Here is a 57,671-nt window from a genome sequence, read left to right on the forward strand (position 1 = left end):
TAATCCGCCCTTGTAATTTATACTCCCAATACCACAAATTCCAACAAGGATGCGTCCACAAAGATTCGTGGCCTCAAAATGATACGGATGTCAGTAGAAAAAACCAATGCGGCAAGAGCTGTAATTGAAATGATAGACGACGGTATGATAGTAGGGTTTGGTTCAGGTTCTATATCTCAAACATGATTGAGTTATTGGAGAAAGCATGTTAAAATAGCCTGATAATCAAAGGAATTGCCTCTTCGTCTGAATCTAAAAAGTTGGCAAATAAGGTTGGTATTCCTATTCTATCCCTTAATGATGCTCCCCATATCAACATCAATATTGATGGTGCAGATGAATTTGACGGCAAATTACAACTCATAAAAGGGAGGTGGTGTGCTGTTGCGGGAAAAATAATTGCCCGCTTTGCATCCAAGAATGTTATAATTACAGATTCCAGTAAAAAAGTGCAGCAACTCGGAAGTTTCCCATTGCCTATAGAGGTTATTTCATTTGCCCAAAAGAGAATTTTAGGATGAGTTGTCCCAAATGGGACTAAATCCCATGCTTTGGACAATTAATAATAAAGAATTTAGAACTGATCACAATAATACAATTCTGGACTTGAATATATGGGGGCCCATAGACATTGAATCGTTACAAGCAGCATTGGCCGGAATTGTGGAAACAGGTCTCTTCTTGGATACGACAGACCTTGTAATCATGGGCATTGGAAATGAAACCATTACTTTTCAATAAACAAAGACCATTGATTTCTAAAGTTTTGATAATAAAAAGATACTCTCTAAAGAAATATCCTCTTTTGAGACACCTTTATTACTAAAAAAGAAAAATCCACCTTTTTGTTTAAGCCCCTCATTTTCGGCTCTTTTTAATCAAAAAAGTAATCCCGGATTTCTCCATGGTCCTATTGGAATCATGGAAATCCCAAAACCCAATGAATCAAAAACAGACGTATATTATATTGAAAATTAACCCTAAAAATATTTGGCAAACCATTGGATGCCATCCAAACCTTCCCGAATATTTTTGACTGTGACCTTACTGGGTTTAAAAGAGGTTATCTTGGGGTCGGTCTCAAAGATCTCTTCAATGGAATAGGCAATGAAATTCAGTCCAGCTTCCAGTTCCAGTTGGTAATCATAAGTCGCCTCCACCACATCACCGGAAAACTGATATGTGGTCGTACATTGCATGTTCAAAGTCGTGGCCTGGTCCACATAGATGAGTTCGTAGAAAGTACCCTTTTCAGGGTTATTGTAGGCCTCGTCTTCCAGCCATGGGATCATGTCCTCGCTGGTCACCGGAAACAATACGCCGGCATACCGTCCTTTATACCACAGTGAAATGGGGTTGATCCGTGCAGCCATAATTTCCGGATACGTCGCTTCCCCCTGTCCCAAGCAATTGAAAGCAAGGGCATATTTGACATCGCTCACGACCATTTGTTGTTCCTCGTTTTTAGACAGAAAACTATCCTTGGGTGGAAATGTAAATTCCAGCGTTCCATCGGCCTTTAATTGTCCTATGAAAATAGATCGGTCAAGTCCCAATGGCCAGATGGCAATATCCATCCCCTTCATCCCTTTTAAGGGGTTGACAAGTTTTCCCGTTAAGGTCTGGGCACCGCCCAATGTGCAGAGCAGTAAGGTGAGTAGTGTAAATAACTTTTTCATCTATTGTGTTTTGGTGTTTCTGTTTCCTTAACTGTTGGCTTTGTAAAAAACTTTTTAAGGGTTTTCGCTATGGTCATTTTTTAGATAATCTTAAAGGTAAGGGTCGTATGGATCGGTTGCGCATCCCTTTGTGCGGGTTTCATTTCCAAACGAATTTCATAGGTTCCGGGCATCAGCTTCCCTTTGTTGCCATTGGCCGCTTTTTGAAGGAGCGGGATAAAATCAAAGGCTTCCACAGGAACATACATATCCCCCGGCAACCAAGGCCAATCAGAACGTTGGCTGCTTCCAATGGTTTTTCCATTGTGGGCAAGGGTCGTTTTCATCTGGAACAGCACAATGTCCTTATCCCCGGAGGTGTTCTTGAACCGGAACAGGATCTTGTGCTTGCCATCCCTGAAGTTTTTGAAAAGGGATACCGGTTCCTGTGATTTCCACTCGGTGATCTTGTTCCAGCCTTCCACGTTCAATTTTCCCGAAAGGGATTGGCCGATAACCGTGGAAACAGCAAGGCAAAACATAAGGCACAATATATAACGAAAAGATTTCATATGAATTTATATTGATATTTTTCAGGTTTTTGTGTCTCCTTCCGACACAACAGGCCATATTGGCCGTAATCGGTCTAAAACACCTGCCGAACCGAAAATAAAGAGTTGACAATTTCATTTTCAATTGGGCAGATGCATCCGTTCCATTTTACTCCACTGCGGTCACGGTGAAGGTATAGGGCGTTGTCCAAGTGTCCGGCAAAGGTTCATCAAGGTTGAGGTCGGCTGTTTTGCCATCGTTCATAAACGTACGTGCCCGCACATAGTAGGTACCCGCATCAAGTGTGGCATTGGTGGTCTTAAAGTACAGTGCCCCATCTTCCTTGTCTCCCGGCATACCTGAAATGGGCGTTAACGTGGTCACGATCTCCCCCCTACTTTCTCTATATACATTGAGGTCGATGAAATCATCGGAAGGGCTTTGCAGCAATTGTACCTGCAATCTGGCCGGTTGGAACAGGACCACTTTGTAATAGTCATCCTGTTCTTCCTGGATACCATAGCCCTCATTGTTCTTGTTCGCATAGGCCTCAATGACCTCATCCTTTGGGATGAACTTGGCCTCATCAAAATTGTCATTGGGTTCATAGCAGTCCATGATACCCACATATTCCCATGATATTCTATACGGTTCCGGATAAACATCCGATGGTGGTGATGCATTGTAAAAAGGTCTTGCCATGACGTCATAGGCAATGCCCGGATGCGCCGAAAAGGCCACTTTTCTGGTAAGGGGGGTATCGGTTCCGGCTGACGTACCGTTGATGACGGGAACCTCTTCGCCAGAAACCGAAATAGCTATCCACGGTTGGGAAGGAAGGGGCCCTGTTGATTCCAAGGTAACGATATAATACCCCCCTGCCGGATCCGTCGATACCGGGAGCAATCCGGGAAACTCATCCTCTTCACCAGCTTCCACCCATAGATCATCCTTTGCCATGGAAAAAGCATCCGGCTCATAAGGTTCACATTCGTGCAGCTCGGCAATGGGAGCGATAAATGTCCTGACCCATTTTTGGACATTGCCCGTACCGGGGCTATTGACACTGATTCTCAAGGTGTCGTCCGAGCCCATTTCCATGAACCCGCTGTAATAATTCTGGTCAGAGCCCAGTTCACCGTGTTCGTAATTGGTTTCCCCGGTGGCCTCAATGTCTTTCCATTTGATGTTGTTTTCCTGTAGGCTGGTGTTTGCCGGGTCGGTCAGCACACCCTGGTCGTTGGTGACCGTGACTTCCATACCGTTGGCATCGGGGTTATTGCCCCCTACCCTGTACCATTTTCCCTGCAGCGCATCGAGGTTATATTGCGGTTGCGGGTCATCATTCTCCCCGTCGGAGGAACAACTGCCCACTATCAAGGCCAAGGTGAACAAATACATGATTTTTGTTGAGGTTTTCATAGATATACTAATTAGTGATGTTTCCGTTGTGATAAAAATTGGCATCCACATGGTGGTAATACTGGGATGCTTTAAATGTTAAATGGATCAGTCCAAAAGGCCCAATAGTTCCTTGACCTCGTCATAGCCCATTTGCTGCCATGCCTTTGCATCCAAGACGTCCTTTTCCCCAGCTTTGGCAGCATTTATCTGAATACCGGCCGGAATGAGCACATAGCGCAACTTATAGTTGCCTGTCAGGTCTCTTATATCTTCTGGTAGTGCCGTAGTGCCGGACGGCCTTCGGACACTAAGATAGAAGTAGTTAAAACCCGGATTATCGCGTAAATACCAACGGGCATGCCAGTTAGAGGTAATGTCTGTGTAAGGTAACTGGTTTGTCCAAGCACCATTGATGGACAAGTAGACCAATAATACGCCACCGGAGGCCGTCATGCTTGTCAAGTCACTATAGCCTACGGCATTCAATATGGGTGCGGGAATGGAGTATGCCGCTTCACGAAGATAAGACACAGCTGTATTGGTCCAGGGCTTCAAGTTTGTCCAAGTACTTGCCACCACATTGGCCGTGCCCTTGAGGTTGATGGGGGTGCCCCACCCAGAAGCTGACTTGGGACCAAAAAGATCTCCGGATTCTTGGTTGAGGAAGTAATCCCCCTCGGCCCCTTCCCCAATTGAGGGATCGACCGTACCACTGAGAAACTGGCTCCCCGGCGCCCCGGCATCGCCCTGATCGCCTTTTTCCCCTTTCAATTGGAGCGGTGTGCCCCAACCGGAATCGGTTTTGGGCCCGTAGAGTTCACTGCCCGCCCCATCCAGGTACATATCGCCGTCATTACCCAAGGTTTCCGCAGGAGCACCATTGCCAAATAGGATAAGTGCCCCATCCTTTCCGGGAATGCCCTGGGGGCCCATGGGACCTGTTTCCCCGGTTTCACCTTGGGGACCCGTGACGGTTTCCTCACTGCATGACGCAAGGAGCAATACCGCCATATATAAAAATAGAGTGTAAAATCGTGTGGTTTTCATGTTGAGGTTTTTTGAAATGTCTAATGAAAACAAACTTAGCCGTTCACACTTCCCCTAAAAACCCTGATTTAGAATTTGGCCTGTCCAACTTAGAATTCGGAAATGGTGTCTTTAGGCACCAAATTCTAGTCCACAATGGCCAAACCCTAATTTGTGGTGCAGGGGATGGAATCATTTTATATATTGGAGGGATCATTGGAGGCCCTGACAACCCGGTCTTTCGTGCCTATGCGATTTCAAACATGGAAAAATGGAAAAAATAGCCCCGGTCATTGTTTTTCTCCTTGCGGGGCTGTGTTCCCTTTCCGCACAGATTAGGGCCGATTCCCTTCCTTCCCGAGTGGACCTTGTGGGCCATCCGGAAGTACAGGCTTTGCGGAGCAGCCGGGAGGAATCCCTTGAAAAAATCTTGAAAACCGATGGTTGGAAAGCGTATGATTCCTCTTTTGCCACCACCCCGGAAACGGCAATCTGGATCAAGTTCCCGCTTGAAAACACCACACGTGATTCGCTTAGCACTTACCTCTTTTACAGCGGTTTCCACATGGATTTGTACCTGCAAAATGATGGGGAATTCGAGCATTTCAAAAATGGTTACTTAATCCCCTTGGGAGAACGTTCTGAGCCCAAATGGTATTTTTTTACAGCATTGGAACTATTGCCCTTGCAGCGGTCCCTATGCTATATCCGTATCGTCAATGACTACAAAACGGGCCGTACCAACATGCCGATCTTGTATTCCAGGCCCGACTATTTGGATTTTATGGACGGGGTCAGATCAGAGGAAGCCCCTTCCATTGCCTTTATCTATACCTATATCATTTCGCTCTGCTGTATCCTTGTATTTGCCTTGGCCTTTTGGTTTCGCTTGCGCAAGCGGGTCTATTTCTATTATCTCGGCTATCTTTTCTTTCAAATTTTATATGCCTTTGCGATATTGCAAGCCACTCTGGCAACGGTAGGGAACCTCGGAATGTATGCACCACAACTTTCCAACACCGCCATAGAAACAGCCCAGTTTACCTTTATAGGTTTTTACATTTTCTTTATCCTTTATTTACTGGAAATCAAAACCTTTGACCAAAACCTATCAAAGGCTTTGGTGGGTTTGGCCATTCTCTGTTTTACATATGCCCTGCTCAATATAATTCTCATCTTTCATCAAGGTTTGTACAGTGAAACCAGGTCAATGGCATCCTTAATTGTCCGCCTCATTGTCCTGCCACTGAATGTTGCCCTATTCATTTGGATTATATTTAAAGTGAAGCATCCGCTCATGAAATATTTTGTGTTGGGACAGAGCCTGTTTTTTATCGGTGCTCTTGTTTCCTCCTTTATTCACTACAACAAATTGCATTTGGTGCCGGATGGTATGTTCAATTTTCCACACGCACAGCACATCATCTTCCAAGCAGGGCTTCTGGGCGAAGTGTTCTGCTTCTCCATAGCGCTTGGGGAAAAGGTCTTCCTCATCCAAAAGGAAAAGGACAGGGCCAGCCAAAAATTGATCGAGCAACTGCAACAGAACCAGATCATGGAGGAAAAGATGCGCAAGGAACTGGACGAGCAGGTACAGCAAAAAACCGAAGAGTTGATCAAGCTCTATTCGGAAATGGAAAAGCAAAAGGAAGAACAGATCAAGAGATCCTTTGCTGAACGTCTCCGCGACATGAAAATGTTGGCCCTTCGCTCCCAGATGAACCCCCATTTCATTTTCAACAGTCTCAATGCCCTCAAAAACCTCGTCATGTTGTCACGGGAGGAGGATGCCATCCAATATCTGGACAATTTTTCGGTGCTGCTCCGCACGATATTACAGAACAGCAGCAAAAATACCATTACCGTGGAAGAGGAACTGGAGATGCTGGAACTCTACCTCTCCTTGGAAAAAAGTCGTTTGGGCGAGGATTTCTCCTATACCATCCAGTGTGACTCGCGCGAGGCACTCTCACAATTTACCATCCCTCCCCTATTGTTGCAGCCCTTTGTGGAAAATGCTATATGGCACGGGCTGCATCCCAGCGGAAAGCCCGAAAAAAAACTTTCGGTCACGTTCGACACCTCACAGCAACTTCAGATCACCATCGAGGACAATGGAGTTGGGCGAAAGGAAAGTGGCAAAGCCAAAAAGACACATCCATCTGCGGGGACACGCATCACCCAAGAGCGATTGTCCCTCTACAACCATATCAGCGAGGCCAAAATGCACCTGGACATTTTGGATCTTGAAAACGACAAGGGCATGCCAGAGGGCACCCGCATAACCATAACCTATAACGGATAACCATGGCCAATATCATTATCATCGATGACGAAATGCACTGCGTGAACGTATTGAAAAACCTCATCACCAAGGTGCATCCCGACTACAAGATCGCGGGGACGTTCTGCAACTCCATCCAAGGTTTGGAGTATCTTCAAGCCCATACCCCCGATCTTTTGTTCCTGGACATTGAGATGCCCAACCTGAACGGTTTTGCGCTGCTGGACAAAATCCTGCCCATCGATTTTGATATTATTTTCACGACGGCCTATGACCAATATGCCATTCGGGCGTTTCAGTACAGCGCCATCAATTATCTGTTAAAGCCCATTACCGAAAAAAGTATAGTGCAGGCATTGTCAAATTGGGAAAAACGCCGCAAGAAAACCTATCCTGAACAATGGGAACTATTGCGGCACAATCTGAAGGGCACGGTGAAGGACCTGTCCAAGATTGCCCTGCCCACTGGTGCCGGATACCATATTGTCGAGATCAAGGACATTGTGCGCTGCGAATCGGATAACAATTACACCAACTTTTTTTTTGATGATGGAAATAAGCTGCTCATTTGCCGGACGCTGAAGGAAATTGAGGAAATGTTACAGGACTATGGCTTCCTGCGTGTGCACCAATCCCATTTGATCAATCCCCAATTTGTCAAGGGTATTTTGAAAAGGGACGGGGGCACCGTGATGATGAAAGACGATAGGGAAATCCCCGTCTCACGGCAAAAAAGGAATGAAATAAACGGCATCCTGGAGTCCATGTTGCGGTTTAAATAAGTTGGAAAATATAGGAAGCGTATTGCCTCTTGAGGGTGTTGGTCCTCTTTATTGACCTACAAATTAAAACCACGCCTAAGATGATATATGATCAAAACGATCTTCTCATTTCCCAACCTATATCAGCCCCTTGATCTAAAATCTTCAAGGTGAGAGGTTTCTATGATGCCAACATCAAAGACCCGTAAATTATATGGAGTGTTTCATTTCCTTTGGGTGATCATAAAAAAATGAAGTCAGGTGTAATTGATAAATGGACTAAAGAATTAATATATGAACACCTGCAAAAAACGGGCATGGCATACCATCTTCGCCGGAAAAAAATGAACACAGCAAAATAACCAACAAAGTGCTGACCTGCAATATACTACAACGAAATATAGGGTGGTTCATTCTGCCGTTTTCAGTGGCTCCCATTATCCGTGCCATGCAATATTGACCATTTTATGTAAAATCCGGTAAAAAAATTAAATTTAAAACACAAAGTGAGCAAGCGTAAGTCATTGAAAATGGGCTATTTTGCTAAAAAGTTCAAGTCCCGTCCAACCTAAATTCAATCAAAATACCTTAAAATAAATGCTTACAGTTTTTTTTCAATTTCATTGATGCCAAAAAGTGCCAATTTTCACCATCTATAAAGATGGGCAATTAGCATTCCACCTTTTGAAAAGTGCTCTCAGCATTCAATGTATTCAGCTGTTTTATAATCTACTGAAATGATTCGTCAACATTTGATTTTTATCTCTTCCGACAAATCGTTCCAAACCCTCGCCAATGTTTGGATGAATGAACATATTTTTCTATCCAATCGACAGATCACTTGCAAAAGGTTTCAGCTTACTATCCAAATAAACCAACTTCATTTACGGCATCTATCAATATACATGGGAGAACCAACGTTGCATCATCCCCGTGGATGGTTTATTTGAGCCCCAAAACAATAAAAATTTAAGTTGATTATTATATTCATTTGACTCAATATAAGCTAGCAACTTGTTAGCAGGCCAGTGTATAAAATGATTACTACTACTTGCCCTAACTTCTGGAGTATCTGCAATCTCCTGACACCTTTATTGAATAGTTTACAAAAAGCCAATATAAATATTTAAAAAAGTTAAATTATATTTTATTATATTTATTTTTATATTTTATAATTGTTTTTTATTATTTCTTTTAATTTTATTTAATTTCAAATGAGATATCATGAATAGATTTTCGATTATTAAAATAGATTGCCACATTCAAAACTGGGGCCAAATAAACAAAAAGTACAACATATGGAATTTTGTCCTTCCAATTATCCTTCTTCTCTTTTTCGGTTGTGAGAAACAAGGGATTGAAATTGAAACCGCCGATACCAACACAGTAAACCTTTCTGGATCAGATGAATTTTTTCAAATTGCAGTATTGCCGGACACACAATACTATACAGCATTGAAACACAATGGCACAATGGATATGTTTGAGGAACAGATAACTTGGATAAGGGCAAATAAGGAGACTTCAAAGATAGCCTATGTAGTTCATTTAGGTGACGTAGTGGACCATGGGGATGATAACAATAGTGTTGAATGGACAAGGGCCAAGAATGAATTATATAAATTGGAACAAGACGGGATTCCTTACGGCGTTGCGGTCGGAAACCACGATCAAACACCATATGGAAATCCAGCATCCCCAGGTACTAATAGTGGCTATGGCGTATATTTTGGACGTAACCACATGCAATTAAACCCTTGGTATGGAGGGGCCTATGGAAGTTCCAATAATAGCGATAATCATTATGATCTCTTTACAGCCAATGGGGTCGACTACATAGTGCTATATATAGAATTTAATACCCCTGGCCATGCAGAATATAGTTCGAGTATTGAAAATGCTGTTATGAATTGGGCTGATGGCATTCTCAATACTTACTCCAGTCGTAAGGCAATTATTGTGAGCCACAGTATTTTAGGAAGACCTGCGGGTAGCAATAGTGATACCATTCCAGGTCAAGGGAATAATAATGTCGCCAGTAATTTTACAAATCAAGGTGATGTAATTTATGACAGAATGAAACTCCACGACAATGTTTTTTTGATGCTGTGTGGACATATTTCCGGTGAAGGATTTAGAAGAGATAATTACAATGGTCACATTATCAAAAGTTATTTGTCAGATTACCAAAGCAGGAGAGACGCCCCATATACTGTGAATGATAGAAATGGTGGTAATGGTCTGATGCGTTTAATGAAATTCAATAAAACACAGCAAACCCTGAGTGTCCGTACTTTTGCGCCCCGTCCAGGACCAAACATTTTAGAAGTGGATGGAGATAGTGACTTTACAGAGCCCTTGTACAACTAACATGGCCCAAGTACCCGAGGAGGCAAGGAATTGAAAAAATGAAACGATACTTTACATTTCTTGCAATCTTGACCCTATATTTATCCTGTTCAGACCATGATAGAAGCTCATTGGGTGATTTACAGTACACTATTGTCATAGACAAAAATGGAAAGAACATCGAATACTATGACTTTGTCTCCTTATCGTATGAAACAAGAACTGAAACAGGTCAACTACTCAATTCAAGTTATGGGTATGACCCAAGGCCGATCCAATTGTATAGGGTCCACCCCTATTTTAAAGGCGACCTACATACTGCGCTAGGGTTTTTAAGCGCTGGAGATAGCGCACAGTTGAAAATCAATGCCGATTCATTGCACAAGTATTATGGTTTTCCGGAATATGTAGAAGGGAGCCATATCATTTACAATATAAAGGTCCATGAGGTTATCACCAGAGGAAATCTATCGGATAGCCTGCTCAATGCAAAGATTGAGGAATTTAAATTACGTCAAACAAATAGAGCTAAGGAGAAGGAGCATCTCAAGATTAAAAATTTCATTGCTTCCAATAACTTAAATTTCGACTCAACAGATTCTGGCCTATATTACACCATCACAAAAAAGAGTGTCGGGAAAAAACCAAAAATTGGGGACGAAATTTATATCAATTACATTATCTGCGACCTGAATGGAAAAGTCATTCAGACGAACCTAAAGGATGTAGCAATTTCCTCTGGGATATACACTGGGGGATTCAAATATGAACCCCATAAAGAGACGATAACAGAAAATCCAGCTTCCGGTTTCAGTGAAGGGGCTTCCATGTTCCCCATTGGAACAAAAGCCAGGCTTATAATCCCTTCAAAATTGGCCTATGGGGATCAGGGCAATGGAATCGTCCACCCATATGCCCCCATAATCTGTGATTTGGAAATCCTTGAAAAGAATTGAAGGTGGGATTATGTGAACGATTTCAGATAAATACCTAATCCCATTTGGCAAAACCAATCCCTAATTTGGGGTGTACCGAAAATGGTCTCATCAAAACCAGGTTACCTCAAACCAAGGTCTAATCGATCTTAATGACCAGCTCATTTTCCTCTTGGCCCGGCAAGGAGACCTTGATATCTTGCTCGGTCAACCGGATCACCCTCCAATTGTTTGGGTCGTTGACCAAAGCCCCTGTCTGAACCTGTAAAATTTCGTGGCCCTCCGGGAGTTTGATCGTTTTCACAATATTCTTGTGGTGATGTCCTGCAAAAATGAGTTTCAGCGAGGCACTTTCGCCCAAAGCTTGGAAAAAATCATTGGCCAAGTTTTTCTCCGTGCTCTTAATACCAAACGGAATATGCATGAACACCACTTCCACATCATCTTTTGATGCATTCAACTGATCCTTAAACCAATAAAGCTGGGCTTTATCAATATAGGGTACATTTTTGGATTCATCATTGTTATGGAATTGATAAAAACTGTCATCAATGAAAATTAACCGATACATCGTTTTTCCTACTTGAAGGGTCTTGCTATAGTAGGTTCCCTCACTGAAACACGGCAAGTTTTTAACCCACAAAGATCGAGCCCGTCCAACATGGTTTTGGTTGTGCAAAAGTTTATAATCCCTGTTTTCGGCCCAATCAAAAGTAAAGACATCATGGTTCCCAAGGGTAAGTAAAACAGGCGTTGGATAATCCCTGAGTAGTTTGGAGAACTCCCTGGGTTGGATATCCGTGATGGAACTATCCACCGTTCTGGATTCAAAAAAATCAACCAAATCCCCTGTTGCGATCACCAGGTCGCTTTCGGTTTGATCAGGAATGGTTGCCAGAAAATTTCGAAAGCGGCTCTCTCCCAAATGATAATCCTTTTTTTTCCTATACTCCATCATTTCCGGAATATGGGCATACGGATTGAAAATGACATGCAGATCCGAAACATGAAGAATTGATAAGGTATCCCGTTGTGCCATCATGCTGTTATGGACAAAAAGAGTGGCCATCAAAAAAAACAAGCATAGCTTCCGCTGGGTTTTGACTATATCCATTAGTACAAAATTTAAGTTATTATATAGATTTGAAATACGGGTTTCACAATCATCAACAGTGTATCGTCAAGCATTTGGCGTCTTCATCAATTGACCACCTCCTTGAAAAATACCTTTTTAGGACTTGAACCGGCCGATTTCACTTTTTGATGAAGTGCCCTTGAAACCTCGATGGGCCTGTCCGATTCCAAGATATCGGCCCCGTTTTCAATGACCTGTTGATACTTTGTTCTCCGCAATTCCTCACTTGCCTCTTTGTCATAAGTGGGCGCTGCCGAAACCATGCACATGACCCCTTTTCCGTTCAAAAGAGCGTATAATTCCTTGGTCTCTGGTTTGTCCAAAGGTCCCACATAGGCAATCATGTGGTCCCAGGGTATCTGGAGCTTTGCATAATCCTCATACTCTTCCTTGTTCCGGACAAAGGCCGAAAACATGAATTTTTGACTGTGATCAAGGTAAAACTTTGCCTCTTCCGCACTGTGTATCGTAAGCATGACATGACCTTCCATTTGCCATTCCTTCAGTTTTTTGACGGTCAATGACAGGGGTACGTCCTTCTTGTCCAGGTTTAGGACCGTCTTGCCCAAGCTCCAATCCAATGCTTCTTTCAAAGTGGGAATCTGATATTCGGTAACATTGCCCTGGGCATCCTTGAGCCTTAATCTTTTCAGTTCTGCCAAAGTGTGGTCCGAAACCTTCCCAGATCCAGTGGTCGTCCGTTCCAATGTCTTATCATGCATCAGTACGATCACACTGTCCTTGGTGAGCCTTGGATCAACTTCGAAAAATGCATGGGTATGTTTCAACACATTTTCGAAGGCCGCTATGCTATTTTCAGGATAACCGTCCAACTTCCCACCCCTATGGGCACTCAACAAAGGAATGTCATGACCTGTGTGTGCAAAAAAGTTCTGTAAATCCAAAAACCCATTGAGGTCCAATACCTTTAAGGTATCCCGGGAACTTTGCCCATCACATGAAAGCATACATAGTGCGAGTAAACCGCTGACCATGTTTTTCGTACCAATTTCCATTATCCTCATCCGCCTATTCTTTAATCCCGTGAATCCCGGCATAAACTAAATTCCCCTACTATTCAACAGTTTTAACTGAAAGTTGCCCGCTTCATCCAAGGTGAAAAGGGTTATCCTGGAATTCTCTTGGACAATTTTTCTATATGCATTCAAGGGCATTCCCAGTTTATGTGCCATGTAGAGTCTATTGATTCCATTATGGGCAACCACAAGCACAGTCTCTCCATCAGAATGTTTTTGGGCAATGGACGAAAAAAAATCATCAACACGCTCGATCACTTCCCGTGCCGTTTCACCTGATCCCCCGGCCTTTGTGGTTTCGGGGTGATGTTCCCAATTCTGCCAAAGCGTTTCATTTTCGGGGATAAACTCTTCCTTGGTTTTTCCTTCCCAATTGCCAAAATCGACCTCTATCAACCTATCATCCAATATGACATCATTGACACCACTGGCAATTTGGGCCGTTTTCGAGGCACGCAGCAAGGGAGATGAATACACTTTGTTGAACTCCATTCCCTGAAACTGTCCATAGACCTGATTGGCCTGACCTAGACCCTTTTCGGTCAAGGGAATGTCCGTGCGGCCACAATACTTGTTGCCATCTGCATTATACTGCGTCTCTCCGTGACGTAAAAGATAAATGTTAAGCATATTTTTTTTCTTTGGGGATATACCCTTTTTCCATTAATGTTTCCAAAAAACGACGGTAGCCCAGTTCATAAGATTCGGTCAAATCTTGGCTTGGATTCACCTGGACGTCAATTTGTGTCATGGCATTGGCTGATTCGGTGATGGAATCAAAATATGTTTTTGAGGCGGCCAATATAGCTGCACCAACGGCCCCTGAAACATGCTTCATTCTATAAATGGGTTTGTTCATGACATTGGCCCGAATCCGTAACCAAACATCACTGTTGCTGCCTCCACCTGCCGTAAACACGCCATTGACCGGTTCCCCTGAAAGATCTTCAATCATTTCGTAGGCATATCTTTCCACATAGGCCACCCCTTCCATGTTGGCCACAAACCGTTCCAATTTGGACCGTCCCTCGGGTTCAAAACCTCTTGCATTTTCGGCCACAAAGGGGAAGCGCTCTCCTTTTTGTCTCAAAGGATAGGCAAGAAGGTTTGAGGGGATTAGCGATGCTGCATTTTGATTCAATTCAATTAGGTTATCACTAAATTCATTGGTCACCCAATCCGCACCTGTATTGCTAGCACCTCCCGGCATCCAAAAGCCCGAAGGGTGGCGGTGGCAATAAAGCCTGCCCAAGGGGTCCTTTATTTCTTCCTTGGTCACGCCCTTGATGACCATGGTAGTACCTATGGTAGTATTCCAGTTTCCGGGTTTCATGGCACCGGAAGCGATCTGGGAGGCACATCCATCCGTAATCCCTGCGGTGACCTTTATGGCCGGGGATAATCCCAGTAGTTCTGCCACTCCATGGTCCAACTGACCGACAACCTCCCCAGAGGCCACAACTTCCGGAAACCAGCTAGGCTTCAAGCCAAGTTTATCGAACAGGAAAGATGGCCATTCATAATTGAGCACATCGTAGCCTGATTTAAATGCATTGGTATAGTCCGTCACCCCCCATGTGCCGCTCAATTTTCCTGTGATGAAATCGGCCGCATGGGCCCATTTATTTATTTTTTTGGTCTTATCTGGATATTCTTCGGTGAACCAAAGAATTTTGGCCAACCCACTGGAAGTGCCAAAAGAGGTATATCTCTCATCATCGTGTTCCTTAGCAGCAGAAATACAGATCTTTGCCGCATCCTTGGCCCTTTGATCACTGTACATCAAAGCATTGTGCAGGGGTTCATTGGAGCTGTCCAAGGGTATCACCGTCCCAGAGGTAGAGGTTACCGATATGGCAACTATCTTGTCCACATCCAATTCGCCTTTGACGTCTTTGACCAATTTTTGAAGCGAACCCAAACAGGCTTCCCACCAATGCAATGGGGATTGTTCCTCTCTTGAATTTTTGTCCAACGGAAAATCGACTTCGTTCTTTGCCAGTAAATTTCCCGTTACATCGATCAATGCCACTCTGGCTCCTTGTGTACCAATATCGATTCCTAAAAAATATGGTTCCATTACATTCATTTAAAATATGTGTTTCAATCCGGCCCTTACCTGCTGCCAACTGGCAAATTGTTCCTTCATTCCCTCATCCAAAACCGGCTGTATCTCTCCAATATCATCTGTTTGGAATTCTCCATCTTGCAATGCTTGGTTGCAAATAAATGCCCCTCCTACGACGGAAGATTGCCTGAACCCTTTTCTGAACCTTACCGTTTTGTTGATGAGATTGGCAATGAACTGTCTGAGCGTTGGGCTTTGGATTCCTCCTCCACAGGCCCATACATAATCAGGTTCGTTCCCTGAAACCGAACACAGTGTTTTGTAGTTTTCATTGACGCAACAGGCAATATCCCAAAGTGTCGCCCAAACAAAGTTGGCCCTGGTAAGGTCATGGGGCACGGGGACATTAAAGATGAACCCGCCATTGACCAAGGGGGTTTCTTCCTCCGCTATCAAGGACCCCAATGATGCAATACATAGAGAGGGTGAGATTTTTCGCAGTTCTTCCTCTATCAAATCATAACTTTCGTTCGGGTAGAATATCTCCTTTAATCGTTGATAATTCAATCCTGTGACCCCAGCATTTGCCTCTAGGATAAAATTGTTGGGTTCTGTATGCCTATTGGTCCAAGTCCTCTGTTTTTCATCTATGATATATTGGTCCACCACCTTTACAATGGGTGTTGTGGTTCCTGCAACAATAACAACATCGTCTGTAGCCGGCATGGTACTCATGACCGCCAATTGCGTATCGGCACCTCCAACCACAATCACTGTGTCCTTTGGAATGCCGAGCATGTTGGCATATTCTGGCAACACTTTTCCCAATATAGTGCCCGATTGATGGGTCTTTGGGAGTATGTCCATGTCCAAATCAAACAGGGAACATAACTTTTCGGACCATTTCCCTTCCTTGACGTCATAAAGCAGTGTTTCCGATGCCTGGGAATCTTCGTAGCCCATTACGCCACTGAGCTTGAACTGGGCCCAATCACTTATGCTCATCACTTTGTCCAGTTCGGAAAACAACCCAGGGTGTACTTTTCGGACACCGACCAATTTAAATGCGGAAAAAAGCGAGCTTGGATACCTTCCTGTCAATCGGTACACTTCCGCCTTGTCCTTCAATTCGTGTTCCCATTCCCTTCCTCTATGATCATGGTTGGGGAGGCCCATCATGGAATTCCCTTTACGGTCCAGCAGCACAATACCTTCTCGTTGACTGGAAACAGTTATGGCCTTTATTGGCCCTCCTTTGGCCTCCCCAATGATTTTTTTCATCAAATTGGTTATCTGTCCCCATAATTCATCGGGGGCAAAATAAAGAGCATCTTTATACTTGTCGTCCCTTATATAGCGGACCGTATCGGTCGCAATGTTCAATACATGGCCATCGGTACTGGTCTGGGCAACCCTGACATTTCCCGTACCAATGTCGATTATGAGGTAGGATTCGTTCTTTTGCATGGCTTAAAATTGGTATGTTCCCTTATTTGACCTTATTATACTGTTTTTTGCCCATAAAATGGTTGATAATGTTTGAATTCATGATTACCGAATGGTGGTCTTCCACTTCGAAGGTGGCTCCCGCGATATGTGGGGTGGCCAGAACATTGGGCAAGTGTATGAGTTTGTAATCTGTTGCATCGGGTGGTTCATGGTCAAAAACGTCCAAATATGCACCTCTTATCCGATTGTTCTCCAAAACTTCCAAAAGGGCCATACGGTCCACAACGGCCGCCCTTGCTGTATTGACGAAAATCGAATCCCTTTTCATTTTGGAAAGCAAGTTCCCATCGATCAGTCCAATGGTCTCCTTGGTCACAGGTAGGTTTATGGAAACTATGTCACTCGTTTGGAAGAGCTCCTCCATTGACACCTTTTTATGGCTTGCTTTGGGCGGATCTATGAATGGATCATGGAATTGTATCTTGCACGGAAAGTTCTCCACCATATGGGCTATTCTTTGGCCAACGGCTCCAAATCCGACCATACCAATAGTTTTACCGGCGAGTTCGTTCCCTTTGAACTGCAAATAGGAAGTGTGTGCACCCTTTTCCCAACTTTCGCTTTGCAACCACTGCCACCCCGGAATCGTGTTGCGCAAAAGCATGATCACATTGGAAACAAACATTTCGGCCACTGCTTGGGCATTCCGGGCCGGTGTGTTGAACACTTGGATACCATGTCCCCTGGCAGATTCGACCGCCACATTTGAAGGCGTTCCTCGACAAACCCCGATAAATTCCAGCTCAGGGAAAGCATCTATTACTTTTTTGGAAACATCATCGTGCTCCGTGATCAGTGCATCGGCCTTCGTTTCTGTCAATAATTCCAGTAATTCACTTTCATTGTACGCACGTCCTTGGCTTTTCCATGGGCGATATATGACTTCGCCAAATTTCTCCAACAATTCCTTCTGTTCTTTTTCCCGATAAGGAGCAGTAATCAATATTTTCATACTTGTTTTTATAATTATACTTTTCTTTCTGTCTTACAACCTGTTTACTTTGCAGTCACTTTGATTTTATTTGGTTCAAAGCGAAATCGGTCAGGTTTCAACCTTTAACAATTCCATACTACGTTCTTTTGGGAGCACCAAAAATTTGGTCAGTATTGCACTTACAAAGTACAGCCCGGACAAAACCCAAACGACACCCTCATGGCCAATCGGACCTATGAGAAGTCCTACCAAAATTGGCCCAACGAATACCGGAAGTCCGGCTCCAAGGTTCAAAATGGCCATGGCGCCGCCTTTGTTTTGCTTGACGAGAGATGGGACCAATGCGGACAAGGGCACATATCCGGCAAGACAAGCACCCCACAAGACACCAAAAAACAAGACCAGCCAAAAGCCGCTTTCATGAAATTGAGTTCCGTAGTAAAAGAGCAGGGTGGAAATTCCACAACCAACACCTCCAAACCACATGATTGTTTTACGCCATCCTATAAAATCCCCTATGAACCCAAACAACAGGTTAAATATGATGTTACTTGTAAATATGCCCCCCCATATTTGTAGCCATTCCTTGGTTGTGAAACCATGTTCCGCCATGTACAATGGCAGAAAAACGGGAAAAGCGAACTGTGCTGTTGTATTGATTACCCGGATGACCCCTCCCAACAACACCTTTGGTTCTTCTTTGATTATTGTGAGCCCTTTGGACAATTCACGAATTTTTGACCAAGTTCCCTCTCCATTGGATGAAGGAAAGGTCTCATTCTTTAGAAAAAGTACGAAGGAAGCCCCTATCAGCACCCAAAAGATGGAACTCCAAAGGGTTTCCAAATATCCCAAATGGATGATTGCCCAACTTGAATAATAAGCTCCCAATACATTCAATCCACCGGTAAAAACAAACCAAAACCAACCGACAGCCCTGCCCAGACTTTCCTTGGGACTGGCATAAGTGATCCACACCAGAAATGCATAAGCAAACAAGGGATAGCCAAATCCACGAAAGGCATAAGTCACCAACATGATTGAAAAATCCAGTTCGGGAATGCCATAGCCAACAAAGCCCACGGTACCCAATATGTAGGCCATAACCCCGACCATCATCACTTTTTGGGGTCCATAGCTTTCAGCCAAGACGCCCGAAAACCATGACGAAACAGCTATGGTAACCCCATAGACCGTATAGAGCAGGGCCGATTGTTGTATATCCAAACCTCGGTCGAGTAAATATGGGCTCAGCCAAGCTTGCTCCACCCCATCTCCCATCATGAAAATCAAAACGCCAAAATAGCCGAACAGGAGGTGTCCTGGAATACCAATGGATTTATCTAGTTTCATTTTATTTGTTACTGTAACTTTTTGGTTGAGATATTTTGCCGTCACAAAAAACCAACGCATTCTGCACTTAAAAGACTTTCCTTCTTTGCGGACCCTACATCAACACAATCCACATAAACTATGATTATTTGGCATTCCCGAGGGATAGTAATTATATTTCAGTACGGTAAAAGCTAATTTTTCAAATCTTCATAAACTCCTCAACCACATTTGAAATGCATAATGTTTAAATAAATTAAACTATTTAAAAACCTAAATTACATTATTATAAAACAATATAAAAGTTATTTTTAAACAAAATGAAACATTTGCGATGTGATTTACAATTTGAGTTTTAAAATGACGGGGTAGTGATCGGATAGACGATCTGTCAGTGAATCCTTTAGGATATCCGAATACTCCACTTTTTTGGATAATCGCCCGTTGACCCAGATATAGTCTATTCTTCGCAGAAAAGAACTCTCTTTTCTGTATTTCTCTGTCGGCACACTGTTCTTGAAAGCATCATTTCGCAAATAAAAGCTGTCTTCAAAACCAGCATCGATCAATTCCTGTATCACCGAATAGTCGATCTGTCCATTGTTCAGGTTTCTACGATGGACGGTTCTGTTCCTTAGAATCGGAGTGCCACTTTTTTTTATGAACTTGCCTTCCGACCGCTTCATGGCATTCAGAAGGTCATCCCCATAGGACGGCGAGTCCATGGACGACAATGCATTGAAATCCCCTGCAAGGACAACCATTTCATTTTTGGGAATGGATTGCATTTGGGCAACAATTTTTCGGATGTCTTTTTGTCTATCCTCAAGGGTAAAAGGAGCCAAATGTGTAATAAAGAAGTGGATACCATTGATTTTCGCATAGAGATAGCCATGCCATAGATTGTCCATGACACGCCGTACATCAAGAATTGGATATTTTGACGTTATGGCCAATGGGTGGGTCACAGGGACACCATATTCACGGTTCATGATGACTGCATAAGGGTGCCCATATCTTTTGGCAAGATTCCCGATATCATTCTGGGTAAACCCGTTCATCTCTTGGTACGCAATGACATCCGGGGCAAGTTTCTTGACCCAATCCACATAATTTGCCGTTAGGGCCGAATCTTTTTCAAATCCATACTTCGTGTTATAGTTTAAAAAAGTAAATAATCTTCCTTGCTGTCCTTTTACGGAAGAGAAAAACAACAATGCACATCCATATAGCAGTAACATTGGTTTCGAACGAAGTCCATATATTGAAAGTCCAATGGCAAAAAATTTCCTTGGTTTCATCTTACGTTATTTTATTGTTGTTTGACCAACGGTTGATTGTTGGGTATTAAGTTCAACATTGACCATAATGGGTCTCCTGTGGAAAGATTGGGGAAGGAAACCCCTAAAATGGCACAAATGGTCGGAGCAATGTCCACAATATGGGAACGCTTATATGTGCTACCGACGGGTATTCCCTTTCCGTAAAAAATCAAAGGGACGTGGGTATCATAATTGGTAGCATCCCCATGGGTTGATCCCGTGGTTCGGTAGGATAAAATTCCTGGTTCCAGAACAAACTGTAGATCCCCGCTCCTTTTTAAATGGAATCCCAATTGCGCCAAGCTTCCCGTTCCATGGAAAATGGTGGAGCCTTCCAGTTGGGACCGCGTAAAAACTTTATCAACCTGGGGATAATTCAATATATGGCCATATAGCGACCGAACTACCTTTTCAAGATCATGGCCTGCCCGGGAAATGGCATCATGGTCCAAGAAAACCTGATTGTTCGATATGTTGTCAATGATGCCACTTGTCTTGAATTCCTTTTCCGAAAACTTTACGACCTCACTCTTAAACTCCCTCATGTCGAAATATCCGGCCGGAACTTTTAAGGACTTTAAATAGGCCGGGACATGAGTTCCTCCATGATCTGCCGTAAGCATGAACAAGTATTCATGTACACCAAGTTTCTCGTCAAGATATTCCAAAAACCGGGAAATATTTTCATCAAGTCTTAAGTAGGCATCTTCCAGTTCCTTGGAATCCACACCAAAATTATGTCCTATTTTATCGGTACTCGAAAAGCTGACCGTCAAGACATCAGTGTACCCATCCTCTCCCAAATTTTCTCCCTCTATGGCTGCCAATGCAAAATCCAAGGTGATATCATTTCCAAACGGGGTTTCCATCAAAATATCATACATCCCGTTTTGTTCTTTCAGTTTTTGCAGGTCATAGGGAAATACTGGCTCTGCTTTTCCTTTGAATCCACCCTCGTAGGGGTTAGCGTCCACAATGCTTTCCGTGTAGGTATCGGATAGGTTCTTGGTGTCCCAAGTCCTTAGATAGGTGTCCACTTTTCTGGAATCGTTGAAATCGTTCACCCAATTGGGCAACGTGGAACGATAGTAGGAACTTGTGATAAAAACCCCTTCATCTCCTCCAAAAAACCAATAGGCCCCATTGGCTGTATGTCCACCAGGCAAAATGGCACCCCTATCCTTTAATGAGACGCTGATGGTCCTTCCCCTCATTTGGGTATGGATTCGATTCTCATCCGCAAAAGTGTTGCCGTTTAGTCTGTGGGGCGACATTTTACCAGATTTTCTTGATGTACCAACAGATGAAACTGCAGTATCCCCCACACAATATACCATTTCACCATTCTCCCGATCGTACCAATTGTTCCCAATAATGCCATGGTTCATGGGCGTCGTTCCGGTAAAAATGGAGGCATGGCCGGGTGCGGTTTTTGTGGGCAGATAATTATAATGGTTGTTTTCAAAGTTAAAGCCTTCGTTTACCAATCGCTTAAAACCGTTTTCCCCAAACTTGTCCCAATATCTGGATAGATAGTCATGGCGCATTTGGTCCACCACTACCGCCACCACCAATTTTGGTCTATCTTGACCCAATAGCGTTTGTGCCATGCCCATTAACAGGAGAAATATAAAACACCTGGATTTTGACATCAAGTTATTTTTGGTTGTCATTGGATCATGTGTTGTGGTAAAATAGGCTTGTCTCAATGGAAAGCCATGGTTGCCGATACAAAATAATGGTCGCTTGGGTATATTCCCTCATGGTTGTCCTTGATGACTTTGGCTTCAACGGGCATCAAGGCCCCACGGTAAAAGATAAAATCCACCTTCCCCTTTTTGGTGGCTGCTTCTGGTCCTTTAAACCCATGAACGGTAAAACCGGGATCTATCCCGTTATGCAAAATCCCATAGCTGTCCTTCCATGATGTCAACAGGTTTTGGATGGGTACACTTGAACTATCGGAATTAAAATCCCCTGCTAAGATTTGGGCAAAATCTTTTGGATATTGATTACTTTCCTCCACGATCATTTTAGCCTGATTTTGTTTTGCTTCACTGGAGACATGGTCTAAATGTGTATTTAAGACCCGAAAAACCTTTCCGGTCTGAATAGATCTCAGCCTCACCCAATTCACATGTCTGGCCCGCGCAGAACCCCAGGATATGCTTCCTCCTATATGTGGTTTTTCGGACAACCAATACACCCCTCCGCCAATAAATTCAAACTTTCTCAGGTCAAAAAGAATGGGATTCTTGGCAATTAAGTGGTATTCCCCATCAGTAAAAGCATCCATTTCCGGGCCTTCAAAACCAAATGAAAAATAATTGGGAAAACTATGTTTAAAATCATTGTTCTGGACTTCCAACACTTCTTGAAGACAGATAATATCGGGGTTTTGGTTCTTTATTACCTCAAAAACATTTTCTTTTCTATCTTCCCATCCATGCCCTTTGGTCGCATCGGATTTTAGGGCGACCCGGATATTGGCACTTATCACATTAATTTGGTTTTCCGTTGGGCCGCTTTGTGCCCAGGAGGCAATCGTGATGAATAGGGCCAATGTCAAAAACATATTGGTCTTTATTTCACCCCCTTGGATACATCTGAATAAAGTCACTTTTTTCATTTTTTCAATTAACAATTCACCCCTCCCAACCACAATGGGAGGGGTGATGAAAACAAACTAACATGGATTATATGTTGATGAGTGCCTCCTGATTGAGGTAAACCCCATGGGCAATCAATTCCTTTTGCAGTTCCCTGACCGGGATCTCCGAGGGACATATATTTTTTGTGATTGCCATTTTTGCTGCTCTTCCGGCGGCTTCACCCATGGCCATGCAGGGTGCCATCACCCTGATGGCGGACATCGCCTCATGGGTGGTGGAAATTGCCCTTCCTGCCACGAGAAGGTTTTTCACATTTTTTGGCACAAGCGATCGATAGGGAATATCGTAACAGTCACCACACCAGGTAAGGGTGCAACCGCCGTCCTCGGGGTGGTGAAGGTCCAAAGGATAACTGGCCACGGCTATGGAATCGTCAAATCGTCGGCATCCCAGAATATCCTCTTTGGTCATGGTGTATTGACCCTCGATCCGTCTAGTTTCCCTGATACCAAGAAAAGGTGCCATTTTAGTAAAATATGCTTCTTTGAATCCCGGGACATATTCAATCAAATACTTTTGGATGTCCTTGATCTGTTGCCTTCCCTTGACCTCACCATGTGTCAGGTCTTCGGGTTTTGTGCCATCCACTCCGTGGACACTGGACATATTGATCCAGACTTCTCCTTTTCTCAGGCCCGTGATAATAATGGTTCTTTCCGTATTCAATGTAAGGCCATTGTTCCTTGCCTGTTGCATGACCTCCCTCAGACCAACCACAATGAACTGATGGTTCTGTCCAAAATATTCCGCAGGGATAAAATCGGTCAAATAGGTCCTGCTCTGGTTGGCTATGCTTGTCCTAAGCTCTTCTGTGTCAACACCGGCCATGCAAAACATCAATGTAGGGGGTTGCATGCCATTGTTTTCATTGCCCTTTCCACATGGGACCCCGGCCCTAAAGGCAACATCGGCATCGCCACTGCAATCGATGACCACTTTGGCCAAAATGGCTTCCCGCCCTGCCTTGCTTTCCACGAACACACCCTTGATTTCCCCGTCCTCAACAATGGAATCGGCAAATTGGGTGTACAACTGGACATCAATCCCATACTCCAAAAGCATCTCCAAAGCCACATTTTTTACAGCTTCTGGTTCCACCAAGGTAATACTCATGTGGAGCGGGCACGGACGATGTTCGCTGGCCCCTTCCACTTCTCTCAGTTTTTGAATGAATTTTTCGGGAAGCCCCTTGATGATCTGGTTGCCCTTTTGTCCCAAAAAGCCCAGTACCGGCAAGCCAATAGTCATATTGCCGCCCAAAAAGCTTCTGTTTTCAATCAAGGTGACATTAAGGTCTTTTTCTTTAGCCCCCATGGCAGCCGTTATACCCGAGGGACCTCCCCCGACCACCAAAACATCAACTTCTTTTCTTACAGGTATATTCCTACCTTCTTCTTTAACATATTTCATAAAACCATTTATTCTAATTCCAATATGGAATAATCTTTCTTTAAACTTATTTTCCTATTTCTCCATGCCCTAAAGTCAATTCAATGCATGTTGTTCCCCTTTTTTCCTTATCCCTGCAAGTATCGCAACCCCCAATAAAATAAGAAAACCGGCAAAACCACCTGTAATCATTTGTTTTTCAGTGGACACTATACTTATAAGAGCAATCATTATGCCTACAATTATGGTCGACCACGCACAAATTTTGGCAGGAAGAATGGAGGGGGCAGTATCCGCGACCTCGAACGCCTGTTGTTTTTTGGCCTGTACCTTTTCCCAACCCTTGTTTTTCCTACCAATACCCAATTCGGCCACAAACAATAGCAATAAAGGAACCGCAGTACCAACAACTATTTCCGTTACACGTTCATTGGCCTGCACCATTGTGGTCAAGTAGGAAAGAGTTTGGAGTTCTGCCAACCAGCCATCGGTTTGGAAGCCCAGTTTTACCACCAAGCCTACCACTATACTAAAAATTGTCACTATCCATGCTGTTTTAAGGCCTGTTTTTCGGGAATAAAGCCCCCAAATAGTCGGCAAAACCAATGGCCCGGTGAGTATGGCCACTGAAGCAAGGATATAGCCCGTATATGTCCCCATCCTAGGAATGATGAGTGCACCGGCAATGATGAGCACTCCCAAGAGAAAGGTAAAAATCCTGCCGGCCCGGACCAATTCGTTGTCCCTTGCATCAGGGCGAAATATCCTTTGATATATTTCGGTGGTGAAAGCGCCTGCAAAAACATTGAGTTGGGTGGTGGCCATACTTGCCGTTGCCGAACACATGGCGGCAATCATCAACCCGAGCATTCCGGATGGCAATACCGCCTGACTGGCCAGAACGTACGCCTGTTCATAATCGGCATTGGGGTCGATCCACCTGTAGGCCATAGGGGGCAACATCCAGATCAAGGGACTGACTATGTACAAGATCCCAAAAAGATAGGTGGATTTCACTGCATCCCTGGCCGTGGGCACACACACGAATCTTTGGACATAGGCCCATTCTCCACCGATCTTAAAGAAAAAAACTACTCCCCAACCCATCAAAAAATACCATGTGAACTCACCATGTACCAAGTTGAAAAAACCTGGGGGAGCTGTGTTGATCATTTCCATGGGTCCCCCGATCTTTGTGATGATCAAGGGAACCACGATCAATACCGAAACCGTCAGTATGATAAACTGCAGGGCATCGGTTACCAAAACGGCCCAGAGTCCCCCACCAAAGGCAATGGCTATCACCAAAAAACAAATGATCAATGAGGCTATGGTAACCGAGAAATGACCAGTCGCTGGATCTGCGAGGAGGTGTCCTTCCGACAAGGGAAACAAAGCAGTGACCACAACAGCAAGCGCATAGACAGCGCCTCCCATGGTGAAAAGCCCCACTATGCCCTGCAAAAAGGTATAAAAACGGACCAAAGATTTCCCAAACCTGTCATTGAGGAATTCAGCAGCCGAGTCATACCCATAGGATTTCCATTTTTTTGCCAGAAAATAGCCAACGAACATCGCCGAAATACCAATCATGACCAATATAGAAACCCCTACCAACCCATATCGGTAGGCAATACCGCCCCAAATGACGAAGGTTCCTGCTGAAAAGGTTGTCATAAAAGAGGACAACCCCGACAGCCACCATGGTGATTTCCCCCCTGCAGCAAACATGTCCTTGGCATTCTTCATTCTTGAGAACATGCTTCCCATGCCAACCAACGCCACCAAATACACAATAAAAACACCAATATCAATACTGTCCATCGACCAATGTTAAAGAGGTTGTATTACTATAATTTTTCAGTATCCTGGATTTTGTGTCAAATTATCATTAATTATAATTTCCTTGGATGGAATGGGAAACAAATATTGCCTGTTATTGAAGTTCCGCTCAACCAAAAGCTTGATGGTACCACTTTGGTACAAGGAAGAGAAATCCGGAAGACCATCAGCATCTATTTCGGGTGTTTCAGACCAAAACCATAGGTCTTCATCAATAACCCTTTCCTTTAAATCTTCTGGGTCAAGTATTCCATATATCGGTCTCGTAAGCGCTTTTTCGGCCAAACCCCATCGCATCAAGTCAAAAAACCTCCTGTTTTCCCATGCGAATTCCACTCTTCGTTCATTTCGTAATATGATCCTTAGGTTTTCTTGACCTGTCTCCACTACCACAGGATATTCTGATACTTGGCCTTTATCGACACCATAGGCCCTGGCCCTGACCTCGTTTATGGCATCCAGAACACTTTGGTCGATTTCACCCAGTTCAATTTTTGCTTCGGCATACATCAATAAAATATCCGCATACCGCATGATACGAATATCAAAATCGGTCTGATTGTCATCGTTCCAATCTTCATCAACGCCTTTTTTCAAAGCAAGACCATTATACGAAGCATAGGTATCAACACTTCTAGCATCTTTATTATTGACCATGTTGCCAGTGCCAACATTTAGAACCTTTGTCACATAAGGATTAGGATCATAAATTATCCCCAAATGTTCCGTGCCAAACTCAACAATGGTCTGGGCTAATCGTGGATCTCTGTTTTCAAAAGGATTCCTCGGGTCGAATAGCGGAGATTCATCTATAGGCAAACCATCGGTACAGGTATAAGAAGCAAAAAGGTCCCAACTAGGCTGGGCAACATTGCTACCACCTGGTGTCCGCGTATAAAAATTCTTGGCACTCCAAGATACACCCAACTCAAATGACCTAGGAATAGCAAAAATCGTTTCGGGTGAGTTTCTGGTCTTTGACAAGAAATAATCGCCATATTCAGGATGTAATGAATAGACCTCCATGTCCATAACCTCTTGTGCTGCATCCCTTGCGATTTGGAAATCATTCAGCCGCAATGCTGTTCTTGCCTTAAATCCAAGTGCGGCCCCTTTGGTCACTTTAGACAATTCATTTGAACCGTAGCTTTCAGGCAGGTTGGCAATGGCAAAATCAAAATCAGAATATACCTGCTCCATAATGACTTCCTTGTCTGTTCTGGACAATTCAAAAGACTCTTCAACGGTCAAATAATCTGTATAGAATGGCACATCTCCATAAAGAAAAACAAGCCTGCCATAAAATACTGCCCTAAAAAACCGTGCCTCTGCTTGAAGTTGGACCAATATTTCTTCCGGTACATTATCAACGGCGTTCTCCAAACTATTTAGAATGGTGTTCGCCCTAGTAATCCCCTTGTAGGTTGAGAGCCATAGGTTTTCGGAAAATGACCATTCACTGTTTATGGTGCCTGCCACAAAATCCTTTACAGCTTGCCTTTGGGCCCAATTATCCGTGAACCGTTCTCCTTCGTAGTTCTGTTCAATATCCCACAAGTAGGTACGATAGAGGTCATTCAGGGACAATTCGATTTCTGTTTGGTCGGAATACCAGCTTTCCGAAGACCCTTCAGAAAGTGGATCTAGGTCAAGTTTCTCGCATGACGTGGCGAGGATAAAGAAGAACAAAATTAATATGCAATACTTTTTCATGATGTTCATTTTTAGAATTTAACGGATGCCCCCAACAATAGGGTCGAAGTTATATAGGAATCGTCTGCCGTTTCAGGATCCCATCCTTTGGGAAACTTATCGATACTGAAGAGATCGGTGGCCGAAGCAAAAAACCGCAAGTTTTGAATTCCAAGGAATTCGGTTGCAGATTTGGGGAGCGTGTATCCCAATACGATGTTCTTCAACCGAAAGTACCCTCCCTCAATGAGCCAAAAATCAGACATTTCATAATTGTTGTTTTCAGCACCCACGTAGGATAATCTTGGAAATCTTGCTGATTGGTTCTCTTCTGGGGTATTATATACACTCCAATAGTTCCCATCAATGATTCCCGGAGGGTTGGTCCAACCTGAATGAAAGGGCTTGACCATGGATGGGGTCAACCTAGCATTCCTTTTTCCAACTCCCTGGAATCCAACCGTAAGATCAAAGTTTTTGTATTCAACATTAATGTTACCCCCATATTGATACCGGGGCAAGGAGCCGCCCAACGGAACACGGTCATAATCAGGGGTTATCTGACCATCGGGCACACCATCGGGACCACTGACATCCAAATATTTCACATCCCCGGGCCTCACCGAAGAATTGAGAGTGGGAGAATCCGCGATTTCTTCCTCGGTCAGGTAAAGTCCATCAGATTTATATCCATACCATTCATTGTACTCTGTTCCTTCCCGTGTAATCGTGGATCCCCTAAAAACAATGCCTCCCAAATCGCCCATTTTGGATTTAAAATCGGATATATTGGCCGAAAATGAATAGCGAAGCTCTCCAACATTGTCTTTCCAACTTACCTGGGCATCCCAGCCTTTAGTGTACATATTACCAGTATTCTGTTCTGGATTTTCATACCCCATATAGTCCGGTATTTCAAGTTCCAGCAACATGTCCTTGGTGGTCTTTTCGTAATAATCAAATGTGAGCATCAGACGGTTGTCGAAAAAATAGGATTCCAATCCATAGTTTGCTGTTTTTGTGGTTTCCCAAGATATATCCTGAATGGCATAAGAGAATTGTGCAGCGGTTGTTGCAGAAACCACTTGTCCTCCTCTATAGAACAGTGCATCCGAATAGCCGATGGTCGATTGGTAGGGATAATTTCCTATCCGCTCATTCCCCAACTCTCCCCAACTGGCTTTCAACTTTAGATAAGAGATTGCTGAATTTTTAGGAAAAAACGATTCTTCGGACACCACCCAACCGGCAGATACTGATGGGAACGAACCCCACCTATAATCAGGATGGAACCTGGAAGAACCATCTACCCTAACGTTCGATTGGAGCAGATACTTCCCCTTATAGTCAAACATGACCCTTCCAAAATAAGAACGATAGGCTGTTTCGGTAGCCCCTCCCGCATTTCTCATATAATCCAACGGCCCAAGGCTTAGATAAGGATAGTTTCTGAGGGTATAATTCTCAGCACTGGCATCCAGGGTTTCAGAAAAAGAGGAAAAACCCTCATAACCTCCCAGGAAGTCGAGCTTATATCCCCCAAAATCCTTGGAATAGTTCACCAAAAACTGGGTGGTCAGGTTCCTTCCATCGTTTCGGGCCTCATATAGATTGGTAGTTTCCGCGTTTGAAATGTAGCCGGCAAACTGTGACGGATCATCCGCATCATAGTATGAGATTTGCTTTTCAAACCTTTTGCCCTTTGTATTATACAGATAGGGTGCAAAAACACCTGTGAAAACCAAATTCTCAACAGGTTCATACGCCAAACTCAATCGAGCGTTCAGTTTGTTCCTCCAAACATTGTCAAAACCTCCATAGTGCAAACGCGCATAGGTATTAAATCCATTCTGGCCCATTCCTATCCTGCCATCGTCCCACTGCGCCGCAAAGATATCTGGATACCGTTGGGCAGAAACGACAGGATCGATGGTTGGGGCCTTTCTCACCTCGTATATATAGGACAGATCAACATTTGCCTTAAGCTTTTTGGAAATGGTAAATTCATTGTTGACCCTGGTCATGATTCTTTCAAAGGAATTGTGGTCATACAGGGCATCCACCTGTTCATAGTTTAAAGAAGCCCGTGTCCGAAAATTTTCGTTTCCGCTTGCAAATGAAAGGTTGTGGGAACTGCGCGGTGCATAATCATTGATCATCAAGTCGGTCCAATCGGTCAAGGGGTATTGGTTGGGATTATCTTGATGAAGCGCATCCCAATTGTTCACCTCTTCTTCGGTGTAGAGGGAATATTCACCACCTTCTGGATTTCCTGCATCGTTCCATGTAAACTCGTTGATCATTTCAAGATACCTCTTCACACCCACCATATCAGGAAATGAGGTGGGCTTGTCAATACCATAAGTCACATTGTAGGTAAGGCTTGATTTTTGGGTCCTTGCCCTCTTGGTGGTAATTAACACGACGCCCGCCGCAGCTCGCGCTCCATAAATTGAGGCGGATGCGGCATCCTTCAATACCGAGATATCCTGAATATCCGCTGCATTGACATCATTTATACTGGCAACAGGGACTCCATCAACAATTATTAACGGATCGCTGTCACCGATGGTGGTTATCCCCCTCACCCGAATGGTGGCACTTGCGCCGGGCTGTGAGTTACTTCGGGTCACCATAACCCCAGGCATTGTTCCTTGTAAGGCCTGGGCCACTTGAGTGGTGTTTCTCTTCGCCAGAACATCCCCTTCCACGGTGGCAATGGAACCACTCAAGTCTTTCTTCTTTGCCCTACCATAACCGATTGCCACTACTTCATCCAAGGCATACGTATCCGTTTCCAGCACTATCCTCAAGTTCTTGCTTGATCCCACTGTAACTTCCGTGGTTTTAAATCCCATGGAAGAAAACACCAATATACTGTTCTGGGATGGCACATCCAATTGGAAATGTCCATCAAAATCCGTAATGGCACCTTGGTTGGTGTCTTTGATCCCAACTGTCACCCCGGCCAACGGAACCCCCTCTTCATCCAAAACCTCTCCGGCAATCTTCAACTCTTGTGCCATGGCATGGAATGAAAAACATGACCAGATAAGAAGGATAAATACATTTAAGTTACTTTTCATCTTTTCTAAAAATTGTTTGGTTTAGTAATCTTTTTGGTCCATTCTTAAACAAAATGGAAACATTGCATGCGCATCCTTTTTTATGGATACCGTAAATTTAAGTTAATTAAATCAAATAAAACAAATATAAACCCATAAAATTCATTAATTATACATTATGAAACAAAATAAAACTATATTTGTTAAGTTGAGTTTAAATAAAGGTTGTACTTTTATTATATATATGTTTCGTTTTAAATTTAGTTTGATATTTACTGCACCTTAATGATTGTATAACATGGATATTACCGATAGACATAGTGCCATCCTAGAGAAGCTAAAAGAAGATGGAAGGGTCAAAATAAATGATCTAAGTGAAGAATTAAATGTTTCAGGAGTAACAATCAGAAAGGACCTGAAACTCCTAGAAGATAAAAAATTACTGTTCCGGACACATGGTGGGGCCTCATTGAACAATCCCTATATGAATGAAAGGACCATCAATGAAAAGGAAACCATCAATGTAGAGGCCAAAAGAAAGATTGCGGCAGAAGCCTTAAAACTGATCGGGGAAAACGATTCCATAATCATTGGCTCAGGAACCACAGTTTTTCAGTTGGCCCATATTCTAAAACCCAAGAAATCCTTGACCGTGATTACTCCAGCGGTAAAGGTCACCATGGAAATCTGCAATCGTCCTTTTATAGAGGTATATCAATTGGGCGGGGTCATAAGGCAAAACTCCTCGTCTGTTACCGGTAGCGCTGCAGAGGAGGCCCTTAAGGAGATTTCCTCAAGAATCCTGTTTTTGGGTGTTGACGGGATTGATCTTGATTTCGGTTTTTCTATAACCAACCTTACAGAGGCCCCTTTGAACAAAAAAATGATAGAATCTGCACAAATTGTGGTTGTACTAGCCGACAGCACAAAGTTTGGCAAACGCGGGCTTGGCAAAATCTGTAGTTTCGAACAAGTTCACTATGTGGTTACAGATGATGGAATTCCACCGAGGGCAGAAAAAATGCTTAAGGAAAAAGATGTGGAGGTTATCATCGCAAAATAGTATTTAAAGAAGCTGTATTGTGAACTCAGGTGGAAACGCCGGACATATTATACTCCCTTCGCCGGTCAAAATTGAACACCCTCAAAACCAACACAAAAATCTAATTTTCAACTCACTAAAACCAAATATTGAGTGGCTCACATTTTCCGTTTTTGGTGGCCTTGACCATCCGGCTCATCCATTTGAACTTTGTTTACTATAATCATACAATGTATTCATTGTTTCTTCTTGCCTTTCTTTAGTAATATTTTCAAGTCTGAGTATAAATAAACTCCAACAATTAATAACGTTGCCAGTGCAATTAGATAATTACCGCTTGGAATGACGAAAATGAAGCAAACGGCAATCAATAAAAAAGAGAGAGCATAGGTAATGATTCTCAACAGTATTTTTTTCATCCCCCATTCATCCTCCAATTTATCGCCTTCCACCTCGATTTCCAAAATTTCGTAAATCTGACTCAATTGGATTTTCTTCTCCATTTGGTAGATTTTGAAGCTTATCAAACCAAAAATCCCGAAGAAAACAACCCAGGTAATAATTTGGATCCAGTGAGAAGCTGGGTCATAATCATCAAATATCCAATTTAACCAAGGAATGGAAACCACAGCACATAAAAGAATGTAAACAATCAGTCCAACTGGATTAATTCTGTCTGTGATTTTCACTAAATATCCATCGTTGTTTAGGTGGAATTTAAAAATGGGATAAAACACCCCATTCCAAACATTTTGTCTCCAAACTCTTATTTCTCGTTTCTGTATCTCACCAGTGGGACGAAAACCCCATTTTAATATGGCATTTAAGTGATTCGTAAAACTGTCGGTTTTCTCATCTTCAATTAACTCGATTATGTCAGATTTTGATACTTTCAATTATCGTTAATTTGAACTTTAAAGATGCTCAATAAAATTCATGCGTTGGCCCAACACCCTAACAATAAAAATTTCGTTGGCACTATCAAATTGGCAGAAAATGACATGAGCTTTATAACTGTAGTATTTTAAAGGACCGGAAATGGCCGATGCATCTTTGGCCAATTCTGGGCGTTCGGCGAGTTCCTCTAAAAAATTTTCCAAATTCAATAAATACTTGGAGGCCTGTTGAGGACCAAAAAACTTTATACCATATTTATAAATGCCAACTAAGTCATATTGGGCCCTGGTAGATAAATTATAATTCCCCATTATCAACTTTTGTGATAATGTCATTTATTTTGAGACTACTTCTGCCACTTTGCAATCCATCATCAATTGCGGCCTTAAGTTCCGCGAGTTTCATGTTCTCTTCCTGGTCCTTTCTTACCAAATCCCTTATATATTCACTATCATTGGTAAAGTCACCTGATTGAACCCTAAGCTTTATCCAACCATCTTGTTGATTTGTAAAAGTGATTGACTTTCTAACTGTTTCCATAAATCTATGTTTGTGGTGCAATATAATACTTTTTTGCACCACTTAGATGTGTTCGGCTCTTTTTAAAAATTTAGAGTGAGCATATACGCCTCGCTAATAGGTTGGTCAGCTATCGTTTACTTGAACTTTAAACTTAATATTGTTCGTGCAGAAAGTTTATAAATTCATCCTTATCTTCATCTTCTTCACGACCAAGAAAATGGATAACGGCCAACCTTTCATTGCTGACATAGTATTGATGGCACTCCAACCGGTACTGAATATCATCCTCACCATCTGAGAACCATATCTCTATTTCAATCGGAGTACTGTAATCTACGCCTAGTTTCTCCAGTTCTCGAAGATTTTCATGAATACCGCTCGGAGTTTCATCATTGAGAAGGTTTCCGTCATCATCAAAAAGGTCTTCCTGCTCCCGCCGCCGCATGACCAAGTAAACCGTTTTATGATTTTCAACAAAATAAGCTCCGTCAATGGTTGTTTCCACCGTCTCTTCCCCATTGACAATCCTGGCAGTAATACGATTGGCAATCAAATCATTCCTTATCCAGTCCTCGACAATTTCCAATAGTATGCCAAAATTTACGCTTATTTTCTGCATGTTTATTTGTACTTTTTAATCAGATAAATATCCGTTAAAGATGTCTTTTGAAATCTCTTACTTGTCCTAAAATGCGAACGACGAATATGCCCTTTTCAGTTGGTTCGTAAAAAATTGTGTGTGCCTTATAGTTGTATCTTCTAAGTAGAGCCGCAAATTCTGAAGCACTTCGGCCAAGATCGGGATTATCTGCCAGAGTTTGTAAAAATTGGTATAATTCGGTAACATAGATATGCGTCTGTGATTCACCCCAAGTTTCCAAGGTATAATCCACTATATCATCGATATCGTCATCCGCTTTGGATGATAAATAATATCTAGGCATTTCTGTTCCTTTTACGAACTATCGCAGCTTCAATAATTTCATCAACAGACCTGATTTTAGAACTTACGCCACTATCATAACCATCCTGTATGGCCGCCTTAGTGATTAAAAACTCCCTATTGCGCTCCTCATCCAATCGTATTAGATGTCGGATGTATTCACTATCGTTTGCGAAGCCACCATTCTTGATTTGTAATTTTATCCACTCTTCCTGGGCAGCAGTTATAGTTAATGATTTTCTTATTGTTGCCATAATAATGGTATTTACATACAATATACGCATTCTAACACATTATTGGTGCATATTTATTGAAAATTTGGCAAAGGGAATTATATCAGGAATGTTTTAGGAATCGTTTATTTGAACTTTTCTTGAATCTCAAAATTTATAGTTTAGTCCCACACCAAGGACAAAAATTGATTTCTATTCCTGAAGTTCCACCATCATGAATGATAATGGAATAGTCATCCGACTCAGTATTATGGTCTATTAAAGTATCAGGGCATTCATATTTATCTTTATGTAAATCACAATTAAATGTTGTGAAGATTTCCATCATTTCACAACAATTAGACTTCCTTTCTGTCATCGTTTATTTGAACTTATTCTTCTTTTTTGATTATTTCAATAGCTTTTTCCAGCAGTTCGTCCTTGCCTTGCCTGATTCCTAAAATGGTCGGTTTGACTTCTATGTCCGGAACAATACCAACTCTTTGCGTCTCTTCTCCATTTGGGTAATATACCCCAATTCCTGAAATCATGGTTCTCATTCCACCAGGCAAATATATCGGGGAAACGTTACCATCAGCTCCTGCAGTTGTACTGCCAATTATGGTGGTATTGTCTCCTGCCCTAAAAGCCATAGAGGTATATTCAGCTTGACTTTGTGTAAGTTCATTGACCAGAACCACTAATTTTCCTTGGTATGTATCTCCTTTACTTGGAATTTTCAACTCTTTTTCAAAAGTAAATTCACCAGGATTGTCTACGGACCCGTGGGTAAACTTTACAAAAGGCGTAGCGGAAGAGACAAAATAATTTCCTAATACAAATGGGACAAACTTTGAAGGATAATTTCTGATGTCCATGATTATACCTTTTGTGTCTCTGAATTGCTTCTTAATTTCGGATATATCTTCATCCTTAATGGTTTGTAAGGTCACATAGCCAATATTGTTATCAAGCAATTTAAAAGATTTTCTATCATCTCTTCTATACCATCGGTATATGTCAAGGCTATCTTTTGGATATAGTTTTAATGACTTGATCTTTACTTTATTTTCCCCTAATTGTACCTTTATTTCAATTTCATCGGAATTCGAGCGCAAAAGGTCCATTGAGATATCCCTAAGCATTGTAGGATAGTTGGAAGCCGGATAATATTTAGCTTTCTCTTCCACTATTTCGGACACGGGTATGTCATTGATCTCGGTGATTACGTCTCCTATTTCCAATCCAACCTTACCTCTATGTTCCTCATTATAAAAATCCGTTACTACTAATTGATTTTCAATGAAGCGAGTATGAACTGGGGGGTAATTTGACCCCTTCCAAGCATTTAGCTTCCCTGCACCTTCCCATATATTGGCATGTGTATCTTGAACATCCCCAATAAGCTGGATGGCCGCCATTTCATATTCGAGTTCGTTTTTGGCATTTAGAAAGATTGGAATGTATTCACCAAGTACCGTGTTCCAATCCTTATCGGTAAGATGCCTGTATGGAAAAAAATAATGAATCATGTTCCAAAATCTATATAGCGCAAGCAATCTGTATCCATCATCGGGAAAAGGCATGAGATAGTATGCCTCTTCATTTTTAAATATTGGATTACGAACGCCAGGTGCCATCCCTATGTAATAATGCTTTCCCTGGGAACGGCTATTGTACACATCCAGTAACTTTTCTTTGAGTTGAGCATCTTGATCCTCAATCCAATTATGATCAGGGCGAATCACCGCGTCTTCACTAGTGGGTTCACATTTGGAACAATTTTTCAAATCACCCAAGGAATCAATCCATTCAATTAATAGAGTATTTCTCTCTACCTCGCTTTTGGTTAGAACATATTTTGGCAAAAACCGAAAGAGTTCATAGTCCCAATTATAATTGCCCTTGGCTATTTCTGGATGGTGGTATTTGAGAAAACCCCAAACCCGTCCCAACAACTCCAAATTTTCTATGCCGTTAGGTGTCACGTTGGACAAATCAATCTTGGATCCTGAGTCGAATTCCTTGTCCAATTCCGCTTTGGCAAGTTCCCTTTCGACCTCTTTAAGGGTTTGGATGTCGTTGCCATCGATGGTCAATGTGAAATCATCGAACCAAGCCTCACCCTTGCCCACCAATATACCTGCAACATAGATATATTCAGCTCCCTTCGGATAGGGAAGGGTTATGGTATATTTTGTCCAGTCATTGGTCCCCGTGATATTCTGTTTTTGCATGTTATCAAATTCCAGGGCAGAACCATTGCCATCAATTCTCATCAACAAACCTACAAACCCATCATGGACATCCTTGGTTTTCATATATCCCTCAAGGGTTATGCTCTTACCTTGATACTTGGCGGGAATTTTGTACGCTATACTTCCAAAGTCACCGTTTTGGGTGGAAGTGATCTTACCAGACCTTGCTCCTGTGTGTGCCATAGAATCTATGGTCAGTATATGGTCTCCCCATTGAAACCAACCATCTGATAGGTCATTCCCAGTTTCCTGGTCTTCAAATCCCAAATTGAATTTTTCCTCTACTTGGCCACGGCAACTTATTGATATGATCAATATCAAAACGGACGTAAATAGCTTCATTGAAAATTGGTTTTTAACGTTTTATCAATTGTATTGGCCGGGGTTCGGCAGCCTTCCGACAAACAATGGGGGAGATTACGGCAAACATTGCTGCCCAATAAAAGTAAGAAAATTCAAATGGGATAAAAGGCGTTTAACTGTAATTTAAGTTCAATCTTGGATTCAATGTTCTAGAATGCATTTATAAATTTGGGACAAAAATATCTTGCTGCTTATTGACTATTTTAAGAATATAATCACTGTGAAAAATGAATGGAGTACACATCACAATGAACTCTTACATCTTAGCTATTCTTCAAATTCATGATCAATCCTAAAAAGTTCAGGTTGATTTTCCGAATATTTGATGGGCACATAATGTCCAACTACATAACGGTCGTCATAGTCTGAAAGTCTTTGAATGATTTCCTTTCCTTTGTCAAAATATTGGATCGTGGCGTAAACCCGAACTCGATTACCGCTTCTTCTGCCAAATCCACGTACGCGTTCCTTCCCAATTACCTCAGCAAATGTTGGAATTGTTGCCTCTTTCTCATAAAAGCTACTTCTCTGACTTACCATTAGAAAAATTGAAGTAATTCCCAGCGATACTGAGAGGAAGTAAAATTTCAAACGTTTTTTTTCATACCATCCACTTTTATAAGGGCTATCAACAAAAGTCATTAAAGCTAAAATAACACCTAGCATAGCCATTGTCCCACCAATCATGTCATTCCATGATTTGTATCCATAGGATTTGTATACAAATAGATAATATCCAATGCCAATCATTGCAAGCTGCATTAGAATCCAGACTATTTTCCAATTCTTTGAAAGTTTCTTTGGATAAAATGATTTCATCATTTGGCCCGACAGTCTTGAAGAACTGTCAATTATCGTTTATTTGAACTTTGTTTGATTCAATATGTACTTATATTAATTCATCAAATATCTTTCTTGAGTCCAACAGAAAACCAGAACATTTGATTAAATAGGCTTTCATTTTGTTGTCGAATAGTTTTACTCCATCCTCTGTCAAATACACCTAATACTTCAAACTTAAGGTTCTCGTTCAAAGAAAACTTAGCCCCGATTCCAGCAATAGATGAAATATCTAGTTTACCTCGAATGTTTTCTTCCACAATCTCATTTCCAAGTTCATCAGTCTTAATCAAATAGGAAAATCCTGGACCTAGAGTAATGAAAGGTTGAAATGGATCACTATTCATTAGTGGATAATATCGCACTAGAACTGAAGCGCTTAAATAATCCAATTTACGTTTAAAATTGTCTATCCCAACTCTTAGTATGCTTTCCTCATCAAAGTCCCCACCTCCTTTGCCTTGATAGCCTAAACTGGCGTCCAGTCCAAAATGGTTTGATAATGTGTATTCAGAGGTAATGGATAAATTGAGCCTAGTCAAAGACTCGGTAGCCCCTGTATTATTAGATCCAGTGTTATCTCCAGTTCTTAATGTTGCAAAGTTTAACCCAGTCCTCATACCAATTTCAAAATTTTGACTTTTAACGGTTAGAGAAAAAAAGAAGGCTAAGTAAAATAGAAGGTTATAGTATTTCATTCTTATTGTAATCGTTTATTTGAACTTTGAATTTTTTTTTCATTGTTTCACCTTGTCAAAACAGTCTTGCATTATTGACTGTTCTTTCTCAAGAATTGTTTTAGCTCCTACATTCGAGTTTTTATATTTTTCTCCAAGATTATCAAAGACACATTCACAGTATTTATCTGCGACTTTTTTGGCAATTTCTGGATTGGAAGTTCTGAATTTCTTGCTGCATTCTTCAATTACATCTTTTTGAACATCCTTTTTTACTTTAAAGTAGTCATATACGTTGTAACCAATTACGATGATTACTATTGCAAGTCCAAGGTTTTTATACTTCTGCATCGTTTATTTAAACTTTTGAAAATTTCGCACTATAATTCCGAGGCTTTATTTGTTTCAAAAATCGACGCTGCCCAACATTTCATTCCCAAAATACAATGCATAGCTTGATTCATCCAATAAATCCTTTTCAAGTACAAAATAGAAGTCTGCGGTAAATTTTCTTTTACTTTCAACTTTTCCGTAATAATTAGAAATGTTTTGTCCGCTGGAAAATGGAAATCTAGTTTCAGAAATTTTGTAATCACTAAAGGTATAATCTAAAAAAGTGTCCTTTATCAAGGGATTATATTCAGCATAAGAAACCTCAATTTCCTTACCTTTTTTATTTATTGGTTTTTCTTTCCAATACCTATTTATTTTGGGCCCACCAAAGGCATAATATGCAGTTACATCGGATAATCGATATCTAAGTTTATTTTTTGTATCGACCAAAGAAAATGCATTAATGTCAATTTGACCATCAAGTGGATTTATTTTACACCTGACCATTACTCTTTTTGCATTCTTATCTCTTATAATGGTATGTGCCCTCGCATTAAGAGTCTTGGACACCTTTTTTGATTTCAAAATTTCAATTCTAGGATGTCTGGTTTTTGGAATAGCTGACTCTTGTGATATTATTGGATTAATTGACAAACAACAAAGGATAAACAAGATTTTGTTCATTTAACTATTTGTTTATGGACTGGGATTGCAGGTATTCAGTTTATTTTAACTTTCTTTAAATGTAGGAAATTTCCATTTATCAAAATTTGGGTTTTAGGTGAAAGGAGCGAATAGTAGTCAAACGGTTTTGAGAAACCGAGCTACATCTTAGGGGTAAAAAAGGGTCTAAATGGTAAACAAATTAAGTGTACGGAAAAAGTAAACTACTTAGAATCAGTGGACTCGTTTTGCACTGAAAGTTCAATAAAGCGGTGCCTAAAAGACCTGATCTTGAATCAGGAAACGAATTAAAAAGCGAAGGAAACGAAGTGGAGTGCTGCAAGCCCCAGATCTTCCCCTTAACTAATACTACTGAGCGAGGCAATATTATCCATTGGTTAAAAACATTTTCTAATCCTTTGAGATAATCCAATGGTCTATCGCCCTTAATTTTATATAGTTCCAACCTCCCTTACGTTATTTTAAGCTTTAGCTTGCTTTTCCATAGGCCCAATTTTGTTTTTTCGTCAAATTGCGTCAATTTTTTCGTCAAAATTTCCAGTGTTTACAGGGCTTCCCAAAGGGTTTACTATACATTTTGGAAAAGTCTTCTGTAGCCCCTGATTTTGCACAGCACTTCAAAAACATTTTAAACAACTGGTTTTCAACTTGTTGAAGACCAAAAAACGACCGTGATGCCGCAATTTGCGCATCACCCTCTTGCTATTCGTTTTTTCACGCGAGCGTGAAAACCCAAATACCTTTCTTTGGTGTGTCAAGCAATGAATAAATTCAGTGGTTTTTGTTGATTAGAAGTTGTTGATCAAACATACCTTCCCGATCACCACAATAACCAAATGGAAACCAAACCCAAGTGTTGAAGGAAGGACTTGGGACAAAACATATATGATGTGCATTTATGAATGGCTTTTCAGGATTACAAATCAAAAGTCTAGATTTCCAAACTTTTCAATATTGTCATTTGAATCTAAAAACTTCGAATCCAGAATCGTTTCCAAACCACTCATATCTTCACTTATTTTGTTATCCAATACTCTTGCATAAACTTGGGTAGTGGCCAATTTTGTATGTCCCAATATTTTGGAAACCGTCTCTATGGGAACTCCATTACTCAAAGTAATCGTAGTTGCAAAAGTGTGCCTTGCCATATGGAAAGTAACATTTTTTGGAATGTCACATGCATCCGCGATTTCCTTTAAATAACTGTTCAATTTTTGATTGGAGATTCTAGGGAATAGTTTTTCCGGTTCTCGTTTAGGATGATATTGGAATCGCTTAATAATAGATAATGCTGGACCAACCAATGGAAGCTTAAAACTATTCTTCGTTTTCATCCTTTTTGTGCTTATCCAATATTTTCCATCAATGCCAAGTACAAGGTTATCTTCGCTAAGACCCATTATATCACAATAGGAAATACCAGTATAGCAACTAAAAACAAACAAGTCTTTTACTATACGTAACCGTTCAATCCCTGTATGATACTCTTGAATTTTCTGAAGTTCAGGTAAGTTCAAAAACTCCTTTTCCTTTCTTTCCATTCTAATTTTAAACTTTCGAAATGGGTCTTTATCAATCCATTCATTATCAACGGCCATTCTAATCATTTTTCGTAGACGTTGAATATGCTTCATTGCACCATTGTTTGAAAGGTTAGCGTGATGATTTATGGGATGTAGTTTGCGTAAATATGTTTCAAATCCAACTATAAATTGGTGATTAAGTTGTGATAGTCTGTAGTCATCACATTTATATTGTTGTTTGATATACTTCAACAGGTACTTCTGACATGTCTTGTAATGACTAAGAGTAGCCTTGCAAAGGCTATGTGCATTGTGTGTGTTGTGATACTCAAACAAACTCTTTAAAGTAACTTCGCTCACATCTTCCCCAAAATAGTGCGCCTTGACCATCTGTGGAGTGATATGGGACGTTCTAGACCGAAGTTCACGATAGCATTGAAAAAGTTCTGTTTCAACTTCCATCAGATAAGTATTGATTTCCTGAGCTTCTTTTGTTCGCCCCAGAACCTTCGACCCCTTACTGTCCCATATCTCTTTCGGGATAGTATACTTTAAACTCATGTTTGCCCTTTGCGAATCAACGGTGATTCGGGCATAGATCTTTGCGTTGCCGTCATTTCTTCGGGAAGTACTTATCCAGAAACTGATTGAAAATGTAGTCCGGGTTCTCATAGGTTTTGTGTTAAATTGAGCGATAATTACCTACGAAAGTCAAATACTAAGTGATTGTAATATAGTTAATTACAAGCTTATTCGGTTAACACTTTGAAGAAAAAAATTTACTAACCGAATTACAAACCAAAACATACCATTTCAAACCAATTCAAATGGGGCTCCTAAAACATTAAAGCCTTGCAAATCAATAAGATATGCAAGGCTTTGTTTTTATTTGAACTCTTAAAGTGATCGCGATAGGATTCGAACCTATGACCGTCTGCTTAGAAGGCAGATGCTCTATCCAGCTGAGCTACGCGACCGCTCTTTTGCGGGTGCAAAGATACTAATGTGAACCGTTGTAAAAAATATTTTTTTGATTTCTTACCCTTTTCACTCGAAAAAGCTCTTGACCGATAATTTAACTAATCAAAGCCTATCTCCTTGATGCCTTTGTGGCTGATCTTGATCACCTCCAAAGGTTCTTTGTCCCATGTCATATCCTGCTCCACAAAATATTTCATCATACCAGAGGTCTCCTTTTCGTCCAAAATTCTCTTAAAATCGATATGGCCTTCACCCACGGGGGCAAATTTACCCTCATCATCCATATCTTTTACGTGCCATGACTTGAACCTTCCTGGGTATTTTTCAAAATAAGCTACGGGATCTGACCCGGCTTTGGTCACCCAATAGAGGTCCATCTGGAAATTCACGTATTTTGGGTCCGTATTCTCCAATAAATAATCTATGGTAACCACACCATCTTCGTTCTTCTTAAATTCGAAATCGTGGTTGTGGTACAATAATTTGAGACCGGCCGCTTCGCATTTCTTACCCAGTTCCGTGAGCACGTCCGCCAAGTCCTTGACCGTCCCCTTCATTCCCATGGTACGGGATTCCGGATTGAATGTGAACATGCCCATAGGCGGCACTGGAATGGTGAAATACTCAAACCCGGCTGCCTTTACGGCTGCAATCTGCTCATCAGCGTTCTCTAGGGTCACTGTTCCTTGGTGGGTGCTCACGGGCTTTAGTCCCAAACTTTCCAGATAGGCCTTAAAATCCTCTGGGGCCATCCCATAAAATTTTCCTTCGTTGTAGCCCGCAGCTTCGACATAGGCATATCCTGCTTCCTCTACTTTTTCCAAGGTTGCCTTCGGGTCCTGCCCCATATGATCCCTCACCGTATAAAGGGCCAGTCCACCAAAATTGTCCTGTGCCTGCATTGAAGTCGCCAAAGCAGTCAGCATGAAGACTGAAATGGCCTTTTTTCCGTTGTTGATTATGAAATTGTGCATATTGTTTGTTTTAGTTGAAAATAAGTTTCACAAGATACCTATTTCCTGAAATATGTCCACTCCCCTTTGAACATAAAAAATCCGTTGGACAAGGCATCCCAACGGATTGGATCTATAATTCAAACAAAGGCTATATCTCTTTCAATTTAAGGGAAAATTGCACCTTGATCTTGTTGTCCACTTTGATCATTCCCAAAACCTTTCGGGGGGGCTCCAGACCAAAATCGCTCAAAAGAAGGTCCAAGCTACCGTTCACACAGATATCCCCTGCCTGGACACAGTTCAATGTGGTCTGGTATTTTCGGGCCACACCGGCAATGGTGATTTCCATACCCACCCCAATTTTCTGGGCATCGGATTCTAGGGGATCCACGTGGAGCAGTCTGAGTTCCACTTGTGGATGGCGCTCGGTCTTCAACAGTTCCCTAAAATCCTTGTTGATGGCCTTTCCCCCGCAATCAAAACAGTCGTTTGCCAGTTTGAGCTTGGCATTCTTGAACTGGATCTGTTCCACTTTCTCATTATAGGTCAACTGTACGGGTACTTCGAGTTCCTGTACATTGTACCTGCACGTAAAGGCGTTGACATTGGTGGTGCCCTTGATCACCACTTCACTTTCAGGGGCCACCCACACCCGTGTTTCCCTTTCCGGAGCCGAAAAGAAGGCCCCGATAAAAAGGAGGGTCATGGTGGATATGCTCTTGATGTTGTGGATCACAAATGGTATCATGGTATCTAAAGGTATCGATTTTTATGATTTGAATAAGGTCTGGGACCAGCGTCCCAGACCTTTTCACCTAAAATCAAGAGTGACCTAGAAACTGATGACAGCTTCCAATAGAACTCCTTTAAATTCTCCTTCACTGAAGATGCTTGCTGGGTCAAAACCGTCATACTGTTGGTTGACGTACTCAATTTTGGCAAGTATGTTCTTGGTCAAGAAAACACCACCTCCCAATTGAAATCTGTCAATGGTAATGTCCTCTCCTGCAGCGGTGTCGGCATTTACCGTATTATATCGGGTTCCTAGATAGAAGTTTTCTGTCTTGCCGAATCTGTAGATGAGCTCTCCGGCCAATTGGGTAGCGGTCCTGTCATCTGCTTCGGCCTCCAACTTGCCTTTGGCCTGCTCAAAGGTTCCGAAGAACTCAAATCCTTTGTATTTTAGGAACGGGTTCACCATAAAGGCAGTGATCTCATTTCGCATGCCTGGGTCGAACCTACCGGAACGGAAATTGCCGGATGTGCTGGCCTCGGTGTTTTCCATGACCAAATAGTATCGGGAACCACTGCGGTCGGCACTGTATAGGTAGACGTTCCCAGATTTTCCAGTGGAGTACATGGATCCTGTCAAACGGAACCTAAAGTCATCTGTCAGTTGTTTGTCATATCCCAATTTGGCCAAGATAGAGGCCCCTGTGGTACCAGGATTGTTCACGGCTTGGTTCAGCTTGCCATTGGATAGCCCAAACATCCCTAGGAAACCATTCTTCCTGAAATAGACCTCGCCACCTACCTCTGTGGTAAAGGCATCCATGATCAGGTTGCCCACAAAGGGGTTGTGCATGGCCTGTGCGTTGTCGGTCCTCCTAAAGTGGGCGTCACCATAGTTGTTTTCCATGTGGCCCACTTTCACGGTCACATATTTCATGGCGTCCTCCAAAAGGCCGGGGCTGATGAAATCCAAGTTGTCCACTTGGAAATACCCGCCCTTCACATAGGGTTCTGGGTGGTGTCTGGAGGACAGATAGGTCCTTAAGTGCATACGTACACCTTTGGCCAAGGCCACGTCAAGATCCAAGTTGGCGGTTGCCAAGTTGAAGTTGTCCCCTATTTCAATGAGTTCCACTGCACCTGAGTTTTCATGGTCCACTGCCTGGAACTGGAGCGTGGATGATCCTCCTACCCTTACCTTTACCCCATCAAAGGTAAGCGCAGTATCTTTTGGGCTTTCAAAAACATTGACACCATTCTTGTCCGGTTGTCTGTAGTTGTCCAGATTTCGGTTTTGGGAATATCCCCATAGACCTACCATACATGTTATGGCAAACACCCCGTATTTTATGTATTTTTTCATTGTGATTGATTTTTAGTTGAGTACTTCTTTTATTGTTTATCTATTTATTTTTTCCAAATGGTGTTATAGTGAATTTCAATTTCATCACCTGTTTTGATGGTCCCCATCAAAGCTTTGGGAGGCTCTACCCCATAATCTGTCATTTTCAGTCCCTTTTTGCCTTCCAAAATGGCCTTATCTCCATTTACTGTTAGATCAAAGGGCAATTCTATTTTGTTTGTCTTGCCAGCGATGGTCAAGTTGCCATTGGCCACTACCTTGTATTTGTTAGAAGAAGAGGTCACAGGTGAAATCTCTTTGATACTTGAAAGTTGAAAAACAATCTGTTTGTGACTATCCGTGTTCAAGGCTTTGTAGGTGTTCTTGTCCATGGCACCCTTGCCACTTTTCAAGCTTTCCGCCTCAACGGTGAACTTTAAGGTTGTGATCTTGGGCAGTTCCCCGGTAACGTCCACTTGGAGCGTACCGGATTTCTGCTCGGCAACCTCTTCCCAATCATGCAGGCTGGATGTTCCGGTGACCATGAGCTTCCCTTCGCCGTTACTGAGCTTGAAACTTTGTGCGGAAAGGGTTATGGGCACCAGTCCCAACACCGTTGCCAGCAAGGCCAATTTTACTGATCGCTGATTCTTTTTGATATAGCTTATCATAGTTTCTAGGTTTTGATAGGACAAAGATCTTGTACTGACTATTCTTAAAAGATGATATATGTCAGGTTTTTCCTAAAACCCTATTTTCCTTTGGAAAAGACCTGTCATTTATCACTTTCTTATTTCTAAAGGAGTAAAATTGGACCATATCCCACAAAAACGGCACAATTTGGGAAACCCTGATTTCTTTGGAAAAGTTGACTAAGGACGGACCTACTGAAGACACTTCTTCTTAACTTTGAAATTCTGGTCCACCAGTGGAAAATTGTTCCAATAACCATTAAACGCCACCCGATATGCACTTACCCATGTTACAGGATTTTTTGATCTTGCTAGGACTTTCCATGGTAGTGGTATTTGTCCTGCAACGCTTGAAACTGCCCTCCATCTTGGGTTTTTTGGTCACTGGGATCTTGATAGGGCCCTATGGTTTTGGCCTTTTGCACGAATCCGATCAAATCGAGGCCATTTCGGAAATCGGGGTCATCCTGCTGCTGTTCGTCATCGGGATGGAGCTTTCCATCAAACAGTTGATTTCCATTAAGAATACGGTGTTCATTGGTGGTGCCCTGCAGGTGGGACTGACCGTATTGGTCTCTGGCTTGATCTACTATTTATTGGGCTATACGTGGAACGAGGCCCTTTTTGTGGGATTCCTTTTTTCAATGTCCAGCACCGCAATCGTATTAAAGGTCATGCAGGAGCGTAACGAAATGTCTTCCCCACACGGGCGTAATGCACTGGCCATCCTTATTTTCCAAGATATCATTGTGGTGCCCATGATGCTGTTCACGCCTATTATTGCCGGACAGTCGGGCAATGTGACGAACAGTATTCTGATGTTGCTGCTCAAAACGGCCATTGTTCTGGGTATTACTGTCATCAGTGCACGGTATCTGGTGCCGAGGCTGATGCACTTGGTGGCCAAGACCAAGAGCAAGGAACTTTTTCTGATCACTACGATCACCATTTGCTTTGCCGTGGCCTTCCTTACTTCGGAAGCTGGGCTATCGCTTGCATTAGGAGCCTTTTTGGCGGGTCTGATCATTTCTGAATCGGAATATAGCCATCAGGCCACCAGCATCATATTGCCGTTCAGGGAGCTTTTTACCAGTTTCTTCTTTATATCGGTAGGTATGATGCTGGACCTTACTTTTTTCAGCAAAAATGTAGGGGTCATTTTATTGATCGTATTTGGGGTCTTCTTGGTCAAATCTTTGATCGCGGCACTGGCCATTGCCGTACTCAAATATCCGGCAAGGACATTTCTATTGACCGGTCTTGCACTTTTCCAAGTGGGCGAATTTGCCTTTATTCTTTCAAAGGTAGGTATCCAATATGGGCTCTTGGATGCTGAAACCAACCAATATTTCTTGGCCGTTTCCATCATTTCGATGTTTTTGACCCCCTTTGTCATCATTTTTTCGGAGAACATTGCCTTTGGCGTGATGAAACTGAGGCCCATGAAAGCGGTGGACAAAATGCTCATAGCTTCGGAAGAAACGGAAAAATCCGATGAATTGAAGAACCATTTGGTCATCATAGGATATGGCATAAACGGAAGCAATCTTGCCAAGGCCGCTGAATTCAGCAGCATACCCTATGTGGTCGTGGAACTCAATGCCGATGTGGTAAGAAGGGAGAAACAGAACAATGTACCCATCCATTTTGGGGATGCCACCCAGGACCATATCCTTGAATTTGCGCATATCTCCCAGGCCCGTGTCGTGGTCATCGCCATTTCCGATCCCATTGCCACGAAGGCCATCATAAAAAACATACGCAGCATTAGTCGCTCCATCCATATCATTGTCAGGACCCGATATGTAAAAGAGATCACGGAGCTGATCGCCATGGGTGCGGACGATGTGATCCCAGAGGAATTTGAAACATCCATAGAGATATTTTCAAGGACCTTGCACAATTTTTTGGTCCCAGAAGATGATATCGAACATTTGGTGAACACTGCCCGATTGGACAACTATGAATTGTTCCAAAACAAAAAAGGCACTCCTCGAACCTTCAGACCCACCGAGTTCCCCGATTTCAACATTTCCTGTGTACGGGTCAATACCGACGACAGGGATATTGTGGGCAAGGAACTCAAGGACCTGAACCTAAGGAATGCCTATGGCATCAATATTTTGGGCATCTCCAGAAAAAATGAGCTCCATAGTTCCATAAAGCCATCCGATAAAATTTACCAAGATGACCTACTCTTTGTGAGCGGGGACCAAATGGGCATCGACCAATTCCGGAAAAGTATTGATTAAATAATACTTTATAACAAACTGTATGTGAAGGTAATCTCAACTGGTTTGACCAATCCGCCAACATCCCTGACATCGTAGTCATTGGTGAATGAGAATTCAGTCCCATTGACATTGAATTCTATATCTGTGTTCTGCAGACTACATGCGCTGACCAAGCTCAGATTCGCTGAGGCCATTCGCCATGTTCCTTCCAATGCTACCTTGTTTTGGCAATCCGTTGCATTTTGCCCTTGCTCATATTCATAACTCCTGTCCGAGTTGAAAGTGTAGGAAGCGTCCCTTTGGCAGGCAGAATATTGTGCAAAAAAATCAGTGCTTGGATTGTCCACGTCATCATCGGTAAGGTCGATTTCCTCATCTGCGGTAATAGCGGAAAGTACCCAGGTCCCGACAAGTAGTTCTTCTTCAGCAACCAATTCGCCGGTAAAATCCTCCGGGCAATCAATCTCATTGTCCGAGTTGCAGGAAGTGATGACCCCTCCCATCAAGATCATGGCACCGATAATAAAAGCGTTTCTTTTCATAAACATATCAAATTTACAAGTTTATAGATTGATGGGGAAAATGCCATTTGGTTGCATCATTTTCCCCAAAATCTTTTTTGACCCTCTCTTTTGACATGGGTCACAACATCCGGCAACACCTCTATCTCGAACCCCAATCCCTTCACTATCCTATAGATACTTTCAATACAGATTTCCATGTCCAGCTTGGATTGCACCCTAAGGATATTGTCACAATCCTCCAGGTCAAAGTTGATACCAAGGTATGGAAATTGGGTCTGGAGAACACCCAGGACCTGTTCGGCATTGATGTTCGATATTATGTTTGTTTTGAAGACTTCTACCATGGCGGGCGCGATCATGACCAAACCGAGGGAATGAAAAAAAATTACCCTTCTACATAGGTTTTGAAGTTATTCAGAATGGCCTGCCAACCTCCTTCCTGCATTTCCAAAGGATTTTGGTCCTCTGGGTCAAAAACGGTGGTCACCAAGGTCCCATTTCCAGAATTTTCGAAAGTGGTCGTGGCCTGTCTGCCGTCCATCATGGTGTAGGAAATCTTTTTGTGCCTTACCACTTCATCGTAAATGGCTTCAAAGTCAAAGCCAAAACTACCATCCTTAGCTTCCATTCTGGCCATATATCTGCCCCCGACCTTAAGGTCGTTTTCTGCTCTTGGACAGCACCAACTGTCCGCGGCAAAGTTCCATTGGGTAATGTGCTCTGGATGGGTCCAGCATTCCCATACCCTTTCCACTTCATTTTTTACCATGGCCTTTACGGTGATTCTATGTGTTTCCATCTTATACGTATTGTTCGTTGAAGTTTACCATCCATCGCACACCGAACTTATCGGTGAAACTGCCAAAATAATCGCCCCAAAACTGGTCTTCCATAGGCATTTCCACATCACCTCCCTGTGAAAGTCCACTGAAAATTCGGTCGGCTTCCTGTCTACTTTCCGGATGCAGGGAAATGTACACGCTATTCCCTTGGTCCAAGGTGTGTCCCATGGAAGGAACAATATCCGAGCCCATCAAAATGGTATCCTTGCCAATGGGAAGGCTGATGTGCATGACTCGGTTTTTCTCCTCTTCGTTGAGACCGTCAGTGCCTGGAGCATCGTCCATCTTCATATTGGCAGTGAACTCACCACCAAAAACCGATCTATAAAAATTGAATGCCTCTTGGGTTTTACCGTCAAAGTTCAAATAGGGGTTTACTTTCATTTTTCTTGCTTTTTAGTTGAAGATTATGTTGAATTTTTATTGGAATATAGGCCTGTACTTGTGCCTGTTCTCATACATGATCCATCCCATGATGACAGCCAGCACCAATGCGATGACCAATCCGCTTGTATCCACCACCGTATTGACGAGCAAAATGCCCACCATCACTGGGAAAAGGATCAATGCCCCCAAGGCCCTTGTTCTGGGGATGATGATCAATATGCCGCCAATGAGCTCGGCCAAGCCCACCAAGGGCATGAGCCACGAAATTTCCATCAGTGCCTGAAAATCCTTCAGTAGGGCTTCGGGCATTTCTTCTGGCATGGGCATGTAGTTCAAAAATTTATTGAGGCCTGCATTGGCGAACATCAGTCCGAACAGCAAGGCCAGAACAAAGAGAATCTTGTTTTTCATGATTGTTGAATTTTTATGGGTTGTCGATTATAAAACTAAGGGATAATAACATAAAACCAAGGTGTAAAAACGGTGGTTTTAGGGGGTATTCCCGCCAAAATCCTATTTCTTGAAAGCTGCCAACTGTTGCTGGTATCTATAGGCCGTCATCCGCTTGATGAGTTCCATCGGCAATGGCCGATCATGTGGGAACTGGACTGAGCCCTTTCCTTGTTTATATCCGGCCAATTCCTTTGCAAAATGTTCGTGGGTGTTTGGGATGGCGTAGAAGCCTATGTGTTTTTCATAAGCTGCGTAATATACCAAGACACCTTTATACTTCAGGGCCGGCATGTTATAACTGATCACTTCACTGGCCAACGGGGCCACGGCTTTCAATTCCTGACGGATGGTGTTCATGCGCTCAAGGGCCACTTTGGGAATTTCCTTAAAATAATCGTCCACAGTCGTGAATTTTTTACCTTTCATATCCTTGAAATTTAATTGTTGTTCTTTTTACAATGGAACAACCATTCGTTGCCGAATTTGTCCACCAATCCTCCAAAAAGATTTCCCCAATGGGTCCTTTCCAAAGGGTATGTACTTCTGCTCCCCTTTTTTAGTTTTTGGTAATAGCGTTGGAGTTGTTCTTCGTTGGAAGTTCCCAAAAAAATGGATATGGAGTTGCCCCTTATCAATTTCTTATCGACCATATCCGTGCCCATCAATAGTATTCCATCCTTTTCAAGGATGGCCTGTACCACATAGTCCTTCATATCGTCCGGGAACTTTTTTGGCTTTGGGACATCCTTCAACGTTTGTAGTTTCAACTCTCCCCCTATGCACTCCTGATAAAATTCCATCGCTTCCCTGCAATTTCCATTAAATGTAAGATATGCAATGATCTGATCCATTCGTTCACTGATTTTCAACATAACAAAGATGAAAATGATAAAAAGAAACCTTCGGGTGTATAAACGACTGATTCACGGGTTGATTCCGCCAAAGGTTTTCACTACTTTTGACACATGAAGACCATACACATATTGATTCCAAAAACTGCTGTTGGCTCTGGGGTCACGGCAGCCCGATATCTGTTTACAACGGCCAATCAATTTTTGCAGGCTGCTGGCAAGGAACCGCTGTTCAAAGTACTGATGGTGGGTTCCGACCGCGAGATACGGATACAGGATGGGGTGTATTCGATAACCACCGATGTACTTTTGGAAGACTCCGGACCAGCTGATTTGGTCATCATCCCCCCCATTTTTGGTGACATGGAAACGGCTTTGGCTCTGAACGAAGATGCGATTCCTTGGATCATAAAACAGCGGGATAAGGGTGCCGAAGTGGCCTCTTTGTGCATTGGAGCATTTCTTTTGGCCTCCACAGGCATGCTGGATGGCAAAAAATGTTCCACCCATTGGGCCTTTTATACTGAGTTCAAGGAAATGTTCCCCGAGGTGGAAGTGGTGGATGGAGGGGTCATCACCGAAGAGAATGGCATCTATTCCAGCGGTGGCGCCAATTCGATATGGAACCTCTTGCTCTATCTCTTGGAAAAATATACGGACAGGGACATGGCCATATTGGCTTCCAAATATTTTGCCATTGATATTGACAGGAACAGCCAAGCGGCCTTTATGATGTTCACTGGACAAAAGGACCATAATGACAAACAGGTAAAGAAAGTCCAAGAATATATTGAAGGGAACTATAACGAAAAAATGACCGTGGACGAACTGGCCGAGATGGTCGCCGTGAGCCGAAGAAGCTTTGAACGACGGTTCAAACAAGCCACGAACAACACCGTGGTGGAATATATGCAACGGGTGAAGATAGAGGCCGCAAAGCGGAGTTTTGAGTCTACTCGAAAAAATATCACCGAGGTGATGTTCGATGTGGGCTACACCGATTCCAAGGCTTTCAGGAACGTTTTCAAGAAAATAACCGGGCTTACTCCCATTGAGTATCGGAACAAATACAACAAAGATGTGACCACGGCTGCTTGATCTGGACCATTATCATTGGAAAAGTTTGGGCTCCAGCCATAACCAACCCATGCAAAGGAGAAATGGGACGAAGAACCATAACGGGGATATGGGAACATGCTCCCTTGATGTTGAGGGGTTCACTTTTCCAAAACCTTCATGCTGCCCAAATTCCCTGATGTTGGCTTCCAGTACATTTTTTTGCGTCGCGGCCTTTCGTTCATTTGTATCAAACACATAATAGGAAAAACGGGATAGGGAATCCGTAGAAAGCTGAAGATGATTCCAGCCAGTGCTGCGGGGATATGTGGTTCCGTTCCACAAAGTGGATACCGAAAAATCCTGAAGCAGGGGAATAGCTGCACCTTGATCTGTTTTAACTTGAGGACTTTCCACATTGGTTCGTAATTGGAAATCAAATGGTTGGTCTCGCCTCGGAACATCAGTCAATGCCTGCCACTCCGTCCCCACTTCCTTCTGACGGACAAGATCGTTCAATAGATGCGTCCAAAGTCTTGCATATACATCTTGTTGTCCGTTCAATATCAAATGGTAGGTGTCCTGCAGTACGGAACTGGCCATCTTGCCCTTTTCCATGGGCATGTAAAAAGCGATTTCTACAGAATCCGTCACAATGGGTTGCAGCGGAAAACCACCTAAAAAGTTGTACGGGTATTTTTTCAGTTTTTGCGCAGCCCCACCAAAGGTGATCTCCGTTCCACCATCTATCTGAAATCGAAAGGGCGACTGTCTCTGGGAAAGTTTGAAAAATGCGGCATTGGGTTGAATGAACAATCCTGTTCCCTGTTCCCGTATCGCTTCTTCCAAGGCCGCTTTGGAGGATGATCCCAAACCTATATGCGAATCCACATCCATGACAATCAGGTCAAAACCTTCCAACGCCTTTGGCGTCATTTGGTATATGGGAGACGCCTCTCGATTAAAATATTCAAACTTGAACCTGTTCGTTGTCAATTGTGTCCGTGCCAGCACACTATGCCCATTTTCTGCCAGAAAGTTTTTGAGGTACTTGGTCTCAAATGTCGGAAAATTATTGACCATCAATATGTTAAGGAGTTCCCGGTCCACAACCTTTACGGGCAGGGGCTCTTTGCCCACAAAAGAACCTTCTGTATTTTTCTCCTCCAATGAATACGTAAACTGACCACTGGTCTTGGGCTTGGCTATCAACTCAATATATTGTTCTGGGCCATCCCCCAGCGATATGGAATCCAAGCTATTTCCTCCGGGATCGTTCAAAATAAGCCAATGTCCTGCTTTCGGATGGTTGTATCTTGTCTTGACCAAAAGTTCATCCCCCAACAAAATTTCATTTTCGTATGTTATATCCACCAAGCCTTCAGGCTCCTTTCCTCTCAGAAAGTTAATGGCCTTGCCATTGAATTGCCACATATCAAAAGAATGTACCCCGTGGCCCAACACAAAAATGGAATCTGTGGTTTCCAAAAGGGCCAGATTCTTTCCCGGGACATAGCTCTCTGTTTTTATACGTTTGAAAATTGCTTTTAAACTGTCCAATTGTTCCGGTCGGTGCCCTTCCGTCAATAGGATGCCTCTTCCCAAAAGTGCTTCTTTTTGATGGGCGGGCCGCAAGGCCATCAGCAACAAAGAAGCTACCCCGATAAAGGAAACCGTCAATTTCACCCAAAACCTTCGCTCTTTTCGTTGTGACCATTCTTTCCAGATGAATATGCCCCAAAGTAGCAGACTACCCACAAAAAATGGCCAAAAAAATTGTAAGTTCAAAAAAGACAGTCCATCAATCATAATTCCCCAATTCCTTTAGGTACAACACATTGATTTCGTCTTCCAAACCAGTCTTCTTTCCTGGATTCCCTTCCACTTCAGTAATCACGGAAAGAAGGTTTTTCTGGACTTCCCTGAATTTTTCGGGTGTTCGCTCTTCTGCCTTATCAAAATCACGCAGACCTCGCAATACCTTTAGGTATTTTAAGGGCTCATCTACCGCTTTTTGGGCCAGTTCGTTGCCTGCCTCTTGAAAAAGGGCCCTGTCCGTTTCCTTGAATGTCGTTCTGCCCAGACTTAAAAGTTCCAATCGGGATATGGCCTGTCGGGTGGATGCAAAGGACATGGTATGGTCAAACTGTTCCTTTTTATCGTAATTCGTAATGGCCTTAATATCGCCGGTCAACCGCTTTTCTTCTTTGATGGGAGGCGGGTCATAACCTATGCGGTGTACATAGATACGGGCGCTGTTCTTGATTTCCTGTATGAGTTCAAGTGCCTTGTACTGGTAAGGCAATGAGCTTTTGGGTTCATAAAGTCTCAGATACAGCTCTGCATCCCACATAATGTTCAGGGCTTCCCTGAGCTTGTCCTTCACTGACTTTTCGAAAAGGGTGGATTCCTCGGGATTGTCATGATTGTGAAGATAATCATGTAAAGGATCCTCTGCTTCTTCCCCGTTTTCCTCTTCGTGCCCATGATCGTGGTCGCTTTCTGGCACCAAATTGTGCTCATTGTCACTGTCATGTCTGTGGCTGTATCCTTCCAGAAGGTCCTCCTCCCCTTCTTCATGATCATGGTCGTGGTCATGGTCCTCTTCACTTTCCGTATGGGTCACCGCTCCGGGAGCAGCCTGCATTTCGGCTTCGTCCCCCATGAACTGTCCATATTTTAATCGAAGTGATTTTTGGTCAAAGCCAAGTTCGTTGCTCTTGAACTTGAACTGGTACTCGGACAGATTGGGGCGGTCTTTGATAAGTTTTTCGGTGTCGATGATCAATTGGCGCTGGCTCCTGAAATAATCGGGCATCAGGTCCACGCCCAAAGTGCCCTCCACGGCAAAACCATCGCTGACCGTGTCCCTGATCACCGCAAAATAAGTTTCGCTTCGGGAAATATTCGCGTTTGGAACTTTATTGTCCAAGGCTTCCACATAAAAATAGAGTTCGTCACCAGGGTCCATGCCCAGTTTGTCCAAATCCAACTGTTTTCGTAAGTCCAGTTTTTTGCTTCCTTTTGAAAAAGTACCGTCAAAGCGGATAGTTTCTTCCCTGAATTTTACCGATTCGCCAGAGCCTTTGCTTACCGTGGCCACAATATATGCGTCATCCACCCCAAAATCATCAGTGGTCTTGGCTTTCAGCAAGATCTCTTTGGCCGAATCATATTCAAAATAACTGTATTGGGGCAATTCGTCCACTTCGATGACCGGCGGAATATCTTTTATGGCCTCCAAGGAATATAAATCCGTGGTATATGCGTTGCCTTCCACATCCTTGAAATTGAAACTATAGAACCCGGATGCCTCCACTTTTTGGCTGAGTGTGTATTGCCCGTTTGCCTTCGAGAGGGCAAAAACATCGCCCATACGTTCCATGTCGATGGAGGTCACTTCACCTTCAAAGACCAAGGTCCAGGTCACTACAGACCCTACCACTGCACTGATATTGGGGTTCGAGGTTTTCAACGTGGTCAATTGGGTATAATCCGGATAGTTGACCGCGATGGAGGTCTCTTTCAATTCGGGGGCCTGCACAGTGTTCGCCAGCGTATCCAAAGGCGTGAATTGGATCTGGCTTTCGGTCGATGGCTCCACAAGATGTTTTCCATAGGTCTTGACCCCAAAATGAACAGCAAAACCTATCAAAACAAGACCCAGCATCACCGAAATGGAAGCAATCAATTTGTTGGGCGGGTTCAGTTTGGGCAAAATGGTTCGCAGTTGGGAATACACTTTGTGTTGCTGCAGCTTGGACAGATCGGAAAGCTCTTCCGTCGAAATTGCCAAAAGCCCACTACTGTAAGCAGCTTCCGGCACATGGGCATCTATATAGGCCACAGCACTTTCCATTTGTAAGTTCCAAGGCCGGTAAAAATAGAGTGCGACCAAGAAAGCTAGAACAAAAACCGCAATAGTCACCAAAATATTCCATGATACCAGATAGGCCAGTGCACCAAAACCCAGAGCATAGCACAGGCACTCCAAATATAGGATCCTTTGCCATCTTTTCCTGAACTGTACCAATTGCCCCTCTCCCACCATCATTGTTTTTTAAGGTATGAAACCACGCGTTCGACCATCATCAACACCAAAAGAACAAAAAATGCCCAATGGGACATATCCTTGAATGTGGCCCGTTCCCTTTTCGATTTGGGTTCCACATAATTGGGCTCCAGCTCGGATGCATCCATCTGACGGGAATCCGCTGCTGAGATAAGTTCCTCAATATCAACATCCAAGTCCAACAAGGTGAGCAATTGCTCTGCAAAATGGTCCTCCACCGTGTTCTCGGCTGTCAGGGGCTTGGTCAGATAATGGTGTCCTTCTTTAGTACTGGGCTCTATCAATCTTTTGGCCAATGGGTCTTCATGGAACACCAACCATTTTCCCGAAAAAGTATCCGAAGAATCACTGCGCAGCCAAACGTTCAAATCTGCGGATGAACCATCGGGCTGTTCGCCATCTTCAAATGTTTGAATATTGATATCCCGCTGAAGATAGTTGGACAGTGCTGCCAACGAGGCTTCAATGTATTTTTTTTTGGCTTCAGTTTCCGTATCGGAATAAAGTGCCACTTCGATAGGGTTTAAAACGGTATGACCTATGGTTTTTGTCCCATTGTCCGCTTCCAGCCTAAGGCTGTCCTTGTTTTCGGTAAGGGAAAAACCGTTGGTCAGCTTTTCCTTTTTGAAAAGATTGTTCTGTCCATCACCAACAAGTGATATCAATTCTGTTTCTTCCCCATTCCCCAGCGCCATCAATGGGGTATCCGCAAAGTTTTCGGGTTCCATGACCACCCAATTGATTTTTTTGTGCGTAGTGGGCCTTACGGACCGGAATCCTTGAACACGGGCATGGGAAAAGACCACAATGCTATCGGATGGGAGGGAATCCATTTTTTGGACCAACTGCCAATAATGGGGTGTTGCTGTTCCTGGCGTTTCCAAATCCAATTCCCATTCTGGAAATCCATTTTTCAACAGCAATACCTCCGAAGTTTCATTCAAGCTGTCCAAAACCTTATCCAAGGTATGATGACCCACAAGAGAGGGTTCCACCAAATAGGTGACCAAATCCCTATTTTTATGGGTTCGCCATTGGGGCCCGGCCATCAGCATGACTGCAAGGGTGATGACCAACATCCGAAGTAAAAGCAGGAACCATTCGTTCAGTTGCAGGCTGCTCGATTGCCTTGAGTTGGATTCGTCCAACAACTGTATGCTACCGATCTTGATGGTCTTCGCTTCCTTTTTGCTCCACAAATGGATGGCCAAGGGAACCAAAAGACCCCATAATGCCCATAAATATGAAGGATTTGCAAATACCATTCTAATTCAATCTTGATCGTTCCT

56 protein-coding genes and 1 tRNA gene (1 of these 57 running past the window's edge) are annotated in these 57,671 nt (G+C 42.8%); 10 read left to right on the plus strand and 47 right to left on the minus strand.

Going from position 1 to position 57,671, the window contains the following annotated elements; genetic code table 11:
* The first annotated feature begins 233 nt into the window (after positions 1–233).
* Entirely contained in the window at positions 234–521 is a 288-nt protein-coding gene (locus FOT42_RS18415; RefSeq protein ID WP_262884012.1) for a ribose-5-phosphate isomerase A, read from the plus strand.
* 10 nt (positions 522–531) lie between these two features.
* The gene (locus tag FOT42_RS18485) at positions 532–741 is read left to right on the plus strand and encodes a ribose-5-phosphate isomerase A (RefSeq protein ID WP_151890639.1); all 210 of its coding nucleotides are present in this window, start codon (positions 532–534) and stop codon (positions 739–741) included.
* 239 nt (positions 742–980) lie between these two features.
* Here FOT42_RS18485 and FOT42_RS11060 read toward each other — a convergent pair whose 3' ends face one another.
* The 4 genes from FOT42_RS11060 to FOT42_RS11075 all read right to left on the minus strand — a co-directional run bounded on the left by FOT42_RS11060 (position 981) and on the right by FOT42_RS11075 (position 4,661).
* Complete coding sequence (locus FOT42_RS11060; RefSeq protein WP_151890640.1) at positions 981–1,679, minus strand: hypothetical protein; 699 nt, start codon at positions 1,677–1,679, stop codon at positions 981–983.
* Positions 1,680–1,759: 80 nt separating this feature from the next.
* Entirely contained in the window at positions 1,760–2,230 is a 471-nt protein-coding gene (locus FOT42_RS11065) for a hypothetical protein (RefSeq protein ID WP_192938377.1), read from the minus strand.
* A 148-nt stretch (positions 2,231–2,378) separates the two neighbouring features.
* Positions 2,379–3,632, minus strand: coding sequence for a hypothetical protein (locus FOT42_RS11070; protein WP_151890641.1), 1,254 nt, complete (start codon positions 3,630–3,632; stop codon positions 2,379–2,381).
* Between the two features lie 87 nt (positions 3,633–3,719).
* Positions 3,720–4,661, minus strand: coding sequence for a collagen-like domain-containing protein (locus FOT42_RS11075; protein WP_151890642.1), 942 nt, complete (start codon positions 4,659–4,661; stop codon positions 3,720–3,722).
* Between the two features lie 23 nt (positions 4,662–4,684).
* Here FOT42_RS11075 and FOT42_RS11080 point away from each other — a divergent pair, with 23 nt between their 5' ends.
* From FOT42_RS11080 to FOT42_RS11100, 5 genes are all read left to right on the plus strand, one after another.
* Positions 4,685–4,924 carry a hypothetical protein gene (locus FOT42_RS11080; protein ID WP_151890643.1) on the plus strand — a complete coding sequence of 80 codons (240 nt, stop codon included), beginning with the start codon at positions 4,685–4,687 and terminating at the stop codon, positions 4,922–4,924.
* Complete coding sequence (locus FOT42_RS11085) at positions 4,912–6,945, plus strand: histidine kinase (protein WP_151890644.1); 2,034 nt, start codon at positions 4,912–4,914, stop codon at positions 6,943–6,945. Before FOT42_RS11080 ends, FOT42_RS11085 begins: the two co-directional genes overlap by 13 nt.
* 2 nt (positions 6,946–6,947) lie before the next feature.
* Complete coding sequence (locus FOT42_RS11090; RefSeq protein ID WP_151890645.1) at positions 6,948–7,706, plus strand: LytR/AlgR family response regulator transcription factor; 759 nt, start codon at positions 6,948–6,950, stop codon at positions 7,704–7,706.
* Positions 7,707–8,909: 1,203 nt separating this feature from the next.
* The gene (locus FOT42_RS11095) at positions 8,910–10,055 is read left to right on the plus strand and encodes a metallophosphoesterase (RefSeq protein ID WP_151890646.1); all 1,146 of its coding nucleotides are present in this window, start codon (positions 8,910–8,912) and stop codon (positions 10,053–10,055) included.
* Between the two features lie 38 nt (positions 10,056–10,093).
* Positions 10,094–10,990, plus strand: a complete 897-nt coding sequence (locus FOT42_RS11100) for an FKBP-type peptidyl-prolyl cis-trans isomerase (protein WP_151890647.1) — start codon at positions 10,094–10,096, stop codon at positions 10,988–10,990.
* A gap of 118 nt (positions 10,991–11,108) precedes the next feature.
* Here FOT42_RS11100 and FOT42_RS11105 read toward each other — a convergent pair whose 3' ends face one another.
* The 14 genes from FOT42_RS11105 to FOT42_RS11170 all read right to left on the minus strand — a co-directional run bounded on the left by FOT42_RS11105 (position 11,109) and on the right by FOT42_RS11170 (position 30,987).
* A complete protein-coding gene (locus tag FOT42_RS11105) occupies positions 11,109–12,083 on the minus strand; it encodes a metallophosphoesterase family protein (protein ID WP_151890648.1) in 975 nt (324 codons plus the stop codon).
* Between the two features lie 86 nt (positions 12,084–12,169).
* The gene (locus FOT42_RS11110; protein ID WP_151890649.1) at positions 12,170–13,099 is read right to left on the minus strand and encodes a glycerophosphodiester phosphodiesterase family protein; all 930 of its coding nucleotides are present in this window, start codon (positions 13,097–13,099) and stop codon (positions 12,170–12,172) included.
* 66 nt (positions 13,100–13,165) lie between these two features.
* The gene (locus tag FOT42_RS11115; RefSeq protein ID WP_151890650.1) at positions 13,166–13,771 is read right to left on the minus strand and encodes a histidine phosphatase family protein; all 606 of its coding nucleotides are present in this window, start codon (positions 13,769–13,771) and stop codon (positions 13,166–13,168) included.
* Positions 13,764–15,221, minus strand: a complete 1,458-nt coding sequence (locus FOT42_RS11120; protein ID WP_151890651.1) for an FGGY-family carbohydrate kinase — start codon at positions 15,219–15,221, stop codon at positions 13,764–13,766. Before FOT42_RS11120 ends, FOT42_RS11115 begins: the two co-directional genes overlap by 8 nt.
* A 9-nt stretch (positions 15,222–15,230) precedes the next feature.
* Positions 15,231–16,676: an FGGY-family carbohydrate kinase gene (locus FOT42_RS11125; RefSeq protein ID WP_151890652.1), complete on the minus strand. Its 1,446-nt coding sequence runs from the start codon at positions 16,674–16,676 to the stop codon at positions 15,231–15,233.
* Positions 16,677–16,698: 22 nt separating this feature from the next.
* Positions 16,699–17,670, minus strand: a complete 972-nt coding sequence (locus FOT42_RS11130) for a 2-hydroxyacid dehydrogenase (RefSeq protein WP_151890653.1) — start codon at positions 17,668–17,670, stop codon at positions 16,699–16,701.
* A gap of 90 nt (positions 17,671–17,760) precedes the next feature.
* On the minus strand, positions 17,761–19,005 hold the full coding sequence (locus FOT42_RS11135; RefSeq protein WP_151890654.1) for an MFS transporter: 1,245 nt from the start codon (positions 19,003–19,005) through the stop codon (positions 17,761–17,763).
* A gap of 320 nt (positions 19,006–19,325) precedes the next feature.
* The gene (locus FOT42_RS11140; protein ID WP_192938378.1) at positions 19,326–20,225 is read right to left on the minus strand and encodes an endonuclease/exonuclease/phosphatase family protein; all 900 of its coding nucleotides are present in this window, start codon (positions 20,223–20,225) and stop codon (positions 19,326–19,328) included.
* 71 nt (positions 20,226–20,296) lie between these two features.
* On the minus strand, positions 20,297–21,958 hold the full coding sequence (pafA, locus tag FOT42_RS11145) for an alkaline phosphatase PafA (protein WP_151890656.1): 1,662 nt from the start codon (positions 21,956–21,958) through the stop codon (positions 20,297–20,299).
* Positions 21,959–22,011: 53 nt separating this feature from the next.
* A complete protein-coding gene (locus tag FOT42_RS11150) occupies positions 22,012–22,881 on the minus strand; it encodes an endonuclease/exonuclease/phosphatase family protein (protein ID WP_192938379.1) in 870 nt (289 codons plus the stop codon).
* Between the two features lie 121 nt (positions 22,882–23,002).
* Positions 23,003–24,388, minus strand: a complete 1,386-nt coding sequence (locus FOT42_RS11155; protein WP_151890658.1) for an FAD-dependent oxidoreductase — start codon at positions 24,386–24,388, stop codon at positions 23,003–23,005.
* Positions 24,389–24,463: 75 nt separating this feature from the next.
* Positions 24,464–26,191, minus strand: coding sequence for a sodium:solute symporter family transporter (locus tag FOT42_RS11160; RefSeq protein ID WP_151890659.1), 1,728 nt, complete (start codon positions 26,189–26,191; stop codon positions 24,464–24,466).
* Positions 26,192–26,227: 36 nt separating this feature from the next.
* Positions 26,228–27,922: a RagB/SusD family nutrient uptake outer membrane protein gene (locus FOT42_RS11165; protein ID WP_151890660.1), complete on the minus strand. Its 1,695-nt coding sequence runs from the start codon at positions 27,920–27,922 to the stop codon at positions 26,228–26,230.
* An 11-nt stretch (positions 27,923–27,933) separates the two neighbouring features.
* Positions 27,934–30,987, minus strand: a complete 3,054-nt coding sequence (locus tag FOT42_RS11170) for a SusC/RagA family TonB-linked outer membrane protein (protein ID WP_151890661.1) — start codon at positions 30,985–30,987, stop codon at positions 27,934–27,936.
* Positions 30,988–31,264: 277 nt separating this feature from the next.
* On the opposite strand from FOT42_RS11170, the gene FOT42_RS11175 reads away from it, so the two are divergent.
* The gene (locus FOT42_RS11175) at positions 31,265–32,029 is read left to right on the plus strand and encodes a DeoR/GlpR family DNA-binding transcription regulator (RefSeq protein ID WP_151890662.1); all 765 of its coding nucleotides are present in this window, start codon (positions 31,265–31,267) and stop codon (positions 32,027–32,029) included.
* A gap of 215 nt (positions 32,030–32,244) precedes the next feature.
* Here FOT42_RS11175 and FOT42_RS11180 read toward each other — a convergent pair whose 3' ends face one another.
* From FOT42_RS11180 to FOT42_RS11265, 18 genes are all read right to left on the minus strand, one after another.
* Complete coding sequence (locus FOT42_RS11180) at positions 32,245–32,904, minus strand: hypothetical protein (protein ID WP_151890663.1); 660 nt, start codon at positions 32,902–32,904, stop codon at positions 32,245–32,247.
* A gap of 18 nt (positions 32,905–32,922) precedes the next feature.
* Positions 32,923–33,216 (minus strand): type II toxin-antitoxin system RelE/ParE family toxin, encoded by a 294-nt coding sequence (locus FOT42_RS11185; RefSeq protein WP_192938380.1) that lies wholly within the window; start codon positions 33,214–33,216, stop codon positions 32,923–32,925.
* Positions 33,203–33,445: a type II toxin-antitoxin system ParD family antitoxin gene (locus tag FOT42_RS11190; RefSeq protein ID WP_151890665.1), complete on the minus strand. Its 243-nt coding sequence runs from the start codon at positions 33,443–33,445 to the stop codon at positions 33,203–33,205. Before FOT42_RS11190 ends, FOT42_RS11185 begins: the two co-directional genes overlap by 14 nt.
* A 133-nt stretch (positions 33,446–33,578) precedes the next feature.
* Positions 33,579–34,046 carry a hypothetical protein gene (locus FOT42_RS11195; RefSeq protein WP_151890666.1) on the minus strand — a complete coding sequence of 156 codons (468 nt, stop codon included), beginning with the start codon at positions 34,044–34,046 and terminating at the stop codon, positions 33,579–33,581.
* Between the two features lie 34 nt (positions 34,047–34,080).
* Positions 34,081–34,371, minus strand: a complete 291-nt coding sequence (locus FOT42_RS11200) for a type II toxin-antitoxin system RelE/ParE family toxin (RefSeq protein ID WP_151890667.1) — start codon at positions 34,369–34,371, stop codon at positions 34,081–34,083.
* The gene (locus FOT42_RS11205) at positions 34,364–34,624 is read right to left on the minus strand and encodes a ribbon-helix-helix domain-containing protein (RefSeq protein WP_151890668.1); all 261 of its coding nucleotides are present in this window, start codon (positions 34,622–34,624) and stop codon (positions 34,364–34,366) included. The genes FOT42_RS11200 and FOT42_RS11205 overlap by 8 nt, the downstream gene beginning before the upstream one ends.
* Positions 34,625–34,757: 133 nt before the next feature.
* Entirely contained in the window at positions 34,758–34,961 is a 204-nt protein-coding gene (locus FOT42_RS18490) for a DUF6980 family protein (protein ID WP_151890669.1), read from the minus strand.
* Positions 34,962–34,974: 13 nt separating this feature from the next.
* Positions 34,975–37,182, minus strand: a complete 2,208-nt coding sequence (locus FOT42_RS11215; protein WP_151890671.1) for a S41 family peptidase — start codon at positions 37,180–37,182, stop codon at positions 34,975–34,977.
* A gap of 288 nt (positions 37,183–37,470) precedes the next feature.
* Positions 37,471–38,022, minus strand: a complete 552-nt coding sequence (locus FOT42_RS11220) for a hypothetical protein (protein WP_192938381.1) — start codon at positions 38,020–38,022, stop codon at positions 37,471–37,473.
* An 83-nt stretch (positions 38,023–38,105) separates the two neighbouring features.
* Positions 38,106–38,741 carry an outer membrane beta-barrel protein gene (locus FOT42_RS11225; RefSeq protein WP_151890673.1) on the minus strand — a complete coding sequence of 212 codons (636 nt, stop codon included), beginning with the start codon at positions 38,739–38,741 and terminating at the stop codon, positions 38,106–38,108.
* Between the two features lie 39 nt (positions 38,742–38,780).
* Entirely contained in the window at positions 38,781–39,071 is a 291-nt protein-coding gene (locus FOT42_RS11230; RefSeq protein ID WP_151890674.1) for a hypothetical protein, read from the minus strand.
* Positions 39,072–39,125: 54 nt separating this feature from the next.
* Positions 39,126–39,737, minus strand: a complete 612-nt coding sequence (locus FOT42_RS11235; protein WP_151890675.1) for a hypothetical protein — start codon at positions 39,735–39,737, stop codon at positions 39,126–39,128.
* Positions 39,738–40,660: 923 nt separating this feature from the next.
* Positions 40,661–41,932 carry a site-specific integrase gene (locus tag FOT42_RS11240; RefSeq protein WP_151890676.1) on the minus strand — a complete coding sequence of 424 codons (1,272 nt, stop codon included), beginning with the start codon at positions 41,930–41,932 and terminating at the stop codon, positions 40,661–40,663.
* Between the two features lie 231 nt (positions 41,933–42,163).
* A tRNA-Arg gene (locus FOT42_RS11245) sits at positions 42,164–42,237 on the minus strand.
* A gap of 102 nt (positions 42,238–42,339) precedes the next feature.
* Complete coding sequence (locus tag FOT42_RS11250; protein WP_226789884.1) at positions 42,340–43,167, minus strand: sugar phosphate isomerase/epimerase family protein; 828 nt, start codon at positions 43,165–43,167, stop codon at positions 42,340–42,342.
* Between the two features lie 178 nt (positions 43,168–43,345).
* Complete coding sequence (locus tag FOT42_RS11255) at positions 43,346–43,945, minus strand: YceI family protein (protein WP_151890678.1); 600 nt, start codon at positions 43,943–43,945, stop codon at positions 43,346–43,348.
* Positions 43,946–44,029: 84 nt separating this feature from the next.
* On the minus strand, positions 44,030–45,292 hold the full coding sequence (locus FOT42_RS11260) for a hypothetical protein (protein ID WP_151890679.1): 1,263 nt from the start codon (positions 45,290–45,292) through the stop codon (positions 44,030–44,032).
* A 44-nt stretch (positions 45,293–45,336) separates the two neighbouring features.
* Positions 45,337–45,942 carry a YceI family protein gene (locus FOT42_RS11265; protein WP_151890680.1) on the minus strand — a complete coding sequence of 202 codons (606 nt, stop codon included), beginning with the start codon at positions 45,940–45,942 and terminating at the stop codon, positions 45,337–45,339.
* A 296-nt stretch (positions 45,943–46,238) separates the two neighbouring features.
* Between FOT42_RS11265 and FOT42_RS11270 the strand changes: the two genes are divergently transcribed.
* Positions 46,239–48,215 (plus strand): monovalent cation:proton antiporter family protein, encoded by a 1,977-nt coding sequence (locus FOT42_RS11270; RefSeq protein WP_151890681.1) that lies wholly within the window; start codon positions 46,239–46,241, stop codon positions 48,213–48,215.
* Positions 48,216–48,223: 8 nt separating this feature from the next.
* On the opposite strand, the gene FOT42_RS11275 is transcribed toward FOT42_RS11270, so the two are convergent.
* From FOT42_RS11275 to FOT42_RS11305, 7 genes are all read right to left on the minus strand, one after another.
* Positions 48,224–48,739 carry a DUF5004 domain-containing protein gene (locus FOT42_RS11275; protein ID WP_151890682.1) on the minus strand — a complete coding sequence of 172 codons (516 nt, stop codon included), beginning with the start codon at positions 48,737–48,739 and terminating at the stop codon, positions 48,224–48,226.
* 56 nt (positions 48,740–48,795) lie between these two features.
* Positions 48,796–49,065, minus strand: coding sequence for a hypothetical protein (locus FOT42_RS11280; protein WP_151890683.1), 270 nt, complete (start codon positions 49,063–49,065; stop codon positions 48,796–48,798).
* Positions 49,066–49,106: 41 nt separating this feature from the next.
* Positions 49,107–49,520: an SRPBCC family protein gene (locus FOT42_RS11285; protein ID WP_151890684.1), complete on the minus strand. Its 414-nt coding sequence runs from the start codon at positions 49,518–49,520 to the stop codon at positions 49,107–49,109.
* A gap of 1 nt (position 49,521) precedes the next feature.
* Positions 49,522–49,947, minus strand: coding sequence for a VOC family protein (locus FOT42_RS11290; protein ID WP_151890685.1), 426 nt, complete (start codon positions 49,945–49,947; stop codon positions 49,522–49,524).
* A gap of 36 nt (positions 49,948–49,983) precedes the next feature.
* Positions 49,984–50,361, minus strand: coding sequence for a DoxX family membrane protein (locus tag FOT42_RS11295; RefSeq protein ID WP_151890686.1), 378 nt, complete (start codon positions 50,359–50,361; stop codon positions 49,984–49,986).
* Between the two features lie 102 nt (positions 50,362–50,463).
* Positions 50,464–50,829: an iron chaperone gene (locus FOT42_RS11300; protein ID WP_151890687.1), complete on the minus strand. Its 366-nt coding sequence runs from the start codon at positions 50,827–50,829 to the stop codon at positions 50,464–50,466.
* Between the two features lie 11 nt (positions 50,830–50,840).
* The gene (locus tag FOT42_RS11305; protein ID WP_151890688.1) at positions 50,841–51,254 is read right to left on the minus strand and encodes a VOC family protein; all 414 of its coding nucleotides are present in this window, start codon (positions 51,252–51,254) and stop codon (positions 50,841–50,843) included.
* A 114-nt stretch (positions 51,255–51,368) separates the two neighbouring features.
* Here FOT42_RS11305 and FOT42_RS11310 point away from each other — a divergent pair, with 114 nt between their 5' ends.
* Complete coding sequence (locus FOT42_RS11310) at positions 51,369–52,352, plus strand: GlxA family transcriptional regulator (RefSeq protein WP_151890689.1); 984 nt, start codon at positions 51,369–51,371, stop codon at positions 52,350–52,352.
* Between the two features lie 12 nt (positions 52,353–52,364).
* Here FOT42_RS11310 and FOT42_RS11315 read toward each other — a convergent pair whose 3' ends face one another.
* The 4 genes in view from FOT42_RS11315 to FOT42_RS11330 are tightly spaced (at most 43 nt apart) and all read right to left on the minus strand, a layout consistent with a single transcriptional unit that may run on beyond the window.
* Complete coding sequence (locus FOT42_RS11315) at positions 52,365–54,068, minus strand: hypothetical protein (RefSeq protein ID WP_151890690.1); 1,704 nt, start codon at positions 54,066–54,068, stop codon at positions 52,365–52,367.
* 43 nt (positions 54,069–54,111) lie between these two features.
* Positions 54,112–56,364, minus strand: coding sequence for a tryptophan-rich sensory protein (locus FOT42_RS11320; RefSeq protein ID WP_151890691.1), 2,253 nt, complete (start codon positions 56,362–56,364; stop codon positions 54,112–54,114).
* The gene (locus tag FOT42_RS11325; RefSeq protein WP_151890692.1) at positions 56,361–57,647 is read right to left on the minus strand and encodes a BatA domain-containing protein; all 1,287 of its coding nucleotides are present in this window, start codon (positions 57,645–57,647) and stop codon (positions 56,361–56,363) included. Before FOT42_RS11325 ends, FOT42_RS11320 begins: the two co-directional genes overlap by 4 nt.
* A 1-nt stretch (position 57,648) precedes the next feature.
* Positions 57,649–57,671: the end of a DUF58 domain-containing protein gene (locus tag FOT42_RS11330; RefSeq protein ID WP_151890693.1), read on the minus strand. The gene runs 877 nt beyond the window's last position; the window shows 23 of its 900 coding nt (coding positions 878–900); its start codon lies off the right edge, out of view — the gene reads right to left on this strand; its stop codon occupies positions 57,649–57,651.

It is taken from the genome of Flagellimonas hadalis (assembly GCF_007785775.2).
GTDB classification, from domain to species: Bacteria; Bacteroidota; Bacteroidia; order Flavobacteriales; family Flavobacteriaceae; genus Flagellimonas; species Flagellimonas hadalis.

Coding starts and splice junctions, on each gene's coding strand:
- FOT42_RS18485 (WP_151890639.1), top strand. CDS start 532: ATGGGACTAAATCCCATGCTTTGGACAATTAATAATAAAGAATTTAGA.
- FOT42_RS11060 (WP_151890640.1), bottom strand. CDS start 1,679: ATGAAAAAGTTATTTACACTACTCACCTTACTGCTCTGCACATTGGGC.
- FOT42_RS11065 (WP_192938377.1), bottom strand. CDS start 2,230: ATGAAATCTTTTCGTTATATATTGTGCCTTATGTTTTGCCTTGCTGTT.
- FOT42_RS11070 (WP_151890641.1), bottom strand. CDS start 3,632: ATGAAAACCTCAACAAAAATCATGTATTTGTTCACCTTGGCCTTGATA.
- FOT42_RS11075 (WP_151890642.1), bottom strand. CDS start 4,661: ATGAAAACCACACGATTTTACACTCTATTTTTATATATGGCGGTATTG.
- FOT42_RS11080 (WP_151890643.1), top strand. CDS start 4,685: ATGAAAACAAACTTAGCCGTTCACACTTCCCCTAAAAACCCTGATTTA.
- FOT42_RS11085 (WP_151890644.1), top strand. CDS start 4,912: ATGGAAAAAATAGCCCCGGTCATTGTTTTTCTCCTTGCGGGGCTGTGT.
- FOT42_RS11090 (WP_151890645.1), top strand. CDS start 6,948: ATGGCCAATATCATTATCATCGATGACGAAATGCACTGCGTGAACGTA.
- FOT42_RS11095 (WP_151890646.1), top strand. CDS start 8,910: ATGAATAGATTTTCGATTATTAAAATAGATTGCCACATTCAAAACTGG.
- FOT42_RS11100 (WP_151890647.1), top strand. CDS start 10,094: ATGAAACGATACTTTACATTTCTTGCAATCTTGACCCTATATTTATCC.
- FOT42_RS11105 (WP_151890648.1), bottom strand. CDS start 12,083: ATGGATATAGTCAAAACCCAGCGGAAGCTATGCTTGTTTTTTTTGATG.
- FOT42_RS11110 (WP_151890649.1), bottom strand. CDS start 13,099: ATGGTCAGCGGTTTACTCGCACTATGTATGCTTTCATGTGATGGGCAA.
- FOT42_RS11115 (WP_151890650.1), bottom strand. CDS start 13,771: ATGCTTAACATTTATCTTTTACGTCACGGAGAGACGCAGTATAATGCA.
- FOT42_RS11120 (WP_151890651.1), bottom strand. CDS start 15,221: ATGGAACCATATTTTTTAGGAATCGATATTGGTACACAAGGAGCCAGA.
- FOT42_RS11125 (WP_151890652.1), bottom strand. CDS start 16,676: ATGCAAAAGAACGAATCCTACCTCATAATCGACATTGGTACGGGAAAT.
- FOT42_RS11130 (WP_151890653.1), bottom strand. CDS start 17,670: ATGAAAATATTGATTACTGCTCCTTATCGGGAAAAAGAACAGAAGGAA.
- FOT42_RS11135 (WP_151890654.1), bottom strand. CDS start 19,005: ATGAAACTAGATAAATCCATTGGTATTCCAGGACACCTCCTGTTCGGC.
- FOT42_RS11140 (WP_192938378.1), bottom strand. CDS start 20,225: ATGTTACTGCTATATGGATGTGCATTGTTGTTTTTCTCTTCCGTAAAA.
- pafA (WP_151890656.1), bottom strand. CDS start 21,958: ATGTCAAAATCCAGGTGTTTTATATTTCTCCTGTTAATGGGCATGGCA.
- FOT42_RS11150 (WP_192938379.1), bottom strand. CDS start 22,881: ATGTTTTTGACATTGGCCCTATTCATCACGATTGCCTCCTGGGCACAA.
- FOT42_RS11155 (WP_151890658.1), bottom strand. CDS start 24,388: ATGAAATATGTTAAAGAAGAAGGTAGGAATATACCTGTAAGAAAAGAA.
- FOT42_RS11160 (WP_151890659.1), bottom strand. CDS start 26,191: ATGGACAGTATTGATATTGGTGTTTTTATTGTGTATTTGGTGGCGTTG.
- FOT42_RS11165 (WP_151890660.1), bottom strand. CDS start 27,922: ATGAAAAAGTATTGCATATTAATTTTGTTCTTCTTTATCCTCGCCACG.
- FOT42_RS11170 (WP_151890661.1), bottom strand. CDS start 30,987: ATGAAAAGTAACTTAAATGTATTTATCCTTCTTATCTGGTCATGTTTT.
- FOT42_RS11175 (WP_151890662.1), top strand. CDS start 31,265: ATGGATATTACCGATAGACATAGTGCCATCCTAGAGAAGCTAAAAGAA.
- FOT42_RS11185 (WP_192938380.1), bottom strand. CDS start 33,216: ATGGGGAATTATAATTTATCTACCAGGGCCCAATATGACTTAGTTGGC.
- FOT42_RS11190 (WP_151890665.1), bottom strand. CDS start 33,445: ATGGAAACAGTTAGAAAGTCAATCACTTTTACAAATCAACAAGATGGT.
- FOT42_RS11195 (WP_151890666.1), bottom strand. CDS start 34,046: ATGCAGAAAATAAGCGTAAATTTTGGCATACTATTGGAAATTGTCGAG.
- FOT42_RS11200 (WP_151890667.1), bottom strand. CDS start 34,371: ATGCCTAGATATTATTTATCATCCAAAGCGGATGACGATATCGATGAT.
- FOT42_RS11205 (WP_151890668.1), bottom strand. CDS start 34,624: ATGGCAACAATAAGAAAATCATTAACTATAACTGCTGCCCAGGAAGAG.
- FOT42_RS18490 (WP_151890669.1), bottom strand. CDS start 34,961: ATGACAGAAAGGAAGTCTAATTGTTGTGAAATGATGGAAATCTTCACA.
- FOT42_RS11215 (WP_151890671.1), bottom strand. CDS start 37,182: ATGAAGCTATTTACGTCCGTTTTGATATTGATCATATCAATAAGTTGC.
- FOT42_RS11220 (WP_192938381.1), bottom strand. CDS start 38,022: ATGAAATCATTTTATCCAAAGAAACTTTCAAAGAATTGGAAAATAGTC.
- FOT42_RS11225 (WP_151890673.1), bottom strand. CDS start 38,741: ATGAAATACTATAACCTTCTATTTTACTTAGCCTTCTTTTTTTCTCTA.
- FOT42_RS11230 (WP_151890674.1), bottom strand. CDS start 39,071: ATGCAGAAGTATAAAAACCTTGGACTTGCAATAGTAATCATCGTAATT.
- FOT42_RS11235 (WP_151890675.1), bottom strand. CDS start 39,737: ATGAACAAAATCTTGTTTATCCTTTGTTGTTTGTCAATTAATCCAATA.
- FOT42_RS11240 (WP_151890676.1), bottom strand. CDS start 41,932: ATGAGAACCCGGACTACATTTTCAATCAGTTTCTGGATAAGTACTTCC.
- FOT42_RS11250 (WP_226789884.1), bottom strand. CDS start 43,167: ATGCTGACTGCTTTGGCGACTTCAATGCAGGCACAGGACAATTTTGGT.
- FOT42_RS11255 (WP_151890678.1), bottom strand. CDS start 43,945: ATGATACCATTTGTGATCCACAACATCAAGAGCATATCCACCATGACC.
- FOT42_RS11260 (WP_151890679.1), bottom strand. CDS start 45,292: ATGAAAAAATACATAAAATACGGGGTGTTTGCCATAACATGTATGGTA.
- FOT42_RS11265 (WP_151890680.1), bottom strand. CDS start 45,942: ATGATAAGCTATATCAAAAAGAATCAGCGATCAGTAAAATTGGCCTTG.
- FOT42_RS11270 (WP_151890681.1), top strand. CDS start 46,239: ATGCACTTACCCATGTTACAGGATTTTTTGATCTTGCTAGGACTTTCC.
- FOT42_RS11275 (WP_151890682.1), bottom strand. CDS start 48,739: ATGAAAAGAAACGCTTTTATTATCGGTGCCATGATCTTGATGGGAGGG.
- FOT42_RS11280 (WP_151890683.1), bottom strand. CDS start 49,065: ATGGTAGAAGTCTTCAAAACAAACATAATATCGAACATCAATGCCGAA.
- FOT42_RS11285 (WP_151890684.1), bottom strand. CDS start 49,520: ATGGAAACACATAGAATCACCGTAAAGGCCATGGTAAAAAATGAAGTG.
- FOT42_RS11290 (WP_151890685.1), bottom strand. CDS start 49,947: ATGAAAGTAAACCCCTATTTGAACTTTGACGGTAAAACCCAAGAGGCA.
- FOT42_RS11295 (WP_151890686.1), bottom strand. CDS start 50,361: ATGAAAAACAAGATTCTCTTTGTTCTGGCCTTGCTGTTCGGACTGATG.
- FOT42_RS11300 (WP_151890687.1), bottom strand. CDS start 50,829: ATGAAAGGTAAAAAATTCACGACTGTGGACGATTATTTTAAGGAAATT.
- FOT42_RS11305 (WP_151890688.1), bottom strand. CDS start 51,254: ATGGATCAGATCATTGCATATCTTACATTTAATGGAAATTGCAGGGAA.
- FOT42_RS11310 (WP_151890689.1), top strand. CDS start 51,369: ATGAAGACCATACACATATTGATTCCAAAAACTGCTGTTGGCTCTGGG.
- FOT42_RS11320 (WP_151890691.1), bottom strand. CDS start 56,364: ATGATGGTGGGAGAGGGGCAATTGGTACAGTTCAGGAAAAGATGGCAA.
- FOT42_RS11325 (WP_151890692.1), bottom strand. CDS start 57,647: ATGGTATTTGCAAATCCTTCATATTTATGGGCATTATGGGGTCTTTTG.